Source organism: Mycobacterium sp. 852002-51961_SCH5331710 (genome assembly GCF_001665535.1).
In the GTDB taxonomy this organism is placed as follows: Bacteria; Actinomycetota; Actinomycetes; order Mycobacteriales; family Mycobacteriaceae; genus Mycobacterium.
Genome location: NZ_LZSQ01000089.1, coordinates 1 through 57,671 on the forward strand (window position 1 = coordinate 1; position 57,671 = coordinate 57,671).

Annotated in this window: 52 protein-coding genes (1 of these 52 running past the window's edge); 35 read left to right on the forward strand and 17 right to left on the reverse strand. The window is 67.4% G+C overall.

From position 1 onward, the window contains the following. Positions 1 to 1,233: HNH endonuclease signature motif containing protein (locus A5752_RS15220; protein ID WP_156613900.1), on the forward strand; the 1,233-nt coding region annotated here is incomplete at its 5' end. Positions 1,234 to 1,278: 45 nt separating this feature from the next. Here A5752_RS15220 and pgi read toward each other — a convergent pair. Then, a complete protein-coding gene (gene pgi, locus A5752_RS15225; RefSeq protein ID WP_067087185.1) occupies positions 1,279 to 2,946 on the reverse strand; it encodes a glucose-6-phosphate isomerase in 1,668 nt (555 codons plus the stop codon). 48 nt (positions 2,947 to 2,994) lie between these two features. Between pgi and A5752_RS15230 the strand changes: the two genes are divergently transcribed. Together A5752_RS15230 and A5752_RS15235 are read left to right on the forward strand one after the other, a co-directional pair. Continuing rightward, positions 2,995 to 4,443 carry an NAD-dependent succinate-semialdehyde dehydrogenase gene (locus tag A5752_RS15230; RefSeq protein ID WP_067087041.1) on the forward strand — a complete coding sequence of 483 codons (1,449 nt, stop codon included), beginning with the start codon at positions 2,995 to 2,997 and terminating at the stop codon, positions 4,441 to 4,443. Positions 4,444 to 4,500: 57 nt separating this feature from the next. After that, positions 4,501 to 6,504 carry an SGNH/GDSL hydrolase family protein gene (locus tag A5752_RS15235; protein ID WP_502686736.1) on the forward strand — a complete coding sequence of 668 codons (2,004 nt, stop codon included), beginning with the start codon at positions 4,501 to 4,503 and terminating at the stop codon, positions 6,502 to 6,504. 3 nt (positions 6,505 to 6,507) lie between these two features. On the opposite strand, the gene A5752_RS15240 is transcribed toward A5752_RS15235, so the two are convergent. Further along, positions 6,508 to 6,771: a chorismate mutase gene (locus tag A5752_RS15240; protein WP_067087043.1), complete on the reverse strand. Its 264-nt coding sequence runs from the start codon at positions 6,769 to 6,771 to the stop codon at positions 6,508 to 6,510. A gap of 281 nt (positions 6,772 to 7,052) precedes the next feature. On the opposite strand from A5752_RS15240, the gene pcrA reads away from it, so the two are divergent. After that, positions 7,053 to 9,386, forward strand: a complete 2,334-nt coding sequence (pcrA, locus tag A5752_RS15245; RefSeq protein ID WP_067087190.1) for a DNA helicase PcrA — start codon at positions 7,053 to 7,055, stop codon at positions 9,384 to 9,386. On the opposite strand, the gene A5752_RS15250 is transcribed toward pcrA, so the two are convergent. Further along, positions 9,383 to 10,072, reverse strand: a complete 690-nt coding sequence (locus A5752_RS15250; protein ID WP_067087046.1) for a hypothetical protein — start codon at positions 10,070 to 10,072, stop codon at positions 9,383 to 9,385. The two genes, pcrA and A5752_RS15250, sit on opposite strands and share 4 nt — an antisense overlap. Further along, the gene (locus A5752_RS15255; protein WP_067087049.1) at positions 10,073 to 11,134 is read right to left on the reverse strand and encodes a M23 family metallopeptidase; all 1,062 of its coding nucleotides are present in this window, start codon (positions 11,132 to 11,134) and stop codon (positions 10,073 to 10,075) included. 259 nt (positions 11,135 to 11,393) lie between these two features. Between A5752_RS15255 and sucC the strand changes: the two genes are divergently transcribed. From sucC to modA, 4 genes are all read left to right on the forward strand, one after another. Continuing rightward, a complete protein-coding gene (sucC, locus tag A5752_RS15260; RefSeq protein ID WP_067087052.1) occupies positions 11,394 to 12,578 on the forward strand; it encodes an ADP-forming succinate--CoA ligase subunit beta in 1,185 nt (394 codons plus the stop codon). 11 nt (positions 12,579 to 12,589) lie between these two features. Beyond that, a complete protein-coding gene (sucD, locus tag A5752_RS15265; RefSeq protein WP_067087054.1) occupies positions 12,590 to 13,504 on the forward strand; it encodes a succinate--CoA ligase subunit alpha in 915 nt (304 codons plus the stop codon). Positions 13,505 to 13,610: 106 nt separating this feature from the next. Next, entirely contained in the window at positions 13,611 to 15,137 is a 1,527-nt protein-coding gene (locus tag A5752_RS15270; protein WP_067087057.1) for an acetyl-CoA acetyltransferase, read from the forward strand. 8 nt (positions 15,138 to 15,145) lie between these two features. Next, positions 15,146 to 15,898: a molybdate ABC transporter substrate-binding protein gene (modA, locus tag A5752_RS15275; protein ID WP_502686737.1), complete on the forward strand. Its 753-nt coding sequence runs from the start codon at positions 15,146 to 15,148 to the stop codon at positions 15,896 to 15,898. Here the strand turns inward: modA and A5752_RS15280 are convergent, their stop codons facing one another. After that, entirely contained in the window at positions 15,899 to 16,747 is an 849-nt protein-coding gene (locus A5752_RS15280) for an LLM class F420-dependent oxidoreductase (protein ID WP_067087063.1), read from the reverse strand. It abuts the gene before it with no gap. A gap of 396 nt (positions 16,748 to 17,143) precedes the next feature. On the opposite strand from A5752_RS15280, the gene A5752_RS15285 reads away from it, so the two are divergent. From A5752_RS15285 to A5752_RS15360, 16 genes are all read left to right on the forward strand, one after another. Continuing rightward, positions 17,144 to 18,715 (forward strand): glycosyltransferase, encoded by a 1,572-nt coding sequence (locus A5752_RS15285; RefSeq protein WP_231983423.1) that lies wholly within the window; start codon positions 17,144 to 17,146, stop codon positions 18,713 to 18,715. Continuing rightward, positions 18,712 to 21,384: an ArnT family glycosyltransferase gene (locus A5752_RS15290; RefSeq protein WP_067087065.1), complete on the forward strand. Its 2,673-nt coding sequence runs from the start codon at positions 18,712 to 18,714 to the stop codon at positions 21,382 to 21,384. The genes A5752_RS15285 and A5752_RS15290 overlap by 4 nt, the downstream gene beginning before the upstream one ends. Next, the gene (locus A5752_RS15295) at positions 21,381 to 22,565 is read left to right on the forward strand and encodes a glycosyl hydrolase family 8 (protein ID WP_231983424.1); all 1,185 of its coding nucleotides are present in this window, start codon (positions 21,381 to 21,383) and stop codon (positions 22,563 to 22,565) included. The genes A5752_RS15290 and A5752_RS15295 overlap by 4 nt, the downstream gene beginning before the upstream one ends. A gap of 42 nt (positions 22,566 to 22,607) precedes the next feature. Beyond that, positions 22,608 to 23,738, forward strand: coding sequence for a dimethylsulfone monooxygenase SfnG (gene sfnG / locus A5752_RS15300; protein WP_067087068.1), 1,131 nt, complete (start codon positions 22,608 to 22,610; stop codon positions 23,736 to 23,738). A 51-nt stretch (positions 23,739 to 23,789) separates the two neighbouring features. After that, positions 23,790 to 24,653 carry a DUF5336 domain-containing protein gene (locus tag A5752_RS15305; RefSeq protein ID WP_067087071.1) on the forward strand — a complete coding sequence of 288 codons (864 nt, stop codon included), beginning with the start codon at positions 23,790 to 23,792 and terminating at the stop codon, positions 24,651 to 24,653. Positions 24,654 to 24,724: 71 nt separating this feature from the next. Further along, positions 24,725 to 26,158, forward strand: a complete 1,434-nt coding sequence (locus A5752_RS15310) for a cell division protein PerM (protein WP_067087074.1) — start codon at positions 24,725 to 24,727, stop codon at positions 26,156 to 26,158. A gap of 10 nt (positions 26,159 to 26,168) precedes the next feature. Beyond that, positions 26,169 to 26,798 carry a phosphoribosylglycinamide formyltransferase gene (gene purN / locus A5752_RS15315; RefSeq protein ID WP_067087077.1) on the forward strand — a complete coding sequence of 210 codons (630 nt, stop codon included), beginning with the start codon at positions 26,169 to 26,171 and terminating at the stop codon, positions 26,796 to 26,798. Continuing rightward, positions 26,795 to 28,360: a bifunctional phosphoribosylaminoimidazolecarboxamide formyltransferase/IMP cyclohydrolase gene (purH, locus tag A5752_RS15320; RefSeq protein ID WP_067087080.1), complete on the forward strand. Its 1,566-nt coding sequence runs from the start codon at positions 26,795 to 26,797 to the stop codon at positions 28,358 to 28,360. The genes purN and purH overlap by 4 nt, the downstream gene beginning before the upstream one ends. A 37-nt stretch (positions 28,361 to 28,397) precedes the next feature. After that, a complete protein-coding gene (locus A5752_RS15325) occupies positions 28,398 to 29,078 on the forward strand; it encodes a TetR/AcrR family transcriptional regulator C-terminal domain-containing protein (RefSeq protein WP_067087084.1) in 681 nt (226 codons plus the stop codon). A gap of 33 nt (positions 29,079 to 29,111) precedes the next feature. Then, positions 29,112 to 29,555 carry a VOC family protein gene (locus tag A5752_RS15330; RefSeq protein ID WP_067087086.1) on the forward strand — a complete coding sequence of 148 codons (444 nt, stop codon included), beginning with the start codon at positions 29,112 to 29,114 and terminating at the stop codon, positions 29,553 to 29,555. After that, positions 29,548 to 30,036, forward strand: a complete 489-nt coding sequence (locus A5752_RS15335) for a nuclear transport factor 2 family protein (RefSeq protein WP_067087088.1) — start codon at positions 29,548 to 29,550, stop codon at positions 30,034 to 30,036. Before A5752_RS15330 ends, A5752_RS15335 begins: the two co-directional genes overlap by 8 nt. Continuing rightward, positions 30,033 to 30,965: an NAD-dependent epimerase/dehydratase family protein gene (locus tag A5752_RS15340; protein WP_067087091.1), complete on the forward strand. Its 933-nt coding sequence runs from the start codon at positions 30,033 to 30,035 to the stop codon at positions 30,963 to 30,965. The genes A5752_RS15335 and A5752_RS15340 overlap by 4 nt, the downstream gene beginning before the upstream one ends. Beyond that, positions 30,965 to 31,663 carry a nuclear transport factor 2 family protein gene (locus A5752_RS15345; protein WP_067087094.1) on the forward strand — a complete coding sequence of 233 codons (699 nt, stop codon included), beginning with the start codon at positions 30,965 to 30,967 and terminating at the stop codon, positions 31,661 to 31,663. The genes A5752_RS15340 and A5752_RS15345 overlap by 1 nt, the downstream gene beginning before the upstream one ends. A gap of 101 nt (positions 31,664 to 31,764) precedes the next feature. Beyond that, on the forward strand, positions 31,765 to 32,427 hold the full coding sequence (locus A5752_RS15350; RefSeq protein ID WP_067087199.1) for a hypothetical protein: 663 nt from the start codon (positions 31,765 to 31,767) through the stop codon (positions 32,425 to 32,427). A 91-nt stretch (positions 32,428 to 32,518) separates the two neighbouring features. Next, positions 32,519 to 33,901 (forward strand): sigma 54-interacting transcriptional regulator, encoded by a 1,383-nt coding sequence (locus A5752_RS15355; protein ID WP_067087201.1) that lies wholly within the window; start codon positions 32,519 to 32,521, stop codon positions 33,899 to 33,901. Then, the gene (locus A5752_RS15360; protein WP_067087096.1) at positions 33,894 to 35,870 is read left to right on the forward strand and encodes a vWA domain-containing protein; all 1,977 of its coding nucleotides are present in this window, start codon (positions 33,894 to 33,896) and stop codon (positions 35,868 to 35,870) included. The genes A5752_RS15355 and A5752_RS15360 overlap by 8 nt, the downstream gene beginning before the upstream one ends. 9 nt (positions 35,871 to 35,879) lie before the next feature. Here the strand turns inward: A5752_RS15360 and A5752_RS15365 are convergent, their stop codons facing one another. Both A5752_RS15365 and A5752_RS15370 read right to left on the reverse strand, forming a co-directional pair. Next, a complete protein-coding gene (locus A5752_RS15365) occupies positions 35,880 to 36,461 on the reverse strand; it encodes a DUF1707 SHOCT-like domain-containing protein (RefSeq protein ID WP_067087099.1) in 582 nt (193 codons plus the stop codon). A gap of 93 nt (positions 36,462 to 36,554) precedes the next feature. Beyond that, entirely contained in the window at positions 36,555 to 37,316 is a 762-nt protein-coding gene (locus tag A5752_RS15370; protein WP_067087102.1) for an SDR family oxidoreductase, read from the reverse strand. A 123-nt stretch (positions 37,317 to 37,439) separates the two neighbouring features. Here A5752_RS15370 and A5752_RS15375 point away from each other — a divergent pair, with 123 nt between their 5' ends. Then, the gene (locus A5752_RS15375; RefSeq protein ID WP_067087104.1) at positions 37,440 to 38,021 is read left to right on the forward strand and encodes a hypothetical protein; all 582 of its coding nucleotides are present in this window, start codon (positions 37,440 to 37,442) and stop codon (positions 38,019 to 38,021) included. 95 nt (positions 38,022 to 38,116) lie between these two features. Next, positions 38,117 to 38,977, forward strand: coding sequence for an HTTM domain-containing protein (locus tag A5752_RS15380; RefSeq protein WP_231983426.1), 861 nt, complete (start codon positions 38,117 to 38,119; stop codon positions 38,975 to 38,977). Here the strand turns inward: A5752_RS15380 and A5752_RS15385 are convergent. Genes A5752_RS15385 through A5752_RS15410 form a run of 6 tightly spaced genes read right to left on the reverse strand, consistent with a single transcriptional unit; the run spans position 38,974 to position 47,308 of the window. After that, positions 38,974 to 39,753 carry an enoyl-CoA hydratase family protein gene (locus A5752_RS15385; RefSeq protein ID WP_067087110.1) on the reverse strand — a complete coding sequence of 260 codons (780 nt, stop codon included), beginning with the start codon at positions 39,751 to 39,753 and terminating at the stop codon, positions 38,974 to 38,976. The two genes, A5752_RS15380 and A5752_RS15385, sit on opposite strands and share 4 nt — an antisense overlap. Continuing rightward, positions 39,753 to 40,913: an acyl-CoA dehydrogenase family protein gene (locus A5752_RS15390; protein WP_067087113.1), complete on the reverse strand. Its 1,161-nt coding sequence runs from the start codon at positions 40,911 to 40,913 to the stop codon at positions 39,753 to 39,755. The genes A5752_RS15385 and A5752_RS15390 overlap by 1 nt, the downstream gene beginning before the upstream one ends. After that, positions 40,910 to 42,847: an ATP-binding protein gene (locus A5752_RS15395; protein WP_067087204.1), complete on the reverse strand. Its 1,938-nt coding sequence runs from the start codon at positions 42,845 to 42,847 to the stop codon at positions 40,910 to 40,912. Before A5752_RS15395 ends, A5752_RS15390 begins: the two co-directional genes overlap by 4 nt. Positions 42,848 to 42,852: 5 nt before the next feature. Then, positions 42,853 to 44,448 carry an acyl-CoA carboxylase subunit beta gene (locus A5752_RS15400; protein WP_067087117.1) on the reverse strand — a complete coding sequence of 532 codons (1,596 nt, stop codon included), beginning with the start codon at positions 44,446 to 44,448 and terminating at the stop codon, positions 42,853 to 42,855. Next, positions 44,445 to 45,593, reverse strand: a complete 1,149-nt coding sequence (locus A5752_RS15405) for an acyl-CoA dehydrogenase family protein (RefSeq protein WP_067087120.1) — start codon at positions 45,591 to 45,593, stop codon at positions 44,445 to 44,447. Before A5752_RS15405 ends, A5752_RS15400 begins: the two co-directional genes overlap by 4 nt. Further along, positions 45,590 to 47,308 (reverse strand): acyclic terpene utilization AtuA family protein, encoded by a 1,719-nt coding sequence (locus A5752_RS15410; RefSeq protein ID WP_067087207.1) that lies wholly within the window; start codon positions 47,306 to 47,308, stop codon positions 45,590 to 45,592. The genes A5752_RS15405 and A5752_RS15410 overlap by 4 nt, the downstream gene beginning before the upstream one ends. Positions 47,309 to 47,503: 195 nt before the next feature. Between A5752_RS15410 and rpmF the strand changes: the two genes are divergently transcribed. From rpmF to mspA (A5752_RS15445), 8 genes are all read left to right on the forward strand, one after another. Beyond that, on the forward strand, positions 47,504 to 47,677 hold the full coding sequence (gene rpmF / locus A5752_RS15415; RefSeq protein WP_064350598.1) for a 50S ribosomal protein L32: 174 nt from the start codon (positions 47,504 to 47,506) through the stop codon (positions 47,675 to 47,677). 81 nt (positions 47,678 to 47,758) lie between these two features. After that, positions 47,759 to 48,445, forward strand: a complete 687-nt coding sequence (locus A5752_RS15420) for a response regulator transcription factor (RefSeq protein WP_067087122.1) — start codon at positions 47,759 to 47,761, stop codon at positions 48,443 to 48,445. Beyond that, on the forward strand, positions 48,445 to 49,914 hold the full coding sequence (locus A5752_RS15425) for a HAMP domain-containing sensor histidine kinase (protein ID WP_067087125.1): 1,470 nt from the start codon (positions 48,445 to 48,447) through the stop codon (positions 49,912 to 49,914). The genes A5752_RS15420 and A5752_RS15425 overlap by 1 nt, the downstream gene beginning before the upstream one ends. 189 nt (positions 49,915 to 50,103) lie before the next feature. Then, positions 50,104 to 51,462, forward strand: coding sequence for a S1C family serine protease (locus A5752_RS15430; protein ID WP_067087128.1), 1,359 nt, complete (start codon positions 50,104 to 50,106; stop codon positions 51,460 to 51,462). Positions 51,463 to 51,485: 23 nt separating this feature from the next. Continuing rightward, positions 51,486 to 52,025: a MogA/MoaB family molybdenum cofactor biosynthesis protein gene (locus A5752_RS15435; protein WP_197500637.1), complete on the forward strand. Its 540-nt coding sequence runs from the start codon at positions 51,486 to 51,488 to the stop codon at positions 52,023 to 52,025. Positions 52,026 to 52,088: 63 nt separating this feature from the next. Continuing rightward, the gene (locus A5752_RS27775; RefSeq protein WP_197500631.1) at positions 52,089 to 52,247 is read left to right on the forward strand and encodes a hypothetical protein; all 159 of its coding nucleotides are present in this window, start codon (positions 52,089 to 52,091) and stop codon (positions 52,245 to 52,247) included. A gap of 370 nt (positions 52,248 to 52,617) precedes the next feature. Then, the gene (mspA, locus tag A5752_RS15440; protein WP_067087132.1) at positions 52,618 to 53,250 is read left to right on the forward strand and encodes a porin MspA; all 633 of its coding nucleotides are present in this window, start codon (positions 52,618 to 52,620) and stop codon (positions 53,248 to 53,250) included. 533 nt (positions 53,251 to 53,783) lie between these two features. Further along, complete coding sequence (gene mspA, locus A5752_RS15445) at positions 53,784 to 54,428, forward strand: porin MspA (RefSeq protein WP_067087135.1); 645 nt, start codon at positions 53,784 to 53,786, stop codon at positions 54,426 to 54,428. A 60-nt stretch (positions 54,429 to 54,488) separates the two neighbouring features. Here mspA (A5752_RS15445) and mscL read toward each other — a convergent pair whose 3' ends face one another. From mscL to A5752_RS15465, 4 genes are all read right to left on the reverse strand, one after another. Beyond that, on the reverse strand, positions 54,489 to 54,947 hold the full coding sequence (gene mscL / locus A5752_RS15450; protein WP_067087138.1) for a large-conductance mechanosensitive channel protein MscL: 459 nt from the start codon (positions 54,945 to 54,947) through the stop codon (positions 54,489 to 54,491). Positions 54,948 to 55,038: 91 nt separating this feature from the next. Then, positions 55,039 to 55,689, reverse strand: coding sequence for an SAF domain-containing protein (locus A5752_RS15455; protein ID WP_067087140.1), 651 nt, complete (start codon positions 55,687 to 55,689; stop codon positions 55,039 to 55,041). 69 nt (positions 55,690 to 55,758) lie between these two features. Beyond that, positions 55,759 to 56,100: an FmdB family zinc ribbon protein gene (locus A5752_RS27165; protein ID WP_082963907.1), complete on the reverse strand. Its 342-nt coding sequence runs from the start codon at positions 56,098 to 56,100 to the stop codon at positions 55,759 to 55,761. Between the two features lie 59 nt (positions 56,101 to 56,159). Beyond that, entirely contained in the window at positions 56,160 to 56,771 is a 612-nt protein-coding gene (locus tag A5752_RS15465) for a 5-formyltetrahydrofolate cyclo-ligase (protein ID WP_067087146.1), read from the reverse strand. Between the two features lie 66 nt (positions 56,772 to 56,837). Between A5752_RS15465 and A5752_RS15470 the strand changes: the two genes are divergently transcribed. Then, positions 56,838 to 57,671, forward strand: the 5' portion of a protein-coding gene (locus A5752_RS15470; protein ID WP_067087149.1) for a UTP--glucose-1-phosphate uridylyltransferase. The gene runs 78 nt beyond the window's last position; only the first 834 of its 912 coding nucleotides appear in the window; its start codon is at positions 56,838 to 56,840; its stop codon lies off the right edge, out of view.

The window sequence follows — 57,671 nt, forward strand, 5'->3', positions numbered from 1 at the left end:
TTGCGGATCTCCAAGGCTGAGGCGAGTCGGCGGGTGGCTGAAGCGGCGGAGTTGGCGCCGCGGCGGGCGATGACCGGCGAAACCCTGCAACCGGAGTTGGCGCACACGGCCGCCGCGGTGGAGAAAGGGTTGGTGGGGGCCGAGCATGTGCGGGTGATCCGGCGGTTCTTCGCCAAGGAGATCCCCGCCTCGACACCGTTTGACGTGCGCGAGGCCGCCGAAGCCCAACTCGCGGAGTTGGCCTGCAAGCACACCCCGGAGGAGTTGCGGGCGGCCGGGCAGCGGTTGGCGGCCTATCTGAACCCCGACGGGGACTTCTCCGATGAGTTGCGCGCGGCGCAGCGTTGGTTGCGGTTGGGTCGTCAACGCCTCGACGGGATGAGTGAGCTACGCGGGGTCATCGACCCGGCGACGCGGGCCGCGCTCGAAGCGGTGCTGGCGGTATGGGCGGCCCCGGGCAGGAACAATCCCGACGGCGACCAGCCTGACGCGGATCAGCCCGATCCTGCTGCCGAGCCGTCGGCGGAGGCGGTGCGCTCCGATACCCGCACCAGCGGGCAGCGCAACCACGACGCCCTCGGGGCGATGTGTCGGGCCCTGCTGGCCTCCGGCCAGCTCGGCGACCAGAATGGGGTGCCGGCCACGCTGCTGATCACCACCACCCTGCAAGAACTGGAATCGGGCAGCGGGCATGGGGTCACCGGTGGCGGGTCGCTATTGCCGATGAGTGACGTGATTCGCCAGGCGTCGGCGGCGCATCCATATCTGGCGGTCTTCGACAAAACCAGCGAGCAGCCGTTGTTTTTGGGGAGGGGGCGCCGGTTGGCGTCCAAGGCGCAGCGGTTGGTGTTGTTCGCCAAATACCGCGGCTGCACCCGCCCGGGCTGCACCGCCCCGGCCTATCAATGCCAGGTCCATCACGCTAACGGCGACTGGGCCGCTGGTGGGCGCACCGACATCACCGACCTCACCCTGGCGTGCGGGCCCGACAACCGCCGCGTCACCCCCGGCGGGTGGCGCACCCGCAACCGCAAAGACGGGCGCACTGAATGGCGGCCCCCACCCCAACTCGACACCGGCCAAGCCCGCACCAACAACTACCACCACCCAAACCGCTACCTCATCGACGACAACACCAACGGCACCGACGACGACGAAGCCGACTGTCCCGACCCTGACGACACCAACGACGACGGGAAGGGTTGCGACAGCGATAGTGGGGACGTCGCTTGAGTTACCTCAGCCGTAACCGCCTGTCTAGCTTGGCGTCTCGCTAATTCAGGCGGACCGGCCGCGCTCGCTGCGGTATCGGCGTACCAGAGCGTCGGTCGACGAGTCCGACTGTTCGGCGGGGGAGTCGTCGCCGGTGATGACCGGAAGCAGGGCCTTCGCCTGAGTCTTGCCGAGTTCGACGCCCCACTGATCGAACGAGTCGATACCCCAGACGACTCCCTCGGTGAAGACCTGGTGTTCATAGAGCGCGATCAACTGTCCCATCACCGACGGCGTCAGCCGGGTCGCGAGGATCGAGGTGCTGGGCCGGTTCCCCGGCATCACCTTGTGGGGCACCACATTCGGCGGTGTGCCTTCAGAGGCGATCTCGTCGGCGGTCTTGCCGAACGCCAGCACCTGAGTCTGCGCGAAGAAGTTGCTCATCAGCAAGTCGTGCATGCTGCCCTTGCCATCGGCGGTCGGCAGATCGTCTGTCGGCTGTGAGAATGCGATGAAATCGGCGGGAACCAGCCGCGTGCCCTGGTGCAGCAGTTGGTAGAACGCGTGCTGGCCGTTGGTTCCCGGCTCGCCCCAGAAGATCTCGCCGGTGCTCGTGGTGACCGGTGAACCGTCGGCGCGTACCGACTTGCCGTTCGACTCCATCGTCAGCTGCTGCAGATACGCGGCGAACCGAGCAAGATCGTTCGAATATGGCAGCACCGCACGGGTTTCCGCGCCGAAGAACTCGTTGTACCACAGACCGATGAGGCCGAGCAGCGCCGGCACATTCGATTCCAGCGGCGCCGTACGGAAGTGCTCGTCGACGATGTGAAACCCGGACAGGAACTCGGCGAACCGCTCGCGGCCGATGACCGCCATGACGCTCAAACCGATTGCGCTGTCGACCGAATAGCGGCCGCCCACCCAGTCCCAGAACCCGAACATGTTCTCGGTGTTGATGCCGAAATCGTCGACCAGCTTCCTGTTCGTCGACACCGCCACGAAATGCCGTGACACCGCGGCGTCGCCGAGCGCATCGGTCAACCAGCGCCGCGCCGCCGTCGCGTTGGTCAGCGTTTCGAGCGTCGAGAACGTCTTCGAGGCGACGATGAAAAGCGTTGTCGCGGGGTCGAGTCCGTCGAGCTTGGCCACCAGGTCTGCCGGGTCGACGTTCGACACGAAACGCGCCGAGATACCGGCATCGGCGTAGTGGCGCAACGCGAGCGTGGCCATCGCCGGTCCGAGGTCCGACCCGCCGATGCCGATGTTGACGACGGTCTTGATGGCTTCACCCGTCGCGCCCGTCCACTCGCCGCTGCGCAACCGGTCGGTGAAATCGCCCATCTTGTCGAGCACCTCGTGCACGTCGGCGACGACGTTCTGCCCGTCGACGACCAGTTCGGCGCCGCGTGGCAACCGCAGGGCCGTGTGCAGAACGGCGCGATCCTCGGAGGTGTTGATGTGTACGCCGGAGAACATCGCGTCACGCTTCTGCTCCAGACGCGCGGCGCGCGCCAGGTCCACCAGCAGCTTGAGCGTCTCGCGCGTCACCCGGTGCTTGCTGTAGTCGACGTAGAGGTCGCCGACCGTCGCCGCCAACTCCGTGCCGCGGGCCGGATCGTCGGCGAACAAGTCGCGCAGGTGTTTCGCGCCTACCTCGTCGTGATGCCGTTGCAACGCCTGCCACGCCGGAGTCGCGGCGATATCGGGTATCTGGTCGGTTTCGGCAGTCATGAACACGACCCTAGTGCGGCGAAAAGGCCAAAGGTGTACAGAAGAGTTATGGATACCGCGAAGCTGCTGTCGTCAGTGCCCACCGGACTCTGGATCGGCGGTGAGGAGCGCGAGGCGTCCTCCACCTTCGACGTGCTCGACCCTTCCGACGACCAGGTGCTGGCCTCGGTCGGCAACGCGACAGCCGACGATGCGATCGCCGCGCTCGATGCGGCCTGTGCGGTGCAGGCGGAGTGGGCGGCCACCGCGCCGCGCGAACGGGGCGAGATTCTGCGCGCGGTGTTCGAGAAGATCCGCGAACGCGCCGAGGACATCGCCACGCTGATGACCCTCGAGATGGGCAAGGTGCTGCGCGAGAGCATGGGCGAGGTCACCTACGGCGGCGAGTTCTTCCGGTGGTTCTCCGAGGAGGCGGTGCGCGTCGCCGGTCGCTACACGCACAGCCCCGCGGGCAGCGGTCGCGTCCTGGTCACCAAACAGCCAGTCGGCCCCTGCTACGCGATCACGCCGTGGAACTTCCCGCTGGCGATGGGCACCCGCAAGATCGGGCCCGCGTTCGCCGCAGGCTGCACCATGATCGTCAAGCCCGCGCAGGAGACGCCCTTGACGATGCTGCTGCTGGCCAAGCTCATGGACGAGGCCGGCCTGCCCAAGGGCGTGCTGTCGGTGCTGCCGACGAAGAGCCCCGGCGACGTCACCGCCGCGCTGATCGACGACGGCCGGCTACGCAAGCTGACCTTCACCGGGTCGACCGGTGTCGGTAAGGCACTGGTCAAACAGTCCGCCGACAAACTGCTGCGGACGTCGATGGAACTCGGCGGTAATGCCCCGTTCGTCGTGTTCGACGACGCCGATGTGGACGCCGCCGTCGAGGGCGCGATCCTGGCCAAGATGCGCAACGGTGGCGAGGCGTGCACCGCGGCCAACCGCTTCCACGTCGCCAACTCGGTGCGCGACGAGTTCACCGACAAGCTGGTCAAGCGGATGAGCGAGTTCACCCTCGGCAAGGGTGTCGACGAGTCGGCCACCCTCGGGCCGCTGATCAACGCCAAGCAGGTCGCCACGGTCGAGGACCTGGTCTCCGACGCCGTATCGCGGGGTGCGAAGGTCGCGATCGGCGGGGTGGCTCCCGGCGGGCCCGGCAACTTCTATCCGGCCACGGTGCTGGCCGACGTGCCCGCCGACGCCCGCATCCTCAAAGAGGAGGTGTTCGGCCCCGTCGCGCCGATCACCGGATTCGACACCGAGGAAGAGGGCATCGCGGCGGCCAACGACACCGAGTACGGGCTGGCGGCCTACATCTACACCCAGTCGCTCGACCGCGCGCTACGTGTGGCCGAGGCCATCGAATCGGGCATGGTCGGCATCAACCGAGGGGTGATCTCCGACCCCGCCGCACCGTTCGGCGGCGTCAAGGAATCCGGTTTCGGCCGCGAGGGCGGATTCGAGGGCATGGAGGAGTACCTCGAGGTCAAGTACATCGCGTTGACGAAGTAGTCGACACGCCGCCGCGCCTGCGCCCGCACGTCCGCTCGCGCGGGCAAGATTTCGCAAGTGAATGCGCGTCGCTCCGTCGCGCCCGCTGATCGCCGCCCGCTGTCAGTACGTCCCTCCTCGCGCGCGCATCGGCGTGGCGAGATCCCCGCCCTCGACGGCATCCGTGCCGTCGCCGTCGCCCTCGTGCTCGCCGACCACGGCGGCATTCCGGGCGTTGACGGCGGCTTCCTCGGGGTCGACGTGTTCTTCGTGCTCAGCGGATTCCTGATCACCTCGCTGCTGCTCGACGAGCACTCCCGCACCGGCCGAATCCGCCTGCGGGACTTCTGGATCCGGCGCGCCCGCCGCCTGCTGCCCGCGCTGCTGGTGATGGTGCTCGCCGTCGTGGCGGCGCGTGAGTTCTTCTCGACGGAGGCGATCGCCAACCTGCGCGATGACGCCGTGGCCTCGTTCTTCTGGGTGGCCAACTGGGCGTTCGTCGCGCAGCGCACCGACTACTTCTCTCAGGGCGCACCGCCGTCGCCGCTGCAGCACACCTGGTCGCTCGGGGTGGAGGAGCAGTACTACCTGATCTGGCCGCTTCTGCTGATCGCCGTCGCGTTCGTCTTCTGCCGGCGCAATCCGACGCATCTGCGGTGGGCCGTGTTGGGCCTTGCCACGGCCGGTGCGGTCGCGTCGGCCGCCGCGGCGATCGCCTTCGTCGGCGACGAAACGCTGAACCGGGTCTACTTCGGCACCGACACGCGCGCGCAGGCGCTTCTCGTCGGTGCCGCTGCGGCCGCCCTGCTGGTGCGGGACTGGACCACGGTGACGCTCGCCGGGCCGGTGATCAGAACGCGGTGGCTGCGGTTGGTCGCCCGGGTCGTCTCCGTAGTCGGCCTCGTCGTGTTGGGCTTCGCGGTACACATGGCGACCGGCAGCGTCGGCGACTTCCACAAGGGCCTGCTGATCATCGTCGCCCTGGCCGCCGCCGGCGTGGTCGGCGCGGTCGCGCTGGACCAGGAAGGCCCGGTCGCGCGCGTGCTCGCATGGCGGCCGCTGGTGTGGCTGGGCGCGATCTCGTACGGCGTCTACCTGTGGCACTGGCCGATCTTCCTGGCGCTCAACGGCGAGCGCACCGGCTGGTCGGGCTGGTCACTGTTCGCGCTGAGATGCGGCGCGACGATCGCGGCGGCGGCGCTGTCGTGGTGGCTCCTCGAACAACCGATCCGGCGGTGGCGACCGGTGATCGTGCCGATGCTGCCGTTGGCGGGTGCGACGGCAGCGACGGCAGCGGTGATCACGATGACCGTGCTGCCGGTCGGGGTGACGCCCGGCGGTCCAGCGCTGGAGGAGCCCAGCATCGACTCCGCCGCGCTGATCGCGCCGGAGGTGCCGGTCGAGGTGCAACGCCCGACGGCTCGCGATCCCGGGACCAGGACCGTCGCGGTGTTCGGCGACTCCGTGGCGTGGACGCTGATGCGCTACCTGCCGGAGATACCGGGCATGGCGTTCACCAACCACACGATGATCGGATGCGGCATCGCGCGCGGCGGCCCGTACCGCTACGTCGGGCAGACGCTGAACCAGAAACCCGAATGCGATTCGTGGCCGAGCAGGTGGTCACAGCGCGTCAAGAGCGACCGACCCGACGTCGTGCTTCTGATTGTGGGGCGCTGGGAGGTCGTCGACCGGATGAACGAAGGCCGGTGGACGCACATCGGTGAGTCGACGTACGACGCGTATCTGCGCTCCGAACTGAACCGCGCGCTCGACATCCTGTCCTCGACGGGCGCGCGCGTCGTCGTCACGACCGAGCCTTACAACCGCCGTGCCGAGAAACGCGACGGCAGCCTGTACCCGGAGGACGATCCCGACCGGGTCGACGACTGGAACGCGTTGCTGCGCAGCGCCGTCAAATACCGGCCGAACGTCACCGTGCTCGATTTGAACCGCAAGCTCGGCCCGAACGGGGGCTACACCAACTGGATCGACGGCATCCGCATCCGCAGCGACGGCGTGCATCCGACGCCGGAGGCCGTCGAGTGGCTGACGCCGTGGCTGACCGACGCGCTGCGCTGAGGGTCAGTGGCCGAGGCGGCCGCGGCCCAGTCGCAGCAACAGCATCGCGAGGTCTTTGCCCTCGGGGCCGAGTTCGCTGTAGCGCTCGATGACCTTCATCTCGCGGCTGTGAACCAAGCGCGTTCCACCGGAGGCCATCCGGGCCTGACCGATCATCTTGGACACCTCGGTACGGCGCTTCACGGCCGCGAGGATCTCGGCGTCGAGCCGGTCGATCTCCCGGCGGAGGTCATCGATATCAGGCACAGTCTCGGTTTCGGTCGTCATGGGATTTCACCGCCTCGTTGTGTGGGTTCCTGGTCTTGTTCGGTCCTGGCCTCACACAAGAGACGAGCCGCGGATCCGGGACCGCGGGGCTCTCACAGAAGCTGCTAGACCACGGGTACCGCGCCGCGGCACCCGCAGATAAATCCCTGTTTGCTGAGCACGGGACAAAGTGTGCCACCAAACGTCGGGCCAGCGCAAAGCCCATGCGCGGTTCGACCGTGGGGCGGATGCGCGGTTCGGGCGCAGGAGTGTCCCTGTGCAGCGGTAAGTTCGACACTGACATGAGTGCACCGAACATGATCGCACCGAACGGGGCCACCGAATCAGACTCCCTGCTCGACGGGCTCAACCCACAGCAGCGCCAGGCCGTCCTGCACGAGGGCTCGCCGCTGCTCATCGTCGCGGGCGCCGGCTCCGGCAAGACGGCTGTGCTCACTCGGCGGATCGCCTACCTGCTCGCCGCCCGTGACGTCGGTGTGGGACAGGTGCTGGCCATCACGTTCACCAACAAGGCCGCCGCCGAGATGCGCGAGCGGGTGGTGGGCCTCGTCGGCCCGCGCGCCCGTTCGATGTGGGTGTCGACGTTCCACTCCACCTGTGTGCGGATCCTGCGCAACCAGGCCTCCCTCATCAAGGGCTTGAACTCGAACTTCTCGATTTACGACGCCGACGACTCACGCCGCCTGCTGCTGATGATCGGTAAGGACATGGGCCTGGACACCAAGCGGTATTCGCCGCGGTTGCTGTCCAACGCGATCTCCAACCACAAGAACGAGCTGGTCGGCCCGGAGCAGGCGGCGGCCGAGGCCGCAGAGGCGGGTGAGGAACTGCCCGGCATCATCGCCGAGGTCTACGGCGAGTACCAGCGCCGCCTGCGCGCGGCCAACGCGCTCGACTTCGACGACCTGATCGGCGAGACGGTCGCTGTGCTGCAAGCGTTTCCGCAGATCGCCCAGTACTACCGGCGGCGGTTCCGGCATATCCTCGTCGACGAGTACCAGGACACCAACCACGCCCAGTACGTGCTGGTGCGGGAACTCGTGGGGACGGCGGCCTCGCAAGATGACCCGGCCGGGGTGCCGCCTGCCGAACTGTGCGTCGTGGGCGATGCCGACCAGTCGATCTATGCGTTCCGCGGTGCGACGATCCGCAACATCGAGGACTTCGAACGCGATTATCCGAACGCGACAACCATTCTGCTGGAACAGAATTACCGCTCGACGCAGAACATCCTCAACGCCGCGAACGCAGTGATCTCCCGCAACGCCGGCCGCCGCGAGAAGCGGTTGTGGACCGACGAGGGGGAGGGCGAGCTGATCGTCGGCTACGTCGCCGACAACGAGCACGACGAGGCGCGATTCGTCGCCCAGGAGATCGACACGCTCGTCGACGACGGGCTCAATTACAGCGATGTGGCGGTGTTCTACCGCACCAACAATTCCTCGCGTGCGCTCGAAGAGGTCTTCATCCGAGCGGGCATCCCCTACAAAGTCGTTGGAGGCGTTCGCTTTTACGAACGCCGGGAGATCCGCGACATCGTCGCGTACCTGCGGGTGCTGGACAATCCCGGCGACTCGGTGAGCCTGCGTCGCATCCTGAACACCCCGCGCCGCGGCATCGGTGACCGCGCCGAAGCGTGCGTCGCGGTGTACGCCGAGAACACCGGGCTCAGCTTCGCCGACGCACTGCAGGCGGCCGCCGAGGGCAAGGTGCCGATGCTCAACACCCGTGCCGAGAAATGCATCTCGGCGTTCGTCGAGATGCTCGACGATCTGCGCGGCCGCCTCGACGGTGAGTTGGGCGAGTTGGTCGAGGCTGTGCTCGACCGCACGGGTTACCGCGCCGAACTCGAGTCGTCGAGCGATCCGCAAGACCTCGCGCGGTTGGACAACCTCAACGAGTTGGTCAGCGTCGCACACGAATTCAGCACCGACCTGGCCAATGCGCAGGCGCTCGCCGAGGAGGAGACCCTCGACGAGGACATTCCCGACACCGGCGTGCTGGCGCAGTTCCTGGAGCGGGTGTCACTGGTGGCCGACGCCGACGAGCTTCCCGAGCACGGCGCCGGTGTCGTCACGATGATGACGCTGCACACCGCCAAGGGCCTCGAGTTCCCCGTCGTGTTCGTGACCGGCTGGGAGGACGGCATGTTTCCGCACATGCGGGCGCTGGGGGATCCCGCCGAGCTGTCCGAGGAACGCCGGCTGGCCTACGTCGGCATCACCCGGGCGCGACAGCGGCTCTACCTCAGCCGGGCCAAAGTGCGTTCGTCGTGGGGTCAACCGATGCTCAACCCGGAATCGCGCTTCCTCAAAGAGATTCCGCAGCACCTCATCGACTGGCGGCGCGCCGACCCGACTCCGTCGTCGTTCAGCGCACCTGTCAGCGGAGCGGGACGCTTCGGAACCCCGAGGCCGTCGCCGACGCGGTCCGGCGCCGGTAAACGGCCGCTGCTGGTGCTCGAACCCGGCGACCGGGTCACGCACGACAAGTACGGGTTGGGCCGCGTCGAGGAGGTGAGTGGTGTCGGCGAGTCGGCGATGTCGCTCATCGACTTCGGCAGCTCCGGTCGCGTGAAGCTGATGCACAACCACGCGCCGATCACCAAGCTCTAGCCGGAGCGTTCCCAGCGTCCCGTGGCGGGCAGGGCGGCAAACACGATGCTCGCCACTGGCAACAGCGGGATCGCGTAGACGACGGCGGGCAGCTTCGCACCCGCGACGAACAGGCTGGAGAAGATCAGCAGCGCCACCATCGCACCGACCATCACCAACAGGCGGCTCACCCAACGGCGCAGCAGCAGGCCGATGAGCCCGGCGATGAGGGCGGCGGCAGAGATCGCGGTCAGAAAGCCGATCGCGACGCAGAACAGTTGGTCTGAGCGCCACCATCCGGTGATCAGGTCGGTGGCGATGACGGCGGTGGTCCACCCGGTCAGGATGCTCGCCACCGCGGTTGCGATCGCGGTCTTCGGGCTGGCGGCCGGCGATACCGCGACCGGCCTGGCGCGCGGGATGTAGGTGGTGTCCGGCGCGGCCCGGTCGGACATCTGGGTCGGCCCGCCGATCTCGGACATCTGTGTCGGCCCGCCGGTGTCGGACATTTGCGTCACGCCGCTGGTGTCCACCATCTGCGTGGGCGGATCCGCGATCGGGATCGCTCCGGTGGGATGGCGCCGGATGATGCTGGTCTTCGGTTCCTGACCGGTCGGGATCTCTCCGGACGGGTGACGACGAATGATGCCCGTGTCGGCGCTCGACGGCGCTCGGCGTGTCAGATCGGAATCGTCGTCGCTGGCCACTCAGCCAGAGTAGTTGCCGAGGGACAGGCCGCGTTTGGCCAGCCAACCCACCGGGTCGACACGATCGGTGCCGTTGAGGTGGACCTCGAAATGCAGGTGCGGTCCGGTCGAGTTGCCGGTGTTGCCCATCTTGGCGATCTGGTCACCGGCCCACACCCGCTGGCCGACCTCCACCTGCCACGCGCTGAGGTGGCCGTACAGCGTCACGGTGCCGTCGGAGTGCCGCAGCTTGACCATGTTGCCGTAGCCGGCGTACGGGCCTGCCGAGATGACCACGCCGTCGGAGGCGGCGAGCACCGGGGTGCCGATCGAGTTCGCGATGTCGACGCCGCCGTGCAGCGCGCCCCACCGGTAGCCGAAGCCCGACGTCCACACGCCCTTGGTGGGCATCACGAACATCGGCCGCTGCAGCCGGGCCTCGCGTTCCGCACGTTCCTGCGCGAAAGCGGCGGCCTTCTGGATCTCCTCGGTGTGCAGCGTCGAGCTGGCGGCCGGCGTCACCGCGACCACCTGCATACCGCCCGTCGACCCGCTGATCGGATTGGCGAGCGCGGTCTGGTCGGCGGCCAGAACGGTCTCCGAGGACTTCTCCTGCGTCGCGTTGGCCATCGAGTAGGCGCCTGCCGCCGTCGCCCCGACCGCCATCGCGGCGACCATCAGACGGCCCTTGACGGGGACTTCCTGCTTGCGGTGCGCCGGCGTGCGGGTGCCGATCCGAATGACGTCGGTGGCGGCCATCCCGTCGCTGGTGTCGGTGTGGCTGTCGCGGTAGGCATGCGAACGGCGCGCGTGGCGCGGACCCGCCGCGAACTCCGTGGGCACGGCCAGGCGCAGCGGAACGAGGTCGTCGGTGTCGGTCAGGTCGTCGAGCTCGGGAGCACGGATGACCTGGGCTTCGCGGTCGAAGGCGCTGTTCTCACGGAAATCGATGTCATCGAGATCGCCGAACTCGTTGAACGGAATGATGTCGGTGACTTCCGACGGGGATTCGCTTACGCGGCGGCTGATTTGCCGATTCGTCGACGATCTGCGATGAGATCCGGACGAACGGTGCGAAGCCAACCTGGAAAATCCTTGCCTGTCGGGATGCCTGTCGTGACCAAAGCGTTATCGAGACCAGAGGCACGTTAACCAACTCCGGATGACGGCTGCAACCCGAGAGACTATTCCACGGGCGATTGTGACTTGTATCACTGGAGCGAGGCGGTGAGATCTACCACATGAGCGGTGGGCGGTGCCAACGCGTCTTGAGCGTGTGGATAAAGTTCCTCCGAGCCTTCGGCCCAAACTCCGCAATCGACGCGCTAGAGACAGTGAGCTAATGGATCTCTTCGAATACCAGGCGAAAGAGCTCTTCGCCAAGCACAACGTGCCCACCACACCCGGACGGGTGACCGACACCGCCGAGGACGCCAAGGCCATCGCCGAGGAGATCGGCAAGCCTGTGATGGTCAAGGCGCAGGTCAAGACCGGCGGCCGCGGTAAGGCCGGCGGCGTGAAATACGCAGCCACCGCCGACGACGCGTTCACCCACGCGCAGAACATCCTCGGCCTCGACATCAAGGGCCACATCGTCAAGAAGCTGCTGGTGTCCGAGGCCAGCGACATCGCCGAGGAGTACTACATCTCCTTCCTGCTCGACCGGGCGAACCGCACCTACCTGGCCATGTGCTCGGTTGAGGGCGGTATGGAGATCGAGGAGGTCGCCGCGACCAAGCCGGACCGGCTGGCCCGGATCCCGGTCGACGCCACCAAGGGCGTCGACGAGGCCTTCGCGCGGGAGATCGCCAAGAAGGGCCACCTGCCCGAGGAGGTGCTCGACGCCGCCGCGGTGACGATCGCCAAGCTGTGGGAGGTCTTCGTCGGCGAGGACGCCACACTCGTCGAGGTCAACCCGCTGGTGCGCACCCCCTCCCGCGGTGGAGACGATCCAGGCCAGATCCTCGCCCTGGACGGCAAGGTCACCCTGGACGGCAACGCCGACTTCCGTCATCCCGAGCACGCCGAGTTCGAGGACCGCGACGCCACCGATCCGCTGGAGCTCAAGGCCAAGGAGCATGACCTCAACTACGTCAAGCTCGACGGCGAGGTGGGCATCATCGGCAACGGCGCCGGCCTGGTGATGTCGACGCTCGACGTGGTCGCCTACGCCGGTGAGAACCACGGCGGCGTCAAGCCCGCCAACTTCCTCGACATCGGCGGCGGCGCCTCGGCCGAGGTGATGGCCGCGGGTCTCGATGTCATCCTCAACGACTCGCAGGTCAAGAGCGTGTTCGTCAACGTGTTCGGCGGTATCACCGCCTGTGACGCGGTGGCCAACGGAATCGTCAACGCGCTGAAAATCCTCGGTGACGAGGCCAACAAGCCGCTCGTCGTGCGGTTGGACGGCAACAACGTCGAGGAGGGCCGCCGCATTCTGGCCGAGGCCAACCATCCGCTGGTGACCGAGGTGGGAACGATGGACGACGCCGCCGACAAGGCCGCCGAGCTGGCGGCGAAGGCCTGAAGGGACTGACCATGTCGATTTTTCTGAACAAGAACTCCAAGGTCATCGTCCAGGGCATCACCGGCGGTGAGGGCACCAAGCACACCGCGCTGATGCTCAAGGCGGGCACCCAGCTGGTCGGCGGCGTGAACGCGCGCAAGGCCGGTACGACGGTGTCGCACAAGGACAAAGATGGCAACGACGTCGAGTTGCCGGTGTTCGGCAGCGTCGCCGAGGCGATGAAGGAGACCGGCGCCGACGTGTCGGTGGTGTTCGTGCCGCCGAAGTTCGCCAAGGACGCGATCATCGAAGCCATCGACGCGGAGATCCCGCTGCTGGTCGTCATCACCGAGGGAATCCCGGTGCAGGACACCGCATATGCGTGGGCCTACAACCTAGAAAAAGGTGGAGGGAAGGGTCCAAAAACCCGGATCATCGGACCGAACTGCCCGGGCATCATCACGCCGGGTGAGGCGCTGGCGGGCATCACGCCGGCCAACATCACCGGTTCCGGTCCCGTCGGCCTGGTGTCCAAGTCGGGCACGCTGACCTATCAGATGATGTTCGAACTGGGCGATCTCGGCTTCTCCACCTCGATCGGCATCGGCGGCGACCCGGTGATCGGTACGACGCACATCGACGCGATCGAGGCCTTCGAGAAGGACCCCGACACGAAGATCATCGTGATGATCGGTGAAATCGGCGGTGACGCCGAGGAGCGGGCGGCCGATTACATCAAGGCCAACGTGAGCAAGCCCGTCGTCGGCTACGTCGCGGGCTTCACGGCGCCGGAGGGCAAGACGATGGGCCACGCGGGTGCCATCGTGTCCGGTTCCTCGGGCACCGCGCAGGCCAAGAAGGAAGCGCTGGAGGCGGCGGGCGTGAAGGTCGGCAAGACGCCGTCGGAGACCGCTCGACTGGCTCGCGAGATCCTGCAGAGCCTGTAACTCGCGTGACGTACAAACCGTCCCCGGCTCCGCGGCCGGGGACGGTTTCGTGTTCGGGGTGGCTGTCGATTAGCCTGACGAATTAACACCTGTCAGGAGGTCTGTAATGGTCGATTCCCGGACCCCGGTCATCGTCGGCGTCGGGCAGTTCACCGAGCGCATCGACGATCCCGGCTATCGGGGCATGTCGGCGGTCGACCTCGCGACGGAGGCGGTGCGTGCGGCGCTGACCGACACCGGGCTCGGCGCCACGGCGGCCGCGAAGGCCATCGAGACGGTGTACGCGCTGCGCCAGTTCGAGATCTCCGGCCCGATGCCGGCGACGCTGGGCAAGTCGAACAACTATCCACGGTCGGTCATGCGCCGTGTCGGCGGCGATCCCGCGCGCGTCGTGCTCGAACCGGTCGGCGGACAGGGCCCGCAGAAACTCGTCACCGAGGCCGGCAACGCGATCGCCGCCGGCGAATTCGATGTGGCGATGGTGATCGGCTCGGAACCGGGTTCGACGGCTCGGTACTTCGCGAACCGCGACCACAAGCCCGACTTCACCGAACACGTCGAGGGTCAGCTCGAGGACCGCGGCCACCAGGTCCACCAGTACTTCACCGAGTACACCGCGTCGCACGGGTTGACCGGCGCCGCAGTGCAATACGGCCTGCTGGACAACGCCCGCCGCAGCCGGTTGGGGTTGGGTGTGGCCGAATACCGCCGGCAGATGGCCGAGCTGTTCGCGCCGTTGTCGAGAGTCGCTGCAAAGAACCCGTTCTCGTCGTCGCCGGTCGAACGCTCGGTGGACGAGATCATCGCGGTCACCGACGACAACCGGATGATCTGCGATCCCTACCCCCGTCTGCTGGTGGCCCGCGATCAGGTCAATCAGGGTGCCGCCGCGATCATGATGTCGGTGGCTGCTGCCCGCCGACTGGGGGTGCCCGAGGAGAAATGGGTGTATCTGCACGGGCATTCGGATATGACCGAGCAGGGTCTGCTGGACCGGGTCGACCTCGGCGCCAGCCCCGCGACCGTGCACGCCGTGCGAGAAGCCTTGCGGGTGGCCCAGATCGGGGTCGATGACATCTCGACTTTTGATCTCTACAGTTGCTTCCCGTTCCCCGTGTTCGTCGCCTGCGAGGCGCTGGGCATCGACGGGGACGACCCACGGGGTTTGACGGTGACCGGTGGCCTGCCGTATTTCGGCGGCCCGGGAAACAGCTACTCGTTGCATGCCATCGCCGAGACCGTCGCCCAAATGCGCGACAGGCCCGGGCAATACGGCCTGGTTGGCGCCAACGGCGGCACGATGAGCAAGTATTCCGTCGGCGTCTATTCGACGCTGCCGGTCGACTGGCGCACCGATGACAGCGAACGCCTCAGCGCCGACGTCGCGGCACTCCCGGTGGTTCCGGTGACCGAGCGTCCCGAAGGGCGCGCGACCATCGAGACCTATTCGGTGCGCTACGACTGGCCGGTCCGCACCGGAATCATCGTCGGCAGGCTCGATTCGGACAACTCGCGGTTCCTGGCGATCTCCGAGGACGAGGAGCTCGTCGCGTTGATGTCCGACGGCGACCTGCTGGGCGCGGCGATCACCGTGCGCCCGGATGAGAAGGTCAACCGCGCGAGTTTGGCCTGAGCGCAGGAGTGCCAGCCGTGAGAGCGCTCTCCCTTCTGGCCGCACTCGTTCTCACGTTGGCCGTCGGCTGCGCGAAAGAGCCGGCGGCTGATTCGCTGATGGTGTTCGCCGCTGCGTCGCTGAGGGCGACGTTCACCGAGCTCGGTGCGCAGTTCGAACGGGACCACCCCGGGACCCGGGTGGAGTTCTCCTTCGCCGGGTCCTCGGACCTCGCCACCCAGCTGACGCAGGGTGCACAGGCCGATGTGTTCGCCTCCGCGGACACCGCCAACATGGACAAGGTCGCCACGGCGGGGCTGCTCGCCGGCACCCCGGTGAACTTCGCATCGAACACGCTGACGATCGCAGTGGCGCCGGGAAACCCGGGGAACGTCAATACGATTCGTGATCTGACCCGGCCTGGCGTCAGCGTCGTCGTCTGCGCGCCTGTGGTCCCGTGCGGGTCGGCGACTAGGAAGGTCGAACAAGCCGCCGGTGTCGAGCTGTCGCCGGTCAGCGAGGAGTCGTCGGTCACCGACGTGCTGAACAAGGTGACGAGCGGTCAGGCCGACGCCGGAATCGTCTACGTCACCGACGCGCGGGAAGCGGGTGCGCGGGTCAGCGCGGTGCCCATTCCCGAAGGCGCCGACGTGGTCAACGTCTATCCGATTGCGTCACTGAAGGACTCGGTGCACCGCGACCTCGCTCAGGACTTCGTCGACGCGGTGACCGGCGAGGGGGGACAGCGGGTGCTCGCCGAAGCGGGCTTCGGTGAGCCCTGATCAGACCGATGCGGCCAGCTTGCCTGCCAGCCGTTCGACGTAGGCGGCGACGTCGTCGGCGGACTTGTCGGGGAGGCCGAAGAGCACTTCGGTGACACCGAGATCGGCCCAGCGGGCGAGCTTTTCGGGATCGGGCTTGAAATCGAGGGCGACGATCTGCGGTGCGCCGTCGCGTCCAGCGGCCGCCCAGGTGTCCTGTAGCAGCTTGACGGGTTCGTCGATGTCGAAGTCGCGTGGGGTGGTGATCCAGCCGTCCGCGGAGCGGGCGATCCACTTGAAGTTCTTCTCGGTGCCCGCGGCGCCGACCAATACCGGGATGTGCGATTGAACGGGCTTGGGCCACGCCCAGCTGGGACCGAAGTTGACGAACTCGCCCTCGTACGAGGCCTCCTCCTGGGTCCACAGCGCCCGCATCGCTTCCAGATATTCGCGCAACATGGTGCGCCTGCGGCCCGGCGGGACGTTGTGGTCGGCGAGCTCGTCGGTGTTCCAGCCGAAGCCGACCCCGAGGCTCACGCGGCCACCCGACAGGTGGTCGAGCGTCGCGATCGACTTCGCCAGCGTGATCGGGTCGTGCTCCACCGGCAGCGCCACCGCGGTCGACAGCCGGACCCGCGAGGTCACTGCCGCGGCCGTGCCGAGGCTCACCCAGGGATCGAGCGTGCGCATATAACGGTCGTCGGGCAGCGACTCGTCGCCCGTCGTGGGATGCGCGGCCTGCCGTTTGATCGGGATGTGCGTGTGTTCGGGCACGTAAAACGTGGTGAATCCGTGGTCATCGGCCAGCTTGGCGGCCGCAGCGGGGGTGATCCCGCGATCGCTGGTGAACAGAACGAGCCCGTAGTCCATGCCCAGAATTAGAACGTGTTTCAGTCTGAGGGGCAAGCATGGGTCCATTTCGGCTCTCATTGCCGGGCCGCCCCGGCGTTCCGACGCCCGCTGGCCGGCCGGGACGGTGCCTCCTCATCGCGTCGCAATTGCGGGTTGAGCAGGCCTAACGCGAGCTCTTCGAATCACTTGTCCGTGCGTCAATCACCTTGTTTCGCAAACCCTTTCGACGGCGACGTGATGCACTGCACGTAACGGGCGCATGCGCCGGGGCGACATGCACAGAGATAGCGCTCTTGTTCGAGATGCACGAGAGAGCTGGTTCAGAGGTGTTCGCCGTGCCGGTTCTCAGTACGCAGCGGCACCTCCCGTCGAGGTTGCGATGGGCGCAGGTGTCGCCAGACTTTAGGCGAGAAAATGCCCCGCATAACCCGTGGCGGCGCCGCGTTCGGCGCCGTCGTGTTGATATTCGCCGCGTTCGTGGTCTTCGGTGGCCATTGGTTCGGCGGCGACGACGAATCCGGCGGGCCGCCGTCGGTGCCTGCCGGCGACACCGCGGTGACCCAGTCGGGCCCCGCGCCTGCCCAGCCGGACAGCCGTTCCGTCGGCGCGTCGGGTGGCGCGTTGCCTCAGGCGGACGGCGTGCAAGCCGCCTCCGGCGATGACGGTCAGGCGGCACCGCTGCCGCCGCCGCAACGCAACGACCCGCTGAGCCTGGCCGACATCGTGTTGTTTGTCGTGATGGGGACGGTGTCGTTGCTCTTGTTCGTGATCGCCGCGACGACGCTATGGTGGATGCTGCACGCATGGCACAGCCCAGAGGCGTTGTCCGGGACAGGTTTTCGCCGTCGCTCGGCACACCGGCCGTGGTCGTTCTCACTGTTGCTGCCCGCCCGCCACGAGCAGGATGTCCTCGGCGACACCATCGATGCGTTGGCCCGGCTCGATCACCCCGCTTACGAAGTGATCGTCATCATCGGACACGACGATCCCGAGACCGAGCGTGTGGCTCGGGCAGCGGCCGCGCGGCATCGGCGCACCGTCCGCGTCGTCATCGACGACAACATCCCGAAGAACAAGCCCAAGGCGCTCAACACCGCGTTACCGGCCTGCCGCGGTGAGGTCGTCGGCGTGTTCGACGCCGAGGACGAGGTCCACCCGAGCCTGCTGCGGCTGGTCGAGGCCCGATTCGAAGAGTCGGGCGCCGACGTCGTCCAGTCGGGAGTGCAGTTGATGAACGTGCGCACCAGTTGGTGGTCGCTGCGCAACTGCCTGGAATACTACTTCTGGTTCCGCTCCCGTCTTCACTTCCACGCCGAACAGCGGTTCATTCCGCTGGGCGGCAACACCGTGTTCGCGCGAACCGCGCTGTTGCGAGCCGTCGGCGGATGGGATCGCAACTGCCTGGCCGAGGACTGTGAGATCGGCGTTCGGCTCTCCACCCGCGGCGCGCGCGTCGCGGTGGCCTATGACCCCCGTGTGGTCACCCGCGAGGAGACACCGGGCTCGGTTCGGGCGCTGGTCAAACAACGCACGCGCTGGGACCAGGGCTTCATGCAGGTCTATCAGAAGGGCGAATGGCGCAAGCTGCCGACTCGGCGCCAACGCCTGCTTGCCCGTTACACGCTGGCGATGCCGTTCCTGCAGGCCGCCACGGGCGCGTTGGTCCCTATCGCCATCGTGTGCATGTTCGTCCTCAAGGTTCCCGTGCCGCTGACCTTGCTGACATTTCTGCCGCTGGTGCCGACGATGGTCACCGTGGCCGTCGAGGCCGCCGCGCTCGGGGAGTTCGGCAAGGAGTTCGGCGTGCGTATCCGGCTCTGGGACCACGTCCGCCTGGTGCTCGGCGCCTTCCCGTACCAGCTGCTGCTCGCTGCCGCGGCGGTGCGGTCGGCGTGGCGGCAGAGCCGCGGACAAGGCGGCTGGGAGAAGACCGAGCACGCCAACGCTCACCGCGCGGTCGGTCCAGAAGAGCGGATCGCGGCATGATTCGATCGATTCGACTCAATCCCTCGATTCCGATCGTCGTCGCGTTGATGGCGCTGACCGGCGTGTTGCGCGCGATCAACATCACGGGTTCCCCGACCCGGCTCGATGACGAAGGCACCTATGTCGCACAGGCTTTCGCGGTCGTGCAATGGGGTGAGCTCGCGCACTACACCTATTGGTACGACCACCCGCCCGCCGGCTGGCTGCAGCTGGCGGCGTGGATGGTGATCACCGGCCCGGGTTTCGGTGGCAATGCCGTTGTCGCGGGCCGCTTTCTGATGGTTCTCGTCGCGGTGCTCGCCGCCGGGCTGCTGTGGTTACTGGCACGTCGCGTCGGCCTGTCCCGCTGGGCGGCCACGCTGGCCGTGGCGATCTTCGCCCTCTCGCCGCTCGCGATCTCCCTCGGCCGCTCCGTCTATCTGGACAACCTGGCCGTGGCGTGGGTCCTTGGTGCGCTGGTCCTGATCTGCTCACCGCGCCACCGGCTTTCGGCGATGTTCGGCGCGGCGGCCTGTTTCGGCGTCGCGGTGCTGACGAAGGAGACCATGCTGCTGCTGGTGCCGATGGTGGCATGGCTGGTGTGGTGCAAGACCGTGCCCGCTACCCGGCGGTACGCGTTGGCGGTCTTCGGCGCGGTCTCCGTCCTGGTGGTCAGTACCTACGTCGTGATGGCCGTCATCCGGGGTGAACTCGTGCCGGGCCCGGGCCACGTGAGCCTGTGGGACGGCATCAAGTTCCAGCTGTGGCAGCGCGAATCCGGAGGAGCGCTGGGCGATCCGGACTCGCTGAAGCGGCACACGATCGATGAGTGGTTGCGCCTGGATCCGGTGCTTCCGCTGCTCACCGCGCCGATTGCACTGGCCGCTCTGCTGATCGAGCGTCTGCGGCCGTATGCGGCCGGACTGCTGATCCTGGTTGTCATGGTGGTCCGACCGGGTTACCTGCCCGTGCCGTTCGTGATCGCAACGCTGCCGCTGACCGCGATGCTGGCGGCTGGACTGGCACAAGAAGCCGTCAGCCGCCTGAAGCGCAGCGCACCGCAGCCCGTGAGGACCGGCGGTTGGCGGCGCACAGCGTCGGGCCTGGCCGCTGCCTTCGGCGTTTCGATGGTGGTCGCGCTCTGGCTTCCGGGCCACGGGCAGGTGTTGGCGAGCAATGACGATGCGTCGTTACAGCGGGCGCAGCAGTGGATTTCGCAGAACGTCTCCAAGAAGGACCGGCTCATCGTCGACGACGCGCTCTGGGTCGACCTTCTGCGGGAGGGCCGAGACCGCCACAACGTGGTGTGGTCGTACAAGGTGGACACCGACGAACAGGTCCAGAAGCTGGCACCCGCCGGCTGGGCCGATTACGACTGGGTCGTGTCGACGCCGTCGATGCGAGCCAACATGCCCGATCAGGGTGTGCTGACCGATGCGATCGCACATGCGCAGCCGGTGGCCACGTTCGGGGACGGTGGCAAGAAGGTCGACGTGCTCCGCGTCGACGACGGCGCGCAGGCATCGAGTCCCGCGCAACCGGCGGCACCGGCGTTCGGGGTACAGGTGGCCGCGCGCCTGGATGCCGGATCGGATCCCGACGCGGTCGCAACCTTGCAGTCGGCCACCGTCGATCAGCGTGTCGTCGCCGCGCTGGCGGTGATCACCGCGACACAGCCCGTCGCCCTCGAAGGCATCACCTCTATCTCCGCGGAGCGGACCGCCGGAACACCCGAAAGAGAATTCGCAATCGGTGGTTCACCGGAGCGGCTGCGGACAGTCGCTGCCTTCCTCGACCGGCAGGAGAGTCCCTTCGCGGTCGAGTCGGTCGCCCTACGCGACGGACGGCTGACGGTCCGTTTTCCCGCCAAGGCGACGAACATCGGTCTCGGCGGAAACGCAGCGCCGGTGCCCGAAGGTGCGGGCTCGGTCCGGGTGAGCGACATGCGACGGGGCTCGGCGCCGGACCGCGTGGAATTCGTGCGCATCGATGGCGGTCCCGGCGGCTCGATTTCGTTGGGCGACAGGCCGAATCCGACCGAGTACCGCAGCATCGCCGCTGGCACTTATGTGATGGCCACGGTCGAAGCGCGCACCGGCACCGTGAAGATGCGCCAGGCCTTCACGGTCTCGCCGGGTGCCTCCTACACGCTGGGACTGTTCTCCGCTGCAGAGTCGTCGGAGGTGGCCGCGCAGCTCGCGCCCGACGGTGGGCCTTCGCCCGAGCCGACGGTCCGACTGATGCACGCCGCCGGGGCGACCGGTCCGGTCAAGCTGGCGCTGACCTCGACCGCGTCCGGACCAACCGTGCTGGCGGACAACGCTTCCTACGGTCTGATCACCGGCTACCTACCTCAGCCGCCGGGTGTTCACGAGGCAGTGATCACCGTCGAGGGCAGAGAATTCCGGCGGCCCGTCGTGCTCGCCGACGGCGCGCCCACGACGCTCGTGCTCACGGACGGGCCCGACGGGCCGGACCTTCGTCAGGTGCGCGATGTGCCTGCCGCGTCGGCGCCGCTCGACCCGCCCGATGTGGTGATCCCCGCGGCCGAACTGCCGCCGGACAAGACGCCGTCGAAACCCGTCGGCGTCAACGACCCACGGCAGCAGGCGATCCCGCTCGTGCTGTGTACAGCCGTGATCGCGGGCGCCGTGGTGCTGGCCGTACGAGCCCGAAGGAGTCGACAGTGATTCGCTTACGCACGGTGGCCGTGAAGGTCCTGATGGTGGTGACCGTGGTGGCCGCCGGATGGGGCGTCGCACACGCGGCGGATCCGCGCGTCTCGCAAACCGACATCGGCACCATGCGAGAGGCGGCCGCTCGCCAGGCCGGACAAGACTTCCTCGACCGCTACGTCGAAGACGACGGACGCGTGGTGCGCCGCGACGAGGGCGGCGACGTGGTCAGCGAAGGCCAGGCATACGGCATGTTGATCGCCGCCGCGCTGAACGACGAGGACCGGTTCCGATCGATCTGGGACTGGACGAAATCACAGCTGCGCCGCCCCGACGGGCTTCTGTCCTGGCGGTGGGCGGACGGCAGGGTGGTCGACGCCAACAGCGCCACCGACGCCGACCTCGACGCGGCGCGCGCCCTGGTGCTCGCGGGCGGCCGGTTCGAAGCGCAGGGGTTGGTCGACGCCGGTAAGCGGCTTGGCGCCGATGTCATGCGGGCCGAAACAGCCCCGGTCGGCTCCGCCGCGCCGCCGCCGGTCGACGTGGCTCCGCCGGGGCAGTGGCTCGTCGGTGGTGGCCTGACGACGGTGGCGGGCAACTGGGCGACCACGCCCCCGCACGCCATCGACCCCGGTTACTTCAGCCCTCGCGCCGAGGACGAACTCTTCCGGGCCTCCGGTGACCGGAGGTGGCTCGAGATCAGCCGCACCCAGCGAACGCTGAGCTGGCAGTTGGTCGGCGTGGACCGGCTGCCGCCGGACTGGGCGGCCGTGAACCCGGCCGGCCATGCGACGCCGATCGAACCGCCCGGCGGAGGACCCGTGAATTTCGGCCTGGATGCCGCGCGCCTTCCCGTCCGCTTCGCCGAGTCCTGTGATGCCGATGACCGGGCCCTCGCGGCATCGATGCGCGAGCAGATCGCGGCGCCCGGGAACCCGCCTGCGGTGCGCAATCTCGACGGGTCGACCGCCGGAGAGTGGCAGCATCCCCTGGCACTCGTCAGCGCCGCCGCCACCGAGACCGCCGCCGGAGAGGCGGACGCGGCGGCGGCGCGCCTCGACCAGGCCTCGGCGTTGCTGCAGCGCTATCCGACCTACTACGGCGCCGCATGGGTGGCCCTCGGCAGGATCATGCTCGCGACGGACTTGCTGGGCGAGTGCCCGCAGGGTGGGGCGCGTTTCCTTCAACGTGATTGATACCGGCGACGTGCCGGGCCCGCGCTGCTGTCATGTCAGACCATGACGACCGAACGCATTGCCGATCATGTGAAGTTCGCCTACTGGGTGCCCAACGTCAGTGGTGGGTTGGTGACGAGCGATATCGAGCAGCGCACCGATTGGAACTACGAGTACAACGCCAAGCTGGCGCAGACCGCGGAGAACAACGGGTTCGAATACGCGCTGAGCCAGGTGCGCTACGAAGCGAGTTACGGCGCTGAGTACCAACACGAATCGACGAGCTTTTCGCTGGCGTTGTTGCTGGCCACGCAGAAGCTGAAGGTGATCGCGGCGGTGCATCCGGGGCTGTGGCAGCCGGCGGTGCTGGCCAAGCTGGGCGCCACCGCCGACCATCTCAGCAATGGTCGCTTCGCGGTCAACGTGGTGTCGGGGTGGTTCAAGGACGAGTTCACCCATCTGGGCGAACCGTGGCTCGAGCACGATGAGCGCTACCGGCGCAGCGCCGAGTTCCTGCAGGTGCTGCGCAAGATCTGGACCGAGGACGACGTCGATTTTCGCGGCGACTTCTATCGCATCCACGACTTCACGCTCAAACCCAAACCGCTCAACACTCCCGAGCGTCCCAACCCCGAGTTGTTCCAGGGCGGCAACTCGACCGCGGCGCGGCGCAACGGCGGCCTGTACGCCGACTGGTATTTCTCCAACGGCAAGGATTTCGACGGGGTGACCGAGCAGATCGTGGACGTGCGTGAGCACGCTGGCGGGGCGGGCCGCGAAGTCCGGTTCGGGCTCAACGGATTCATCATCGCCCGCGACACCGAAAAAGAAGCGAAAGACGTCCTGCGCGAGATCATCGCCAAGGCCAACAAGCCGGCCGTCGACGGGTTCCGCGCCGCGGTGCAGCAGGCGGGCAACTCGACCGGGGACAAACGCGGTATGTGGGCCGATTCGACGTTCGAGGACTTGGTGCAGTACAACGACGGGTTCCGCACTCAGTTGATCGGCACGCCCGAGCAGATCGCCGAACGCATTGCGGCGTACCGCAAACGCGGTGTCGATCTGATCCTCGGCGGGTTCCTGCACTTTCAAGAAGAGATCGAGTACTTCGGCGCGAAGGTGTTGCCGCTGGTCCGCGAAATCGAACGGTCCGAACAGGACAGCGTGGGCGAACCGGTGCTGGTCTCGGCATGACCGCTGTGCGCTAGCGTGGTTTTCAAAGCCCGCCCGAGCACAGGAGAGGTCATGTCGTACCCGCAAGGACCGCCCGGTAGCCCCGGATACCCGCCCGCGCAGCAGCCGACCACCCAGTTCTCCGCGCCGACGCAGCAGTTCGGCAGGGCGCCGGAGGCGTCGCCGTCGACGACCGACGCCGCGAACAAGCTGCCGACGTATCTGGCCATCGCCGTGGCTCTGCTGGGCCTGGCGGTGTACTTGTCGAGCTTCGCGCCGCTGTTCACCATCTCCGCGTCCGACTTCCCGGGGCTGGGCAGCATCAGCGGAAGCTCGTTCGGTCTGGTGCTCGCCGTCGCGACATCGCTCGTCGCCGGGCTGCTGGCCGGGACGACGCTGTTGCCGAGACACGGCGCGTCGACGGCGGTGTACGCCGTGCTCGCGGTCGCCGCGTTCCTGCTCATCATCGCCGAGGTGATCAACCGCCCGAGCGGCGCCGCGATCGACTGGGGTCTGTACCTGATCATCGCCTTCTCGCTGTTCCAGGCAATCGTCGCCGTGGCGGCGCTGCTGTTCGAGTCGGGCATCATCACCCCGCCCGCGCCGCGGCCGAAGTACGACCAGTCCTACGGGCAGCAGTACGGCGCCCCGGGCCCGTACTACGGCCAGCAGGGCCAGCAGCATCACGGCGGACCCCAGCAGCACCGGCCGGGATATCCGTCGACGTATCCGGGCGGTTATCCGGGCGGTCCGTCGACCGGCGGTTTCCCGGGAGCGCCGCAACAGGGCCACCAGCAAGGCCAGCAGGGCCAGCAGGGCCCCCCGACACCGCCGACCGGGTTCCCCGCGTACGGCCAGCCGCCGTCGTCTCAGCCGACGACTCAGACTCCGGCGCAACCGTCGTCCTCCCCGGAGTCGGGTCCGCCGCCTTCGTGAGGTGAGCCAGTAGTCTGAGCCGCGCGTGCGTCACCGCAGCACGGCAGCCTGACTGAGGAGCGGCTCAACCAGTGGATCAACGGCCAGTCGGCGCACGCCAGGCGCGTGAGCTCCTTCGGGTCGCGTTCGGGCCGTCGTTGGTGGCGCTCGTCATCATCGCGGCCGTCGTGCTGCTGCAACTGCTGATCGCGAACAGCGACATGACCGGCGCGCTCGGCGCGATCGCCAGCATGTGGCTCGGCGTGCACCTGGTGCCGGTGTCGATCGGCGGCGCCGAGCTCGGCGTGATGCCGTTGCTGCCCGCCCTCGCGATGGTGTGGGGCACCGCCCGCACGACGGCCGCCGCCACCAGCCCGAACGGTTCGTGGTTCGTGACGCGCTGGGTGGTTGCCTCGGCGCTGGGCGGGCCGTTGTTGATCGCCGCGATCGCGCTGGCCGTGGTCCACGACGCCGCTTCGGTGCTCACCCAGCTCCAGACCCCGCACGCGTTACGCGCTTTCGGCGGCGTGCTCGCCGTGCACGCGATCGGTGCGGCGGTGGGGGTCGGATCCCGGCTCGGCAGGCGGGTGATGGCCGACGCCTCGCTGCCCACATGGCTTCCGGATGCGTTCCGCGCCGCGGCCGCGGGCGTGCTCGCCTTGGCGGGGCTCTCCGGCGTGGTGATGGCCGGATCGATGGTCGTGCACTGGTCGACGATGCACGATCTCTACTCGATCACCGACTCGATGTTCGGTCAGTTGAGCCTGACGGTGTTATCGGTGCTGTACATCCCGAACGTGCTGGTCGGCACGTCGGCGGTGGCGGTCGGGTCCAGCGCGCACGTCGGGCTCGCGACCTTCAGTTCGTTCACGGTGTTCGGCGGCGACATCCCGGCACTGCCGATCCTGGCGGCGGTGCCGACGCCGCCACTGGGGCCGGTGTGGGTGGCGCTGCTCATCGTCGCGGCGGCTGCGGCGGTGGCGGTGGGGCAGCAGTGTGCGCGACGCCCCGTTCCGCTCGGCCCGGCGCTGGCCAAGCTCCTCGTCGCGTCCGCGCTTTCGGCGCTCACCGTGGCCCTGCTCGGCTATGCCGGCGGCGGACGGCTGGGCAACTTCGGCGACGTCGGAGTGGATCAGGCGACGTTCGGGCCCGCGGTGTTCCTGTGGTTCGCCGGAATCGGTGCGCTGACTGTGGTGATGGCGGGCGGCGTGGCCCGTAGGCCGAGGGTGCCCAGGGCCATCCTCGAGGATCACGTCGAGGACGACGACGCCGCCGACGTGGAGCCCGAACCCGAGGACGTCGAACCCGAGGACCTCGAGCCAATGGACGTCGAACCCGAGGAGCTCCAACCCCAGGACGTCGAACCCGAGGACCTCGAACCCGGGCCCGCCGACGAGGAGCCCGCCGGTGCGCCGGACACGGAAGCCGCCGGTCGGGTCGAGCCGCGGCCGAACCCGAACGACGTCGTCGAGGACCCCGAAGAGCACTTCATGGCGGACGACGACGGCCCGCCGGGCACCCATTAGGCTGCCAGGCGTGCAGCAACCCCTCCGCGTACCGCCGAAGGTTCCTGCACGGGTCGTCGTGCTGGCGTCGGGCACCGGTTCGCTGCTGCGTTCGCTGTTGGATGCCACGGCGGGCGAGTACCCCGCATCGATCGTCGCGGTCGGTGTCGACCGCGACTGCCCGGCGGTCGACATCGCCTCGGCCGCCTCGGTTCCCTCCTACACCGTGCGGCTGCGCGACTATCCCGACCGGGAGGCGTGGGACGTCGCAATCACCGAGGCCACCGCCGCACATGAGCCCGACCTGATCGTATCCGCGGGATTCATGAAAATCCTTGGACCGCATTTTCTTTCGCGGTTCATGGGGCACATCATCAACACGCACCCCGCGTTGCTGCCCGCCTTCCCCGGCGCGCACGCGGTGGCCGACGCGCTCGCCTACGGCGTCAAGGTGACCGGCTGCAGCGTGCACCTGGTCGATGCGGGAACCGACACCGGGCCGGTGTTGGCCCAGGAGGCGGTACCCGTCCTCGACGACGACGACGAGGCGACGCTGCACGAACGGATCAAAGTCGTCGAGCGGCGACTTCTGGCGGAAGTACTTGCCGCGGTGGCAGTCCGCGGCGTGACCTGGACCGGACGAAAGGCGACATTGGGATGACCGAGGGCAAGCGGCCGATTCGGCGGGCGCTGATCAGCGTCTACGACAAGACGGGCCTCGCCGATTTGGCCCGCGGCCTGCACGAGGCGGGCGTCAGCATCGTATCCACCGGGTCGACAGCGAAAACCATTGCCGCAGCGGGTGTCCCGGTGACCCCGGTGGAAGAGGTCACCGGTTTCCCCGAGGTGCTCGACGGGCGCGTCAAGACGCTGCACCCGCATGTGCACGCCGGCCTGCTCGCCGATCAGCGCAAACCCGAACACGTCTCGGCCCTGAGCGAACTGGGCGTCGAGGCGTTCGAGCTCGTCGTGGTCAACCTGTATCCGTTCGCCGAGACCGTCGCCTCAGGCGCGACCATCGACGAATGCGTCGAGCAGATCGACATCGGCGGCCCCTCCATGGTGCGGGCCGCCGCGAAGAACCACCCAAGCGTCGCAGTGGTCGTCGACCCACTGGGATACGACGGCGTGCTCGCCGCGGTCCGCGCGGGCGGATTCACCCTCGATGAACGAAAGAGGCTGGCATCGCTGGCGTTTCGGCACACCGCGGAGTACGACGTCGCCGTCGCGTCCTGGATGGGTTCGGTGCTGGCGCCGGAGCGGTCGGAGAGTCCCCTGCCGGGCTGGGTCGGCGCCACGTGGCAGCGCAGCGCCGTGTTGCGGTACGGCGAAAACCCGCATCAGCAGGCGGCGCTCTATCGCAACGACGCCGCGTGGCCGGGCCTCGCGCAGGCCGAGCAGTTACACGGCAAGGAGATGTCCTACAACAACTACACCGACGCCGACGCCGCATGGCGGGCCGCCTTCGACCACGCCGAGATCTGCGTGGCGATCATCAAGCACGCCAACCCATGTGGCATCGCGATCTCGTCGCAGTCCGTTGCGGACGCGCACCGCAAAGCCCACGAATGCGATCCGCTGTCGGCGTTCGGCGGGGTGATCGCGGCCAACACGGCGGTATCGGTCGAAATGGCCGAGACCGTCGCCGACATCTTCACCGAGGTGATCATCGCGCCCGCCTACGAACCCGGCGCGGTGGAGGTGCTGACCCGAAAGAAGAACATCCGAGTGCTGGTGGCCTCCGAGCCGCAACCCGGCGGCACCGAATTCCGCCAGATCAGCGGCGGGCTGTTGGTCCAGCAGCGCGACGAGTTCACCGCCGACGGCGACGATCCGCTCAACTGGACGCTGGCCACCGGTGAGCCGGCCGATCCCGCGACACTGGCAGACCTGAAGTTCGCCTGGCGCGTGTGCCGGGCGGTGAAGTCGAACGCGATCGTCGTCGCCGCGGACGGCGCCACCGTCGGCGTCGGTATGGGCCAGGTGAACCGCGTCGACGCGGCGAGGCTCGCGGTGCAGCGGGCCGGCGACCGGGTGCGCGGCGCCGTCGCCGCCTCCGACGCCTTCTTCCCGTTCCCCGACGGCCTCGAGGTGCTGACCGAAGGCGGTGTGAAGGCGATCGTCCACCCGGGTGGCTCCGTGCGCGACGATCAGGTGACCGAAGCCGCGGCCAAGGCGGGTATCACGCTGTATCTCACCGGGGCACGCCACTTCGCGCACTGACACCTGCCGCGCGCAAGCCGTCCCTATAGTCGTCCTGGTGAAGGCACGAGGGAGGCCCCGGCAGATCAGCCGGGAACGCATCGTGTCGGCCGCACGGACCGTGGCGCCCGAAGCGTTGACGATGCAGGCGGTCGCCGACGTCCTCGGTGTCGACCCCAAGGCGCTCAACTACCACGTGGGCGATCGGGATGCGCTGCGTGAACTCGTGGCCGTCGACGTCTTCGAATCCGAACTCAGCCGTGTTGCACTGCCCTCCGACGGTGATTGGCAGGACGTCTTGCGCGGCTACGCCGCGGCGCTGCGCGACGCGGTGCTGAAACTGGGGGTGCTGGCACCCTACTTTCGGCTGCCCGCAACGGGATTGGGCGCGCTGGCACCGGTGGAACATGTGCTGCAGGTTCTCGTCGACGCGGGATGCACGGTGGACGAGGCGGGCCGCGTACTTCGACTGGTCAGCGAGTTGGGGCACGCGGCCGGCCGGGAAGCCGTGTTGTCGGCGGGAATTCGCGTGCACCCCAACGTATCCGATGTGGCGAACGCTCTGCATGGCGCCGAAGCGGGCGACTTTCCGCTGCTGCGTCAAGTGATCGCCGACCGAGACGGCGGCGTGGGGCAATTGGAGTTCAACCTCGACGTGGTGATCGCCGGGCTGGAGATTTGTTTCTGTTCGGGAAAAAAGTCGCCGAAAACACCACGGCGGGGTCGCACCGCTGACTAGCATGGCGATGCCCGCTAGGAGGAAGGCGTCCCGTTGCCCAACCAACTCCATCACGTCGTCATGCGTAGCCATTCCGCGGATACGTTCATCGGATTCCTGACCGACGTCGTCGGCATGGAGGTGCAGCATCACTTTCGCGTCCCCGGTGACGTGCTCGAGGCGACTTTGGGCTGGCCACCATCGGACGGGGCCGACGTGACAATCCTCGGCACCGGCACAGCCGGACTCATCGAGGTGCTCGACGTTCCCGAACATCTGCGCGCCGTAGCGCCGGAAGGCCTTGCAGCACTGTCGTTTCTGACTGACGACTACGCCACCGCGCAGGAGAGGGCGCGTGCCCACACCGATGACGTGACCGTCCTCGACACCGGGATGCCGGGCGTCGACCTGTTCTTCTGCACCATGGGCGGCGTTCCGATGGAGTTCATGGGCAGCTACGAAGCCGACGCGATGCAGGCCGCGACCGGCGATGGATGACGCCGGCGCTCTTGTCGCCGTGGAGTCGATCAAGCAGTTGAAGGCGCGCTACTGCCGCTACCTGGACGCCAAGGACTGGACGGCCTGGCGGACGTTGTTCGCCCCGGACCTCGTCGCCGAACTCGGCGATCGCGTCCTCAATGGCGCTGATGAATTCATCGCCTACACCCGGAGCACGCTCGGGCGGCCAAGCCAGACCACGGTGCACCACGTGCACGCCCCCGAGATCACGCTGACCTCACCGACGACCGCGCGTGGCGTGTGGTCCCTCAACGACGTCGTGCGTCTGCTGCCCGCGGTCACGCTTCACGGTTATGGCCATTACCACGAGACGTACCGCAAGGACGATGACGGCTGGCGGTTGGCCACCTGGAGGTTGACCCGGCTGCGGGAGGATCTCGTCACGCCGTTGCTGACGTTGCACGGCGCAACCAGGCTGCGCGCCGCCGCAGTGACACTGGCACGAAAGAGGAGGCCATGACACACATTTCGGGCAAACGCGTGCTGGTGACCGGGGCGAGCGGCGTGGTCGCCTTCCCGGTGGCGGTCGAACTCGCGAAATCGAACGAGGTCTTCGCGGTCGCGCGGTTCTCCGACCCGCGGCAGAGCCGGATGCTCGAAGAGGCCGGCGCACACCCGATCGCCTTCGACCTCGCCGACCCGGACCTCTCGAAACTGCCGGAGTCGGTCGACATCGTCATCAACTACGCGGTGCTGCCGCCCACCCAAGCGACCGCCTACGAGGTCAACGCCGGCGCCGCGGGCCGGCTCGCCCGGCGCTACCGGGATTGCGAGGCGTTCGTGCACGGCAGCACCGGATCTCTCTACCAGTACCAGGGTGAGCGTCCGCTGCGCGAGGACGACCCCTACGGGCTGCACAGCTCGGCGGAGAATTACGCGGCCAGCAAGATCGCGGCCGAGTTCCTGCTCAAACATCTCAGTGTCGACTACGAACTGCCGACGGTGATCGTGCGAATCTTCTCCTTCTACGGACCCCGCGGCGGCGGTGTCACCCAGCGCATCGACCAGATCATCCGCGACGAGCCCGTGAGCGTCTATCCCGGTGTGCGCAACGTCCACACCCCGCTCTACGAGGACGACTATGTCGAAAAGACCATCGCCGCAGCGGGTATCGCGAAGGTCGGAGCCGAGATCGTCAACATCGGCGGCACCGAGGCCGTGACGACGCAGGAGTATTGCCAGATCGCGGGCGAAATCCTGGGCAAGAAACCGACTTTCGTCGAGAACAGCAAGGCGTGGCCGATCTGGGCGGACACTGCCAAGATGGTCGAACTGCTCGGCCCCAACAAGGTGTCGGTACGGGATGGCGTGCGCCGGACCATCGAATCGGCCGCCGCCCGGCTGAACACCGCCCATCATGTCATCGGCGAGCCGGCGAAGGCAGGCTGATGATCACGTTCATCGCGAATCTGCAGGTGTCGCAAGCCAACGCCGATGCGTTCGAGGAGCTGATGCACTACGTCGCGGCGAAGTCGAACGAGGAGCGCGGCGTCGTCCACTACGGCTTCGCGCGCAGCGTCGAGCGGCCGGAGGAGTACGTCGTTGTCGAGGTCTACGCCGATCAGGCCGCCTGCGCCGCGCACGGGGAGACCGAGTGGGTGCGCGAGTCGATACCGAAATACCTTCGCCTCATCGACGGAATCCCACGCATAACGCAGTACGTCAGCCCTGGCGCAGATCCGATCCCGATGGGAATGAGCGCCTCACCCCTCGAGGTCGTGCGCCGGTTCAGCGTTGCACTGCACGACGGGAACCTGGATGGCGCCTGCGGCGTCCTCGACGATGGCTTCGTGCTTCACGAGGCGGGCGGGCTTCCCTACAGCGGCGACTACCACGGTCCGGCCGGCTTCCGCGCTCTGCTGTCGGAGATGACGCGGGATCTGCAGCTGACCCGCGGCCCGATCCGGCAGGAGTCCCTCAACGACGACACCGTGGTGTCGCGCTTTGCGCTCACCTTCACGGCACGGTCCGGGCGCAGGGTGACCATGAACCTGGTCGAGATCTACCGGGTGCGTGCCGACAAGATCGTCGAGTTGGACGTCTACTATAAAGACCCATCGGCGGTCTCCGCGCTGTTGGCTACGTGACTGGGCGGCGCCCGCCTCGAAGGTGGGCTGGAGGCAGGCTTATCCAGTGAGAGGCACGTGAAAACCGCCCTCGACGGCCGGAGGCCGTTATGTTCCACACCATGGTTTCTGCGTCGCGTGCCGTCACGCTCGTGTTGGCGGCGACGACGGTCCTGATTGTCTCGTGCACCAGGGTCGTCGACGATGCCCGCGCGGTCGCCGGGGCCGACCTGACCGCGGCGGCCGACTCCGTCGGGTCCGACTCGTCACAGTGCGAAACCGTCGACGAGCCGCTGACGACGATTCCGGCCAGGAACGACAACGAGCCGGTGATGAAGATCCCGACGCCCCCGGGATGGAAGCGGACCACGCTGATGGATTCGGAACTGATCCGCTTCGCCATGCGCAATGACGAGCTCACGTCGGCGGGGTTCACCCCGAACGTCGTGGTCACGCTCGAGAGCGCGCCGGGCGCGCAGGACTCGAACCTGGTGTTCACCAACATGCGCGATGCGCTCGAGTCCGGCATCGGCGCGACGGATGTCCGTGTCAGCGAGCGCACGCTGTGCGGGATGCCCGCCCGGATGTTCGAATACCGCATGCCGACGATGGGGAACGTGGCGCCGCATCCGGCCGTCGCACTCGGCGCGGTGATGCGTGCCGAGGGCAAGACCTTCGCGGTCAGCGTCACCGCCCAGACGCTCGATCCCGATGACCCGACGTATCAACGGGACAGCACGGCCATTCTCGACGGGTTCCAGCTGTTGCCGCCGTCGGCGGGTTGAGCCGCCGCCAGCGTGCGGAAAATCTGACGAAACAACGGCGTCGACCAGCGGGGGACACGCACCGTCGCGGGACAAGTCGTAGCGTGGAGTGGTGACTCAACCCCAAGATCTACCCCGCACCGTCGGCGAGCTGAGGGCATCCGGCCATCGCGAACGGGGCGTCAAGCAAGAAATCCGGGAAAACCTGTTGGCCGCGTTGGCGGAGGGACGTGACGCGTGGCCCGGGATCCTCGGTTTCGAGGACACCGTCATTCCGCAGCTCGAGCGGGCGCTGATCGCCGGCCACGACGTCGTGCTGCTCGGCGAACGCGGGCAGGGCAAGACGCGCCTGCTGCGCGCGCTGACCGGCCTGCTCGACGAGTGGACGCCGGTGATCGCCGGGTCGGAGTTGGGTGAGCACCCGTACAGCCCGATCACCCCCGAGTCGATCCGGCGTGTGGCCGACTCGGGTGACGACCTGCCGATCGCCTGGCGGCACCGCAGCGAGCGCTACACCGAGAAGCTGGCCACCCCCGACACCAGCGTGGCCGACCTGGTCGGCGACATCGACCCCATCAAGGTGGCCGAGGGCCGCAGCCTCGGGGACCCGGAAACCATCGCCTACGGGCTGATCCCGAGGGCGCACCGCGGCATCGTCGCGATCAACGAACTGCCCGACCTCGCCGAGCGGATCCAGGTGTCGATGCTCAACGTGATGGAGGAGCGCGACATCCAGGTGCGCGGTTACACGTTGCGGCTGCCGCTCGACGTGCTCGTCGTGGCCAGCGCCAACCCGGAGGACTACACCAACCGCGGCCGGATCATCACGCCGCTAAAGGACCGGTTCGGAGCCGAGATCCGCACGCACTATCCGCTGGAGCTCGATGCGGAGGTCGGGGTCATCACGCAGGAAGCGCACCTGGCCGCCGAGGTGCCCGAGTACCTGATCCAGGTGCTGGCCCGGTTCGCGCGCTATCTGCGTGAGTCGCGCTCGATCGACCAGCGCTCCGGGGTCTCGGCGCGCTTCGCGATCGCCGGGGCCGAGACCGTCGCGGCGGCCGCCCGTCACCGGTCTGCGGTGCTCGGGGAGCAGGAGTCGGTGGCCCGCGTGGTCGACCTGGGCTCGGTCGTCGACGTGCTGCGCGGCAAGCTCGAGTTCGAGACCGGCGAGGAGGGCCGCGAGCAGGCGGTGCTCGAGCATCTGCTGCGCCGGGCCACCGCCGATACCGCCCAGCGGCTGCTGGGCGGTATCGACGTCGGACCGCTGGTGGTCGCGATCGAGAACGGTTCGGCCGTCACGACCGGAGAGCGGGTCTCGGCCCGCGACGTGCTGGCCGCGGTTCCCGAGGTGCCCGCGATCGCCGAGATCCAGAAGCGGCTCGATGCGACGACCGACGGACAGCGGGCCGCCGCGGTCGAGCTGGCACTCGAGGCGCTGTATCTGGCGAAGCGGATCGACAAGGTGTCGGACGAGGGCGAAACGACTTATGGCTAGACACGTCTCGCGGTATTCGCGATACACCGGCGGGCCCGACCCGCTGGCGCCCCCGATCGACTTGCGCGAGGCGCTCGAGCAGATCGGTCAGGACGTGATGGAGGGCAGTTCGCCGCGTCGGGCGCTGTCGGAGATGTTGCGCCGCGGCACCAAGAACATGCGCGGCGCCGACAAGCTCGCCGCCGAAGCCAATCGTCGTCGCCGGGAGTTGTTGCAGCGCAACAACCTCGACGGCACGCTGGCCGAAATCAAGAAGCTCCTCGACGAAGCGGTGCTGGCCGAGCGCAAAGAGTTGGCCCGTGCGCTCGACGACGACGCGCGGTTTCAGGAGATGCGCATCGAGAACCTGCCGGCGTCGCCGGCCAAGGCCGTGCAGGAACTCGCCGACTACGAGTGGCGCAGCCCCGAGGGGCGCGAGAAGTACGACCAGATCAAGGATCTGCTCGGTCGCGAGATGCTCGACCAGCGCTTCGCCGGGATGAAGGAGGCGCTCGAGAACGCCACCGACGAGGACCGTCAACGCGTCAACGAGATGCTCGACGACCTCAACGACCTGCTCGACAAGCACGCCAAAGGCGAAGACACCCAACAAGATTTCGAAAGCTTCATGAACAAGCACGGCGAGTTCTTCCCGGAGAACCCGCGCAACGTCGACGAACTGCTGGACTCACTGGCCCAGCGTGCGGCCGCCGCTCAGCGGTTCCGCAACAGCCTGAGCGCGGAGCAGCGCGCCGAGCTGGATTCGTTGGCGCAGCAGGCATTCGGCTCGCCGTCGCTGATGAACGCGCTCAACCGGCTCGACGCCCACCTGCAAGCCGCACGGCCCGGCGAGGACTGGACCGGCTCGTCGAACTTCTCCGGCGACAATCCGCTGGGCATGGGGGAGGGTGCGCAGGCGATGCAGGACATCGCCGAACTGGAGCAGCTGGCCGAGGAACTGTCGCAGAGCTACGCCGGCGCCACGATGGAGGACGTCGACCTCGACATGCTGGCCCGCCAGCTGGGCGAGGACGCCGCGGTCGACGCGCGCACACTGGCCGAGCTGGAGCGGGCCCTGATGGACCAGGGTTTTCTGGACCGCGGGTCCGACGGGCAGTGGCGGCTGTCGCCCAAGGCCATGCGCCAGCTCGGACAGACCGCATTACGCGATGTGGCGCAACAGCTTTCGGGCCGGCACGGGGAGCGTGACACTCGCCGGGCCGGTGCGGCGGGTGAGCTGACGGGCGCGACCCGGCCGTGGGCATTCGGTGACACCGAACCGTGGAACGTGACCCGCACCCTCACCAACGCGGTGCTGCGTCAGGCCGGGACGGGGGTCGCTGAGCGTCCGATTCGCATCACGGTTGAGGACGTCGAGATCTCCGAGACGGAGACGCGGACCCAGGCGGCGGTCGCGCTGCTGGTCGACACCTCGTTCTCGATGGTGATGGAGAACCGGTGGTTGCCGATGAAGCGCACCGCGCTGGCGCTCAACCATCTCGTCAGCACGCGCTTCCGGTCCGACGCGCTGCAGATCATCGCGTTCGGCCGCTACGCGCGAACCGTGACCGCCGCCGAGCTCACCGGCCTGGAGGGCGTGTACGAGCAGGGCACCAACCTGCACCACGCGCTGGCGTTGGCCGGGCGGCACCTGCGCCGTCACCCCAATGCCCAGCCGGTGGTGCTCGTCGTCACCGATGGCGAGCCGACGGCGCACCTCGAGAGTTCGGCGAACGACGACGCCTGTTCTGCTGTGTTCTTCGATTACCCGCCGCATCCGCGGACGATCGCCCACACGGTGAAGGGCTTCGATGAGGTCGCCGCGTTGGGCGCGCAGGTGACGATCTTCCGACTCGGCAACGACCCGGGGCTGGCGCGGTTCATCGATCAGGTGGCACGCCGGGTCGAGGGGCGCGTGGTGGTGCCGGACCTCGACGGGCTGGGCGCCGCGGTCGTCGGCGACTATCTGCGGTCGCGTCGACGCCGCTGAGCAAGGATGCTAGGCGGACTTACGCTTCTTGCGCTTGACGCCGACGCGGCCCCACAGGGAGAAGCCGCGGATGCACACGCACGGCGCCCCGGGTGAGCCCTCGCCGTCGACGGAGTGGTCGAAGCTCCCCATCACGCCGACACCGCGAAGGTCGACGTTGACCTCCGGCGGGATCAGGATGGTCTGACCGCCGAAGATCGAATACGAGTGGATTTCCACCTCCGGCGACGTGAAGTCGGCGTATCGCAAATCCAGCACACCGCCGCCAAAAAGAGCGAATGTCGTCATCCGTCTGGGCACGTTCCAGCGGCCGCGGCGCTCGAAGCCGCTCATGATCGCCAGCAGCATCGTCGACGGCGCGGGCCGGCACGGGCCGCCGCTGCGTCCCCGGGTGATCGCACCCGGCAGATCCGCGGACAACCGATCCAGCTCGTCGTAGGTCTGCGCGGCATATGCCCTGGTCAGCCGGTCCTCATACTCGTTGAGTTGAAGCCGGCCCTGTGCGGCGGCGTCAGTGAGCAGCTGTGCCACCTGGATTCGATCGGTGTCAGCAGCACGCATCGAACGGCTCCGCGACGCTGGATTGCTCATCGGATACGAGCGTACGACGAACCGTGGCACATGCAAGCAAGTAGGCCAAACTGTGCCCTGACTCGCTACGGCGAAGAATGTAGATGGCCAAACTTATTGCCGGGATGCCAGGAACTCGGCGAAGCCGACCGAGCCGACCCGGTTCTGCGGGACCAGGTTGGCGCGCGCTCTGAGCTCCCGTCCGATCCGCCCCGGAACGGGTAGCGCGAGCACTCGGCGCCGGCTCCCCGATGCCTCGAGGTACATGCGTGCCAGGTCCGTATGGGTGTGCACCGCCGGACCGCCCATGTCGGGCGCTCGCCCGGCGGGTGCGGCGTCGGCCAATTCGACCAGCCGTGCTGCGACGTCGGCCGTGTCGATCGGCTGGAAGCGCACCCCGCGGAAGGCCCACAGCACCGGCGAGTACCTCTGCAGTGCGAAGATGGTGCGGATCAGGTCGTGGAACTGAGTCGCACGCAGCACGGTGTGGCCGATCCCCGACGATTCCAGAACCTGTTCGGCGCGCAGCTTGGTGCGGTAGTAAGGCAGCGGGATGCGGTCGATGCCGACGATCGACACGTGCACGATGTGAGCGACGCCGGCCCGCCGGGCCGATTCGACGAGGTTGCGCATCGCGGTGATGTCCTTGTCGCCGGTCGGCTGCGTCGCGCAGTTGATCACGACCTCGATGCCGTCGACGGCGGCGTCCAGCCCCGTCCCCGTCAACAGGTCTGCCTGCGCCCAGTGCACGCCGGTGTATCCCACGTGGGCTTTGCGGCTCAGCGCCCGCACCTCGTGGCCCGCTGCGATCGCTTCGGGCACGACGCGATGGCCCAGCGTGCCGGTGGCTCCTGTGACGAGAACCGTGCGTGCCATCAGCAGTCAGCCTAATTCCCCCGGGTCGAGACCTCCCGTCGACGCAGCACCCCGTGGCGCCGCGACGCCGGGGCAAAAGCCACGAGGTGAATTACTGTGTTCCCGACGAAAGGGCGAGAGCGGGTGACGGTGACGCCAGACGAACACCAGGAGCAGGACCGCCACCCACGCGCGCGCGGCGCCGGCAGCCTCCAGCGGCGGTTTGAGGACTCGTCGCTGGGCAAGGCGGTCATCAGCGTGGGCATGGCGCTGTTCGTGACCGTCGGAGTCGTGTGCAACCTGCCCGACTCGCCGATCAAGCGGGAGTTGTTGCCGGTCGTCGAGCCGGTCGCGGTGCCTGCCGCGCTCGACCAGAGTTGGGCGATGTACGCCAACCCGAGCAGGCGGCAGGACAGCGTCGACGTCCAGGTGCGCTTCGCCGATGGGCAGACTCGCGTATGGAACTTCGAGCCCGGCGCCGAGGGTGTCGGTTGGTGGGATCGCTGGCTGTTGCTCAGGTATGCCGCCGTACTGAATCCCGACTTCCGCAGACAGCTGGCGCACTGGGTGGTCGCCAGACTGAGTCAGCCCGACGATGAACCTGTCTCCGTCGCGATGTTGCTGCACACCGAGACGCTGACGGCGCCGGGTGAAGAGGAGGGCGAGACACGACGCCCGACCGCTTCCAAACTTCTGTACCAAGAGAACTTGACGGGCTCGCGATGAGAACACGAAGTGCATTTCGAACACGGCTAGGCTCGTCGGTCGATCATTGGAACGATTTTTTCTTCACCGCTGAGCCGGTCTACACGCTCGGCCTTGTGCGGATCGGATCCGGGTTGGCCGTCCTCGCCTGGAGCCTGGTGTTGCTGCCCGATCTGTTCGCGGTCTTCGGGGCGGACGGCGTGACGCCCGAGCACCCCGAGATCAATTTTCAGTGGAGCGTCTTCGAGGTGTGGCCGGGCGACACCGCGCTTCTCGTCGGGTGGGTGCTGCTTTTAGTGTCGGCCATCGCGATGACGGTGGGTTGGCACAGCCGCGTGGCGGCGGTTCTGGTTTTCGTGCTGCTGCAGTCGTTTGTGCGCCGGGGCGACTACTACTTCAACGCCGGCGACTCCATTCTCATCGTCATCGCTCTGATCCTGGCGCTCTGCTCATGCGGCGCGGCCCTGTCGCTTGATCAACGCAGGCGGACCGGTTCGTTCTGGTCCGCCGAGACTAGGGCGGTATGGCCCGTCCGGTTGCTGCAGATTCAAATGTCGATCATCTACCTGGCAACGGTGCAGGCGAAGCTGGCGAACAAGACCTGGGTGGACGGCTCGGCGGTGTTCTACGCATGGGGCACCGACGGCCGATGGGCGCTGCTGCCCGCCCCGGAGTGGTTGGCCGCCAACGCGGTTCTGATCAACGTTCTGACGTGGGGCACCCTGTTGATCGAACTGGCGCTGGCGGTACTCGTGTGGAGCAGGCGGTGGCGGTTCTGGGTGCTTGCCGCGGGCGTCGTGATGCACCTGACAATCATGGTCAACCTCAACGTCGCATTTTTCAGCGTCGCGATGTTCGTGTTGTATCTCGCGTTCGTGCCATGGGAAACGCTTGAGCGTCTGCCCGGACAGTTGAGAACTAGACGGGCAGCACCGAGTTCGCGCCGGGAGCCGTCGGAACAACCGACCGTGTCTTAGGACTCAACCGAGCGCGTCCACCTCGGCTCCCGCTTCTCGAGGAACGCGAGCATGCCCTCGCGGGCCTCTTCGGAGACGAACAACTCGGCGGACTGCGCGGTGAGTTCGTCGGCATGCCGGTCGAACGACTCCAGGATGGGCGCGGTGACCAACGCTTTGGACGTCGCCAGTCCCTGCGGCGATGCCTTGGCGATCGCCGCGGTCAAGTCGGCGACGCCGGCATCGACGTCGTCGCTGGCGATCGTGACCAGACCCATCTCGGCGGCCTCCGTGGCGGAGAACTTCTCACCGGTCACGAAATAGCGGCTCGCCGCGCGACTGGTCATCCTCGGCAACAGGGTGAGCGAGATGATCGACGGCGCGACGCCGATGCGCGCCTCGGTCAGCGCGAACGTGCTCTGGCGGCCGGCGAACACGATGTCGCATGCGCCGACCAGGCCGAGGCCACCGGCGCGGACGTGCCCGTCGATGGCGCCGACCACCGGGACCGGCAGCTCGAGGATGCGGCGCAGCAGACGGGTCATCTCGCGGGCGCGGTCGACGGCCAGCTCACCCGGCTCGCGGCCCGCCGCCTCGCTCAGGTCGGCACCGGCGCTGAATGTTCCGCCGGTGTGGCCGAGCACGACGACCCGTACGCCCGGATCGGCGACGGCGTCGGTGAAGCCCTGGTGCAGCTGTTCGACAAGCGCGGTCGACAACGCGTTGCGATTGGCGGGCGAGTCGAGGGTCAGCCGGGCGACCGGCCCGTCGACGGCGTACCTGACGAAGGTGTCCATCAGTACGACCGGGGCAGTCCGAGCGAGGTCTGCGCGACGAAGTTGAGGATCATCTCCCTGCTGACCGGCGCGATGCGGGCGAGCTTCGACGCCGTCACCGCGGCGGCGATGCCGTACTCCTTGGTGAGCCCGTTGCCGCCCAACGACTGCACCGCCTGATCGACCGCGCGCACCGACGCCTCGCCCGCGGCGTACTTGGCCATGTTCGCGGCCTCGGCGGCGCCGATGTCGTCACCGGTGTCGTAGAGCCAGGCAGCCTTCTGCATCATCAGCTTCGCCAGCTCGATCTCGATGTGGTTCTGCGCCAACGGATGCGAAAGCCCTTGGTGGGCGCCGATCGGTGTCTTCCACACCTGCCGCGTCTTGACGTAGTCGACGGCCTTGTCGATCGCGAACCGGCCCATGCCGACCGCACTGGCGGCGCCCATGATTCGCTCTGGATTCAGCCCGGCGAACAGCTGCGCGATCGCGGCGTCTTCGGAGCCGACCAGGGCGTCGCCGGGCAGCCGGACCTCATCGAGGAAGAGCTGGAACTGATTTTCCGGACTGACCAGCTCCATCTCGATCTTCGTCCAGCTCAAACCCTTTGTGTCTGTGGGCACGATGAACAATGCCGGCTTGAGGTTCCCGGTCTTGTGGTCTTCCGTCCGACCGACGACGAGCACGGCCTGGGCCTGGTCGACGCCCGAGATGTACACCTTCTGTCCCGACAGGATCCAGTCGCCGCCGTCGCGACGCGCGGTGGTGGTGATGCGATGGCTGTTGGAGCCCGCATCCGGTTCGGTGATCGCGAACGCCATCGTGATCGAACCGTCGGCGATACCCGGCAGCCAACGCTTCTTCTGGTCCTCGGTGCCGAACTTCGCGATGATGGTGCCGTTGATCGCGGGGGAGACCACCATCAGCAACAGCGGGCATCCCGCCGCCGCCATCTCCTCCATCACGATGGACAGCTCGGACATGCCAGCGCCGCCGCCGCCGTACTCCTCGGGCAGGTTCACCCCGATGAAGCCGAGTTTTCCTGCTTCCGACCACAATTCGTCGGTGTGCTGATCGGCGCGGGCCTTCTCCAGGTAGTAGTCCTGACCGAAGTTCGCTGCCATGGCGGCGACCGACTTGCGTAATGCCTGCTGCTCTTCGGTCTCGACGAAACTGCTCACTGCTCTCCTTCGGCTTGGGCGAGGACTCGGGCTATGACGAAGCCGACGTCGACCTGTTGGCCGGACTCGACATTGAGTTCGGCGAGCACACCGTCGCTGGGCGCGGTGATGGTGTGCTCCATCTTCATCGCCTCCAGCCACACCAGCGGTTGGCCCGCGGTGACGGTGTCGCCGACGGCCGCGCCCACGCGCAGCACCGAACCAGGCATCGGCGCCAGCAGCGAACCGTGCGCGACCGCGTCATCGGGATCACCGAAACGCGGTACCGCAATGAGATGCACCGAGCCCGTAGGGGAGTCGACGAAAACGTCGTGGCCATACCGCGCCACCTCGAACGGCCGGTCGACGCCCGTCACAGTCAACACGACACGGGTCGGAGTCGCGGAGACGAGCGATACGCCGTCGTGTTCGGGCAACTCGAGGCCCGGCCGAGTGAACCGGTAGCGGACCTCATGTTCGGTCCCCGCGGCGTCCGTGTACCGCTTGACCTGGTGACCCGACGCCAGATTGCGCCACCCGCTGGGAGCGGCCGCGAATGCTGCAGCGTCACCGCGGTTCTGGGCCGCATCGGCGAGCGCGGCGGCCACCGCGGACAATGCGACCGTGCAAGCGTCGGTGAGCGGTGCGGCCAACGCGGCGAGGCCGTGCGTGTCGAAGAAGGCGGTGTCGGTCGCACCGTCGACGAACGCCGGATGCCGCAATACGTTGACCAGCAAGTCACGGTTGGTGCGCACACCGTGAATGCGGCTGCGCGTCAACGCGTCCGCGAGCACGGCAGCCGCCTGCCGCCGGCCGGGCGCAGCGGAGATCACCTTGGCCAGCATCGGGTCGTAGAAGATGGACACGGTCGAGCCGTCGACGATTCCGGAATCCACCCGGACGCTGGCCGGGACCTCGAAGCGGTGCACGGTGCCGGCCTGCGGCTGCCAATCCTTCGCCGGATCCTCGGCGTAGAGGCGGGCCTCGATGGCGTGCCCCCGTGACGGCGGCGGCTCCGCGTCGAGCCTGCCGCCGTCGGCGACCCGCAGCTGCAGCTCAACGAGATCGAGGCCCGTGGTTTCCTCGGTGACGGGGTGTTCGACCTGCAATCGGGTGTTCATCTCGAGAAAGTAGAAGTCCCCGGAAGCGTCCGCCATGAACTCGACGGTGCCCGCACCGGTGTAGCCGATGGCGGTCGCGGCCAGCCGCGCGGCATCGAAAAGCTTGGCGCGCATGCCCGGTGTGCGCTCGACGAGCGGCGAGGGCGCCTCTTCGATGATCTTCTGATGGCGCCGCTGGATCGAGCACTCACGTTCGCCGACCGCCCAGACGGTGTCGTGCTCGTCGGCAAGCACCTGAACCTCGACGTGGTGGCCACTGGCCAGGTAGCGCTCGCAGAACACCGTCGGGTCGCCGAATGCGGAAGCCGCCTCCCGGCGCGCGGCCTCGACCTGGGTCGACAACTCCGACAGCTCACGCACGACTCGCATTCCGCGGCCGCCGCCTCCCGCGGACGCCTTGATCAGCACGGGCAGTTGGTCGGCGGTCACGCTCTCGGGGTCCAGCTCGTCAAGGACGGGTACGCCCGCGGCGGCCATCATCTTCTTCGCCTCGATCTTGCTGCCCATCGCGGCCACCGCTGCGGGAGGTGGACCGATCCACGTCAAGCCCGCGTCGCGCACCGCACTCGCGAATTCGGCATTCTCCGACAGGAACCCGTAACCGGGATGGACGGCATCGGCGCCCGATGCCCGCGCCGCAGCGATGAGCTGATCGGCGTCGAGGTATCCGCTGCGACCCTGCAGGCGGACCCGCGAATCGGCCTCGCCCACATGCGGGGAGTGCTCGTCGGGATCGGTGTAGACGGCGACCGTCCCTATGCCGAGCCGCCTGCACGTCGCGAACACCCGCCGGGCGATCTCGCCGCGGTTGGCGACCAGGACTCGAGTGATCATCACGCTCACATCCGGAAGACGCCGAAGTTCGACGTCCCCTCGATCGGGCCATTGGCGATGGCGGACAAACAGATTCCGAGGACCGTGCGGGTGTCGCGCGGATCGATCACGCCGTCGTCGTAGAGCCGGCCGGACAGAAACATCGGAAGCGACTCGGCGTCGATCTGCGCTTCAACTGCGGCCCGCAGGGCGGCGTCGGCGTCCTCATCGACGGCCTGGCCCCGCGCCTCGGCGGCGGCGCGGCTGACGATCGACAAAACGCCCGCCAGCTGAGTCCCGCCCATGACCGCCGATTTGGCGCTCGGCCAGGCGAACAGGAAGCGCGGATCGTAGGCGCGCCCGCACATGCCGTAGTGGCCCGCGCCGTAGGAGGCGCCGATCAGCAGCGAGATGTGGGGCACGGTTGAGTTCGATACGGCGTTGATCATCATCGAGCCGTGCTTGATCATGCCGCCTTCCTCGTACTTGCGCCCAACCATGTACCCGGTCGTGTTGTGCAGGAACAACAGTGGCGTATTCGAGCGATTCGCGAGCTGGATGAACTGGGTGGCCTTCTGCGACTCCTCACTGAACAACACGCCGCGGGCGTTGGCCAGAATGCCGATCGGGTAGCCGTACAGCCGTGCCCACCCCGTCACCAGCGACGAGCCGTACATCGGTTTGAACTCGTCGAAATCCGAGCCGTCGACGACGCGGGCGATCACATCGCGGGGGTCGAACGGGATGCGTAGATCCGCCGGCACGATGCCGACCAGCTCTTCGGCGTCGTAGAGCGGCTCAACAACGGGCGCGGGGGTCGGACCCTGCTTGCGCCAGTTCAGCCGGGTGACGATGCGCCGGCCGATCCGGATCGCATCGGGTTCGTCGTGCGCGAAGTAGTCAGCCAGACCCGATGTGCGGGCGTGCATCTCGGCACCGCCGAGCGACTCGTCGTCGGCTTCCTCGCCCGTGGCCATCTTCACCAATGGCGGTCCCGCGAGAAACACCTTGGACCGCTCCTTGATCATCACGACGTGGTCGGACATGCCGGGGATGTAGGCGCCACCCGCCGTCGAGTTGCCGAACACCAGCGCGATCGTCGGAATGCCGGCCGCCGACAACCTGGTCAGGTCGCGGAACATCTGCCCGCCCGGGATGAAGATCTCCTTCTGCGTCGGCAGGTCGGCGCCGCCGGACTCGACCAGCGAGATCAGCGGAAGCCGGTTCTCCAGCGCGACCTGGTTGGCACGCAGCATCTTCTTCAGCGTCCACGGATTGCTGGTGCCGCCCTTGACGGTGGGATCGTTGGCCACGAGGAGGCATTCGATGCCCTCGACCGCGCCGATGCCGGTGATCAGGCTGGCGCCGACCGTGAAGTCGCTGCCCCACGCGGCCAGCGGGCTCAACTCCAGGAACGGTGAGTCGGGATCGATGAGCAACTCGATGCGTTCCCGGGCGGTCAGTTTGCCGCGGTCATGGTGCCGTTGCACGTACTTCTCGCCGCCGCCGGCCAGTGCCTTGGCGTGTTCGGTCTCGAGCTCGGCGAGCTTGGCAGCCATCGCCGTCTTCGCCTCGCCGAAGGACGGCGATGCGGCGTCGAGTGTGGAGTGCAGAGCGGTCACGACTGGAATCCCAACGTCTTGGCGGCCAACGAAGTCAGTATCTCGGTTGTGCCGCCGCCGATTCCGAGAATCCGCATATCGCGATACTGACGTTCGACCTCCGACTCGGCCATGTAACCCATCCCGCCGAACAATTGCACGGCCTGGTTGGCCACCCACTCGCCGGCCTCGACGGCGGTGTTCTTGGCGAAACACACCTCGGCGATCAGGTCGGTCTCACCGGAGATCTGCCGCTCGACGACGTGGCGTGTGTATACCCTCGCGACATCGATGCGCCGGGCCATTTCCGCGAGCGTGTTCTGGACCTGTTGTCGTGAGATCAGCGGCCGGCCAAAGGTTTCGCGGTTACGGCACCACTCGACGGCGAGGTCGAGGCAGCGTTGTGCACTGGCATAGGCCTGCGCGGCGAGCCCGACCCGTTCGGAGACGAACGCCGCCGCGATCTGCAGGAAGCCGGAGTTCTCGGTGCCCACCAGGTTGGCCGCGGGCACGCGGACGTCGGTGTAGGACAGTTCGGCGGTGTCCGATGAGCGCCAGCCCATCTTGTCGAGTTTGCGGGTGACTTCAAATCCGGGGGTGTCCTTGTCGACCACGATCAACGAGATCCCGGCCGCGCCAGGCCCGCCGGTGCGCACCGCGGTCACGACGTAGTCGGCGCGCACGCCCGACGTGATGTAGGTCTTGGCACCGTTGACGATGTAATCGGCACCGTCTCGCATCGCTCTGGTCGTCAGGTGCCCGACGTCGGAGCCGCCGCCGGGCTCGGTGATTGCGAGGCTGCCGATCTTCTCCCCGCGCAGCGTCGGCCGCACATAGGTGTCGATCAGCCGCTCGTCGCCGGAGGCGATCATGTGCGGCACCGCGATACCCGAGGTGAACAGCGAGGCGGACACGCCGCCCGGAGAACCGGCGTAGTGCATCTCCTCGCAGATCACCACGGCGTCGGCGCCGTCGCCGCCACCACCGCCGACCGACTCCGCAAAACCGGCGCCCAACAGGCCAGCCTCACCCGCCTTCAGGTGAAGCTCGCGCGGTATCTCACCGTTGCGCTCCCAAGCGTCGACGTGCGGGAGCACCTCGCGTTCGGCGAATGTCCGCACGGTCTTGCGGAGCTGATCGCGTTCGGGGGTGTGCCACATGCTCACGACATCAGCTCCTCGGGAATGTCGACATGTCTGCTGCGCAACCACTCGCCGAGCCCCTTCGCCTGGGGATCGAACCGAGCCTGGTAGGCGACGCCCTCACCGAGGATGCCCTCGATGACGAAGTTGACCGCTCGAAGGTTGGGCAGCAGATACCGGGCGACCTCGAGATCCCTTGTCTCGGGCAGAAGCTCGCGCAGCTTGTCGATCGTCAACGTGTGCGAGAGCCAACGCCACTGCTGGTCGGTGCGCACCCACACGCCGACGTTCGCGCTGCCACCCTTGTCGCCGCTGCGGGCGCCGGCGATGACGCCGAGCGGCGCGCGTCGGGTTTCACCGAACGGCAACGGCTCCGGTAGGGCGAACGGCGGCACCGGCGAAAGGTCCAAGGTTTCCTGCGCGGGCGGTATCTCGACACGGGAACCGTCGGCGTGCACGGCGACGTGGGGCACCTCCGTGGCCGCGACGAACGCCGGCCTGAACACGCCGTAGACCTGACCTTGACCGGGCGGGCTGGTGGCATGGAAGCCGGGATAACTCGCCAGCGCGAGTTCGACCGCTGCCGAGGAGAATTGGCGACCGACATTGTCTGGGTCGGGATCGCGTACGACGCAGCGCAGCAGCGCGCTGGCCGACTCCTCCGTGTCGGCGTCGTCGTGGTCGGTGCGCGCCAGCGTCCACTCCAGCTCGGCCGGCTTGACCGTCAGTGCCGCCTCGAGCTGGCCCCGCACCAACTCGGCCTTGGCCTCGATGTCGAGACCGGTGAGGACCAGCGTCATCTCGTTGCGAAAGCCGCCGATGGCGTTGAGTGACACCTTCAGGGTGGGCGGCGGGGGTTCCCCGCGCACGCCGGAGATCTGCACGCGGTCCGGCCCGTCCTCAGACAACTCGATGCTGTCGACGCGCAGCGTCGCGTCGGGGTTGGCGTAGCGCGCACCGCCGATCTCGTACAGCAGTTGCGCGGTGACGGTGTCGACGTTGACCGCGCCGCCGGTGCCCGGGTGTTTGGTGATGACCGACGATCCGTCCGAGTGGATCTCGGCGAGTGGAAAGCCTGGGTGGGTCAACGCGCCCAGGTCGGGGAAGTCCCGCGCGAAGAACGCGTAGTTGCCGCCGGTGGCCTGAGCGCCGCACTCGATGACGTGCCCGGCCGCGATCGCACCGGCGAGCGGGTCGTAGTCCGAACGGCTCCAGCCGTGGTGCGCGGCCGCCGGCCCGACCGTGACGGATGCGTCGGTGACGCGTCCGGTCACGACCACATCGGCGCCCGCCTCGAGACAGTCGACGATGCCCCACGCGCCGAGGTAGGCGTTGGCGGCCAGAACCGACCCGAAGCCGAACTCGTCCGCACGACCGATCAGGTCGTCGCCCTCGACGTGCGCCACGTTGACCGTCAACCCCAGCCGATCGGCGAGCGCACGCACCGCCACGGCGAGCCCGGCGGGGTTGAGGCCCCCGGCGTTCGTGACGATGCGCACACCCCGGTCGAGCGCGGTGCCCAGACACTCCTCGAGCTGGCTCAGGAACGTCTTGGCATAGCCGCGGTCGGCCGATTTCGCGCGATCGCGCGCGAGAATCAACATCGTGAGCTCGGCCAGATAATCGCCGGTCAGGTAGTCGAGATCGCCACCGGTCAGCATCTCGCGCATGGCCGCGAGCCGGTCGCCGTAGAACCCCGAGCAGTTGCCGATGCGGACCGGACCACGAGCAGAGGTCACGCGGGCTCCCTTCGTCGCGGCCGCTGCCAACCAACCGGTAGGTTAACGATGACCGGCGGTATCGCGTCAAGGTTCGGGCCATCAAATTCCGCTGTTTTGGAGGCTACGCAGGTCGTTGGCTATCCTGAAGAACACTTGCCGTCGCCTACCGTGCGCGCGGCGCCAGACTTACCCCCTCAAGAGGAGATCTCGACCATGGCTGTGCCCAAGCGCAGGATGTCGCGCGCGAACACCCGTAGCCGGCGCGCGCAGTGGAAGGCCAAGCGCACGGAACTCGTGGGCGTCAACGTCGCCGGTCAGCAGCACAAGGTGCCGCGCCGGCTGCTCAAGGCCGCTCGCCTCGGCCTGATCGACCTGGACCGCCGCTAACGCCGGACCGGATGTCGCCGACCGCAGCGGCATCGGCGCGCCTCTCAGGTCACTCTCAGATAGGGGGTTGACACTGTGGCTGTGCGCATACTTGTCGTCGATGACGATCGCGCGGTGCGCGAGTCGCTGCGCCGTTCGCTTTCCTTCAACGGTTACTCCGTAGAACTCGCCGGGGACGGCCTCGAAGCATTGGATCGCATCGCCAGCGATCGTCCCGACGCCCTGGTGCTGGATGTGATGATGCCTCGGCTGGACGGTCTCGAGGTGTGCCGTCAGCTCCGCAGCACCGGCGACGACCTGCCGATCCTCGTGCTGACGGCGCGTGACTCGGTCTCCGAGCGGGTGGCGGGCCTCGATGCCGGCGCCGACGACTATCTGCCGAAGCCGTTCGCGCTGGAAGAACTGCTGGCCCGGATGCGGGCGCTGCTGCGCCGTACGGGTCCCGACAACGGTGCCGAGTCGGCCGCGATGACCTTCTCCGATCTGACACTGGACCCGGTCACTCGCGAGGTGACCAGGGGCCAGCGCCAGATCAGCCTCACCCGCACCGAGTTCGCGCTGCTCGAGATGCTCATCGCGAATCCGCGCCGAGTGCTCACGCGCAGCCGCATCCTCGAAGAGGTGTGGGGATTCGACTTCCCGACGTCCGGCAACGCCCTCGAGGTGTACGTCGGTTACCTGCGCCGCAAGACCGAAGCCGAAGGAGAGCCGCGACTGATCCACACCGTGCGCGGGGTGGGTTATGTGCTTCGCGAAACGCCTCCCTGATGTCTGCGCCGAGTTACGGGGCCGCGCCCCAACCCGAATCGCCTCGCCCGCCGTCGAGAACCAGTTCGGTGTCGCTGCGGTGGCGCGTGATGCTGCTGGCGATGTCCATGGTGGCGATGGTCGTCGTCCTGATGGCGGTGGCGGTGTGGGCTGTGGTGTCCCGGGCGTTGTACGACGACGTCGACAACCAGCTGCGCAACCGGGCCCGGCTGCTCATGGAAAGCGGTTCGCTGCAAGCCGATCCGAGTAAGGCCATTGAGGGCACCGCGTACTCCGACGTCAACGCGATGCTCGTGATCCCCGGCCGGGCCATCTTCACCGCCAATCAGCAGGGGCAGACCCTGCCGCTGGGTGATCCCGAAAAGGCTGTGCTGCGAGGCGATCTGATCATGTCGCTTCGCACCGCCGATCATCAGCGGGTTCTCGCGATGCACCTGTCCAACGACAGCTCCCTGCTGATCTCCAAGAGCATGGCGCCCACCACGCAGCTGCTCCGACGACTGAGCACGGTGTTGATCATCGTCGGTGGAATCGGTGTGGCGGTGGCCGCGATCGCGGGCGGTGCGGTTGCGCGGGCGGGCCTACGTCCGGTGGCGCGGCTGACTCAGGCCGCCGAGCGTGTCGCGCGCACCGACGATCTGCGGCCTATCCCGGTGTACGGCAGCGACGAACTCGCCCGTCTCACAGAAGCTTTCAACATGATGCTGCGCGCATTGGCAGAGTCTCGGGAACGGCAGGCCCGACTGGTCACCGATGCCGGCCATGAACTGCGCACACCGCTGACGTCGTTGCGCACGAACGTCGAACTGCTGATGGCGTCGATGGCGCCCGATGCGCCGCGGCTGCCGGAGGAGGAGATGGCCGAACTGCGCGCCGACGTGATCGCGCAGATCGAGGAATTGTCGACGCTGGTCGGAGATCTCGTCGACCTGACCCGCGACGACGCCGGGGTCACCGTGCACGAGTCGGTTGACGTCGCCGAGATCGTGGACCGTTCGCTGGAGCGGGTTCGCCGCCGCCGCAACGACATTGTGTTCGAGGCGACGACTACCCCCTGGTTGGTCTACGGCGACGAGGCCGGCTTGGGTCGCGCCGTGCTCAACCTGCTCGACAATGCCGCCAAGTGGAGTCCCCCCGGCGGACTGGTGACCGTGCGGCTGACCCAGATCGACGCGTTGAATGCCGAGCTGGTGGTCTCCGACTACGGCCCGGGAATCCCGCCCCAGGAGCGTCCGCTTGTGTTCGAGCGGTTCTATCGGTCGACGACCGCACGGTCGATGTCTGGCTCGGGGCTCGGATTGGCGATCGTGAAGCAGGTCGTGCTCAAGCACGGCGGTTCTCTGCGGATCGAGGACACGGTGCCCGGCGGACAACCTCCCGGCACGTCGATGCACGTCGTGCTGCCGGGGCGGCCACCGTTGCAGCGCGCTCCCGAGTGGGTGGCGCCCCGACACGCCCCGGCCGAGTAACTCCCGCGCACGGTCGACGTCGACGATGATTGACATCGGCGGGAACGGGGGAACGAAGTTTGGGTATGTCCCGAACGTTCTCTAAGTGGATTCTCAGCCCGAGGGGGCACTGTTGAGCAAGCGTCCAACGTTGTGCAGATGTCGGAAAACAGCAGAACCAAGAAGAGCAGGAAGAAGAGCCCGAGCGACATGACGAACCACCCGAGGTATTCGCCGCCGCCCCCGCCGCCGTACGGCCGCCGACCGATCGGCAGTGACCACGGGGTGTCCGGCTACCCAGGTGGCGCCCAGCGCCCCGGCCCGTACCAACAGCAGCAGCAGCCGTACGACTGGCGTTATGCGACCCAGCAACATCAGACGCAGCAGCAGTTCCGCGCGCCCTACGACCCCTACCGCGGGGCGCCCCAGCCGCTGCCGGGCCAACCACCGCAAAAGCGTTCGCGCGCAGGGTTGTTGACGGCCGGCGCCCTGGCCGTGGCGGTCGTCTCGGCCGGCATCGGCGGCGGTGTCGTCTTGCTCGCGCAGCCGGATTCTCCGTCGGCATCGTCGTCTGCCAACGGCGCGGCGCCCAGCGTGCCCGCCGCCAGCCTGCCGGTGGGCTCCGTTGAACAGGTCGCGGCCAAGGTGGTGCCCAGCGTCGTCAAGCTCGAGACCGACATGGGGCGCGCATCCGAAGAAGGTTCCGGCGTCATCTTGACCTCCGACGGGTTGATCCTGACCAATAACCACGTGGTGTCGGCCGCTTCGGACGGCCCGTCCGACCCGGGCGCCCCCGCCGCTCGCGCGCAGACCAAGGTCACGTTCGCCAACGGGCACACCGCCCCGTTCACCGTCGTCGGGACCGACCCGAGCAGCGATATCGCTGTCGTGAAGGCACAGGGTGTGTCCGACCTGACCCCCATCACCATCGGCTCCTCCGCCAACCTGCAGGTGGGCCAGGACGTCGTCGCCGTCGGCTCTCCGCTCGGGCTGGAGGGCACCGTGACGACAGGAATCATCAGTGCGCTCAACCGGCCCGTCGCCGCGAGCGGTGACGCGCGGAATCAGAACACCGTCCTCGACGCGATCCAGACCGACGCCGCGATCAACCCCGGCAACTCCGGAGGCGCGCTGGTGAACATGAACGGGGAGCTCATCGGCGTCAACTCCGCCATCGCCACGTTGGGTGCGGATGCCGGACCTCAGGCGCAGAGCGGTTCGATCGGCCTCGGCTTCGCCATCCCGGTGGATCAGGCCAAGCGGATCGCCGACGAGCTGATCAAGAACGGCACCGCGGCGCACGCCTCGCTGGGTGTGCAGGTGGGCAACGATGCGTCGATCGACGGCGCCCGGATCGTCGAGGTCACCGACGGTGGCGCCGCCGCCGCGGCGGGTCTGCCGAGCGGTGTGGTGGTCACCAAGGTCGACGACCGAGTGATCAGCAGCGCCGACGCGCTGGTCGCAGCCATTCGGTCCAGGGCGCCGGGGGAGAAGGTCACGCTGTCGTATCTGGATCCGTCGGGCAAGCCCAAGACCGTCCAGGTCACGCTGGGTAAGGCCCAGCAGTGAGCACGCCGACCGATGTGACCACCCTGAGAGTGGCCGCGCCGCCGTCGCGGCCCGCATATACGGTTGCAGTCATGGAACAGCCAGGGGAGTTGGTGGGCCGGGCTCTGGTCGTCGTGGTCGATGACCGCACTGCACACGGCGACGAGGAGGACCACGATGGTCCGCTGGTCACGGAATTGCTCGGTGAAGCGGGCTTCGTCGTCGACGGGGTTGTCGTCGTGTCGTCGGACGAGGTCGAGATCCGCAACGCCCTGAACACCGCGGTGATCGGTGGTGTGGACCTCGTGGTGTCCGTCGGCGGTACGGGCGTCACGCCCCGCGACGTCACGCCGGAGGCGACGCGGGACATCCTGGACCGCGAACTGCTGGGCATCTCCGAGGCGCTGCGTGCCTCGGGGCTGTCCGCCGGAATCATCGACGCCGGCGTCTCCCGTGGCCTCGCGGGTATTTCGGGCAGCACGCTCGTCGTCAATCTCGCCGGTTCGCGCGCAGCGGTGCGCGACGGCATGGCGACCCTGAACCCCCTCGCGGTGCAGATCATCGGTCAGCTGGTCGACATCTGATCCGACGCGCCGGAGACCTACCCACACCTCAAAATGTGATCTTAATCACAGCGGAGTCGGATCATGAGTGACAGGCCGAAGCGCAGCCGGGACTCGATCGATGACGTCTTTGGCGAGGCTTTTCCGCAGATTCCGGCCGACGAGCGCGGCGCCCCCGACCCTGACGATGACGCCGACCGCGATCGTTGGCTCCGGGAAAACCGTCCACCGCATCACAATTGACTCTCTGAGCCGTTACCGCACCGGCGACCACAGCTCATTCTCCCCTGCCGCGCAGCTGTCGCCGACTGCGCTGACACGGCGCGAACAGGTAACGCGAGGGTAACGGGGCGCCGCGGGTACCCGGGCTACGCGCCTACCAAACCAGCAGGCCGGGTAACGTCCCGCGGGCAGATGACGATCTCCCGTTGCCGGGTCATTGCACGACCGTTATGTTCCTCGTGTCACAAACGATGAACACGACGTAACAGCGACATGTGAGATCTCTCATCTACGTCGCAGGGGGGATTCCTCCTCTGCGGCTAGACGTGCCAGGCGCCAACTACAGAGCACGGTGAGCCGAGGGCTGACCGCCGACACAGCTAGGGAGAAGATGAAGATTTTCGGTCGGGTGTGGATGGCGTTGGTGGCGGCCGTCGCGTCGTTGTTTGTGGGCACGGGCACCTCTCACGCGGGGCTGGACAATGAGCTGAGCCTGGTTGACGGCAAGGATCGGACGTTGACCATTCAGCAGTGGGACACGTTCCTCAATGGTGTTTTTCCTCTTGACCGCAACCGGCTGACCCGTGAGTGGTTCCACAGTGGTCGGGCGAAGTACATCGTGGCCGGCCCGGGTGCCGATGAGTTCGAGGGCACCTTGGAGCTGGGTTATCAGATTGGCTTCCCGTGGTCGCTGGGTGTGGGGATCAACTTCAGTTACACCACCCCCAACATTCTGTTGGACCAGGCACCGCCGAACCTGAATCCGGCTGCGGGCTTCTTGACCACCCCGAACCTGTTCCCGGGTGTGTCGATCAGCGCTGATCTCGGTAACGGTCCGGGTATTCAGGAGGTCGCGACGTTCTCGGTGGATGTGGCCGGCGCCAATGGTGGCGTGGCGGTGTCGAATGCGCACGGCACGGTGACCGGTGCGGCCGGTGGTGTGTTGTTGCGTCCGTTCGCTCGGCTGATCTCGTCGGCCGGTGACAGCGTCACGACCTACGGCGAGCCCTGGAACATGAACTGACACGCTCTCCCGAGCAGCAGAACGGCCCCCGGAAACCTCCGGGGGCTGTCTTGTATCTGACTGGCAATGGAACTGGACGTTTCGATTGCGTAAACAGCAATAGCACTTTGCTGGTGATCTTGGTCACAGCGTGTTACAGCCTCGAAACTGTGATCCCGCCGCTCGCCGCATTCGGATGTGCCTCAGCCCACGATCACCTCAGCCGGTCCGCCGGGAACTGCGAGCTTGCAGCCCATGCTACTCGCGATACAGCCCTGAAAACCGCACCGAGCAAGCATTATTCGCGCGATGAACAAAACTGAGCCGGCGGTCAGGAAAGGGGTCCGACCGCGCACCGCCCGTGCGTTCGCGTTGCCGGTTTCCGTCAGCGCCGTTATGTTCCTCCTGTCAACGGATGAGCGAAACATTAGAGCAGTATGTGAGGCCTCTCATTTGCTCAAATGCGACTCATGCGTCGTGCGGCGCTAGCGCCAGCTACGGCTGACACCAGTTGCGGGTCCATAGGGGGCGCGCATCGACTAGCTAGGGAGAACATGAAGGTATTCAGTCGGGTGCTGATGGCACTGGTTTTGGCGATAGCTGGAGCCGTCGCGTCGTTGTTCGTGAGCACGGGCACCTCTCACGCGGGGCTGGACAATGAGCTGAGCCTGGTTGATGGTAAGGATCGGACGTTGACCATTCAGCAGTGGGACACGTTCCTCAATGGTGTTTTTCCTCTTGACCGCAACCGGCTGACCCGTGAGTGGTTCCACAGCGGTCGGGCGAAGTACATCGTGGCCGGCCCGGGCGCCGATGAGTTCGAGGGCACCTTGGAGCTGGGTTATCAGATTGGCTTCCCGTGGTCGCTGGGTGTGGGGATCAACTTCAGTTACACCACCCCCAACATTCTGTTGGACCAGGCACCGCCGAACCTGAATCCGGCTGCGGGCTTCTTGACCACCCCGAACCTGTTCCCGGGTGTGTCGATCAGCGCTGATCTCGGTAACGGTCCGGGTATTCAGGAGGTCGCGACGTTCTCGGTGGATGTGGCCGGCGCCAATGGTGGCGTGGCGGTGTCGAATGCGCACGGCACGGTGACCGGCGCGGCCGGTGGTGTGTTGTTGCGTCCGTTCGCTCGGCTGATCTCGTCGGCCGGTGACAGTGTCACGACCTACGGCGAGCCCTGGAACATGAACTGACATACGCTCTCCCGAGCAGCGGACAGCCCCCGGATACCTCCGGGGGCTGTTCCGTTTCTCTCAGGATTTGTCGGCGCTGGTCGTTTTCGCGGTGTCCGGGTCGGGGCCGGTGCCGGGGCCCGCGCTGTGGGCGCCCGATGATCCGTTGGTCTCGGCGAGGATGTTACGGATCTCGGTGAGCAGCGACAGCTCGGTGTCCTGGGCCTGCTCGACCTCACCTCTCTTGCGCAACCGGTTGTACGGCATGACGACGAGGAAGTACACGACCGCCGCCACCAGAATGAAGTTGATCGCCGCGGACAACAGGACGTTCAGATCGATCGTCTCGCCTCCGCCGATGCCGATCCGCAGGATGCCGTAGTCGGCCTCGCCGCCCGCGCCGACGCGGTTGATCAGCGGCTGGATGATGCTGTCGGTGAACTTGGTGACCAGCCCGGTGAACGCCGTGCCGATGACCACCGCGACCGATAGGTCGACGATGTTGCCCCGGGCGAGAAACTCTTTGAAGCCCTTCAACATTTGTCTCGGATCCTCCCTGCCGTGGTGTGCGCTCGACAGTTACGCACGTTAGCTGCGTTGCCGCCGAAGAGGAGCGGAATACCCGAAGGCTTCAGTGCAGCGTGAGCGTCACCGTCTGCACCAGCGTTGCGGCCGCCACCTCGTTGGCGGCGTGGGCGGGCAGCGCCACCAGAACGACGCGATCCGCGCTCGCGCCGGTACCCGACGCCTTCTCGGACACCAGCACGACGATCGCGTCCGTCGCCACGACTCGCGGCGGAGTGTCGGACTCGCCGCTGGCCGCCAGCACGTCGACCACATCACCGGGCCGGATCAGGTCGAGCACCGCGGTCTCGTCGAGCGACAGGGGGACGATGCGCGCCATCGGCCCCGCCGCCGCTTCGGCGAGCCTCGGCGTCAACAGGCGGACGTCGGTGAGCGCTTCGCCGCGGCGGACCGGACCGGTCAACGTGGTGCCGACAACCGCGGCCACATCCGATTGGATACCGTCGGGAAGCGTTGCGGCACTGAGCTTTTCAACACGGACGTCGTCGACGCCCAATTTGCTTCCCGGGCTCAGATCCCGCGCGGCGACGATGGCATCGACGCGTTCGTCATCAGGGCCCGAACGCAGCGCCGCGACGGCGGCGAGAACCACCAGGCCGCCCGCAGCGATTCGACGCGCCAGGACGGTGCGTGTCCAGTCCGGTCGCAAGATCGCGGCGAGCCGGTGAAACGGTAATGGATTGAGTGAGTCCCCCATGCGGCCAAATTAGGCAGCGCAGTGGGGTGATGGGCGAGTTGGTAGACCGCCTGTGGATAACCGCGGAGGTCAGCTCGACGCCGCGGCCGCCGCGGTCGAGTTGGACGAGGTCGAACCGGAGTCGCTCGACCCGCTGCCGCTCGACTTCTCGGACGACGACTTCTCGGAGGAGGTCGACTTCTCTGATGAGGCGCTCGAGCCGTTGCTGGAGCCGTTCGACGAGCTCTTGCCGGCTTCGCGGCTGTCGGTGCGGTAGAAGCCGCTGCCCTTGAACACCACACCCACGTTCCCGAACAGCTTGCGCAGACGGCCGTTGCACTTCTTGCACGTGGTCAGCGACGCGTCGCTGAACGCCTGGATTGCGTCGAACTTGTCGCCGCACTCGGTGCACGCATAGGAATACGTAGGCACGGGACCCCTCCCTGGTGGTCAGATCTGTTAGCACTCTACCGGCTCAAGTGCTAGAACCGCTACGTGGCGTTCGTCATTCCCGGTCCGGGCGCGTCGAGGGCCAGCAACCCTCGTTGCGGCGTCAGCGCATGGGTCATCGACACGTCGTGTGGTTCCGCAGGTAGCCGGTCCACGAGTTCGTCGTCGCGAACCACCGCAACGAGCCGTGCCGACCGCGACACCCACCGCAGCGACCGGTCGTAGAACCCGGCGCCACGTCCCAGTCGCACACCGCTCCGATCGACGGCGAGGGCGGGAATCAAGAGCGTGGTTGCGCGCGCGACGACCTCGGGCGCCAGCCACGGGCCCTTCGGCTCACGAAGTCCGAAGCGGCCCTCCGCCAATTCCCCGGGCACGTACCCGCCCCACTGCAGCGGTTGCGGTACACCCGCGGTGTCGTGCCTGGCCACCGGAAGCAGTACCCGTACACCCCGTCGGTGAAGTGAGTCGATCAGCGCGAGCGAGCCGGGTTCGGAGCCGACGGGCACATACGCGCAGACGGTTTCTCCGGCCGAGATGAGCGTCGTCGCATGGCCGAGCAACGCGTGCGCGTCGGCGTCGTGCTCGTGCGCGGGAACCGCCCGGCGGGCTGCCAGAATCTCCGCCCGTAGCTCTACCTTCGCCGCGGTCACGTCATCTCCTCCGGCACGCCGCACCTCGCCATGTTCAACCTGCCCTTGGACGTTAGTGTGTGAACGATGACACGGCCTTTGGTCTCTATCCCTCACACGGCGGTGGTACCTGCAGCAGGCCTGGGCACGCGTTTCCTGCCGGCCACCAAGACGGTCCCGAAGGAGCTGCTGCCGGTCGTCGACACGCCCGGTATCGAGCTCGTCGCCGCCGAAGCGGCCGAGGCCGGGGCGGAACGCTTGATCATCATCACGTCCGAGGGCAAGGACGGAGTCGTCGCGCACTTCGTCGAGGACCTCGTGCTCGAGGGCACGCTGGAGGAGCGCGGCAAGAAGACAATGCTCGAAAAGGTGCGTCGCGCCCCGGCTCTCATCAAGGTCGAGTCGGTGGTGCAGGCCGAACCGCTCGGCCTCGGCCACGCGGTGAGCTGCGTGGAGCCGAAGCTTGGAGCAGACGAGGATGCGATCGCGGTACTACTGCCGGACGATCTTGTGCTGCCGACCGGCGTGCTGGAGACGATGTCGAAGGTGCGGGCCAAGCGCGGCGGTTCGGTGCTGTGCGCGATCGAGGTGCCGCGCGAGGAGATCAGCGCCTATGGCGTCTTCGATGTCGAACCCGTCTCCGATACCAACAACCCGAACGTCATGCGCGTGAAGGGGATGTATGAGAAGCCGAAGGCCGAGGACGCGCCGTCGCCGTACGCCGCGGCCGGCCGGTACGTCCTCGACCGGGCGATCTTCGATGCGTTGAAGCGGGTTCCGCGCGGCGCCGGCGGCGAGATCCAGTTGACCGACGCCGTGGCGTTGCTCATCAATGAGGGGCATCCCGTCCACGTCGTCGTGCACCGCGGCTCTCGACACGACCTCGGAAATCCCGGAGGCTACCTCAAGGCTGCGGTTGAC

What these genes read in the sequence shown, in the direction of transcription:
- pgi (WP_067087185.1), bottom strand. Translation starts at nt 2,946, where the DNA reads ATGACTGCCGAAACCGACCAGATACCCGATATCGCCGCGACTCCGGCG.
- A5752_RS15230 (WP_067087041.1), top strand. Translation starts at nt 2,995, where the DNA reads ATGGATACCGCGAAGCTGCTGTCGTCAGTGCCCACCGGACTCTGGATC.
- A5752_RS15240 (WP_067087043.1), bottom strand. Translation starts at nt 6,771, where the DNA reads ATGACGACCGAAACCGAGACTGTGCCTGATATCGATGACCTCCGCCGG.
- pcrA (WP_067087190.1), top strand. Translation starts at nt 7,053, where the DNA reads ATGAGTGCACCGAACATGATCGCACCGAACGGGGCCACCGAATCAGAC.
- sucC (WP_067087052.1), top strand. Translation starts at nt 11,394, where the DNA reads ATGGATCTCTTCGAATACCAGGCGAAAGAGCTCTTCGCCAAGCACAAC.
- sucD (WP_067087054.1), top strand. Translation starts at nt 12,590, where the DNA reads ATGTCGATTTTTCTGAACAAGAACTCCAAGGTCATCGTCCAGGGCATC.
- A5752_RS15270 (WP_067087057.1), top strand. Translation starts at nt 13,611, where the DNA reads ATGGTCGATTCCCGGACCCCGGTCATCGTCGGCGTCGGGCAGTTCACC.
- A5752_RS15280 (WP_067087063.1), bottom strand. Translation starts at nt 16,747, where the DNA reads ATGGACTACGGGCTCGTTCTGTTCACCAGCGATCGCGGGATCACCCCC.
- A5752_RS15285 (WP_231983423.1), top strand. Translation starts at nt 17,144, where the DNA reads ATGCCCCGCATAACCCGTGGCGGCGCCGCGTTCGGCGCCGTCGTGTTG.
- A5752_RS15290 (WP_067087065.1), top strand. Translation starts at nt 18,712, where the DNA reads ATGATTCGATCGATTCGACTCAATCCCTCGATTCCGATCGTCGTCGCG.
- sfnG (WP_067087068.1), top strand. Translation starts at nt 22,608, where the DNA reads ATGACGACCGAACGCATTGCCGATCATGTGAAGTTCGCCTACTGGGTG.
- A5752_RS15305 (WP_067087071.1), top strand. Translation starts at nt 23,790, where the DNA reads ATGTCGTACCCGCAAGGACCGCCCGGTAGCCCCGGATACCCGCCCGCG.
- purH (WP_067087080.1), top strand. Translation starts at nt 26,795, where the DNA reads ATGACCGAGGGCAAGCGGCCGATTCGGCGGGCGCTGATCAGCGTCTAC.
- A5752_RS15335 (WP_067087088.1), top strand. Translation starts at nt 29,548, where the DNA reads ATGGATGACGCCGGCGCTCTTGTCGCCGTGGAGTCGATCAAGCAGTTG.
- A5752_RS15340 (WP_067087091.1), top strand. Translation starts at nt 30,033, where the DNA reads ATGACACACATTTCGGGCAAACGCGTGCTGGTGACCGGGGCGAGCGGC.
- A5752_RS15345 (WP_067087094.1), top strand. Translation starts at nt 30,965, where the DNA reads ATGATCACGTTCATCGCGAATCTGCAGGTGTCGCAAGCCAACGCCGAT.
- A5752_RS15350 (WP_067087199.1), top strand. Translation starts at nt 31,765, where the DNA reads ATGGTTTCTGCGTCGCGTGCCGTCACGCTCGTGTTGGCGGCGACGACG.
- A5752_RS15360 (WP_067087096.1), top strand. Translation starts at nt 33,894, where the DNA reads ATGGCTAGACACGTCTCGCGGTATTCGCGATACACCGGCGGGCCCGAC.
- A5752_RS15365 (WP_067087099.1), bottom strand. Translation starts at nt 36,461, where the DNA reads ATGAGCAATCCAGCGTCGCGGAGCCGTTCGATGCGTGCTGCTGACACC.
- A5752_RS15370 (WP_067087102.1), bottom strand. Translation starts at nt 37,316, where the DNA reads ATGGCACGCACGGTTCTCGTCACAGGAGCCACCGGCACGCTGGGCCAT.
- A5752_RS15385 (WP_067087110.1), bottom strand. Translation starts at nt 39,753, where the DNA reads ATGGACACCTTCGTCAGGTACGCCGTCGACGGGCCGGTCGCCCGGCTG.
- A5752_RS15395 (WP_067087204.1), bottom strand. Translation starts at nt 42,847, where the DNA reads ATGATCACTCGAGTCCTGGTCGCCAACCGCGGCGAGATCGCCCGGCGG.
- rpmF (WP_064350598.1), top strand. Translation starts at nt 47,504, where the DNA reads ATGGCTGTGCCCAAGCGCAGGATGTCGCGCGCGAACACCCGTAGCCGG.
- A5752_RS15425 (WP_067087125.1), top strand. Translation starts at nt 48,445, where the DNA reads ATGTCTGCGCCGAGTTACGGGGCCGCGCCCCAACCCGAATCGCCTCGC.
- A5752_RS15430 (WP_067087128.1), top strand. Translation starts at nt 50,104, where the DNA reads ATGACGAACCACCCGAGGTATTCGCCGCCGCCCCCGCCGCCGTACGGC.
- A5752_RS27775 (WP_197500631.1), top strand. Translation starts at nt 52,089, where the DNA reads ATGAGTGACAGGCCGAAGCGCAGCCGGGACTCGATCGATGACGTCTTT.
- mspA (WP_067087132.1), top strand. Translation starts at nt 52,618, where the DNA reads ATGAAGATTTTCGGTCGGGTGTGGATGGCGTTGGTGGCGGCCGTCGCG.
- mspA (WP_067087135.1), top strand. Translation starts at nt 53,784, where the DNA reads ATGAAGGTATTCAGTCGGGTGCTGATGGCACTGGTTTTGGCGATAGCT.
- mscL (WP_067087138.1), bottom strand. Translation starts at nt 54,947, where the DNA reads ATGTTGAAGGGCTTCAAAGAGTTTCTCGCCCGGGGCAACATCGTCGAC.
- A5752_RS15455 (WP_067087140.1), bottom strand. Translation starts at nt 55,689, where the DNA reads ATGGGGGACTCACTCAATCCATTACCGTTTCACCGGCTCGCCGCGATC.